Origin of the sequence: Actinoplanes xinjiangensis (assembly GCF_003148685.1) — a bacterium.
Lineage (GTDB): Bacteria > Actinomycetota > Actinomycetes > Mycobacteriales > Micromonosporaceae > Actinoplanes > Actinoplanes xinjiangensis.
The window spans coordinates 229,148-285,657 of record NZ_QGGR01000005.1; the positions used below are offsets into that span (position 1 = coordinate 229,148).

Annotated in this window: 55 protein-coding genes and 3 pseudogenes (2 of these 58 running past the window's edge); 21 read left to right on the forward strand and 37 right to left on the reverse strand. The window is 71.4% G+C overall.

The genetic code is table 11. The annotated features are described in order from the left end of the window. The 5 genes from BC793_RS13405 to hsaA form a co-directional block, all read right to left on the reverse strand. A protein-coding gene (locus BC793_RS13405) for a Uma2 family endonuclease (RefSeq protein WP_203896170.1) crosses the window boundary here: on the reverse strand, nt 1-536 show its 5' portion. 46 nt of this gene lie to the left of the window's left edge; 536 of the gene's 582 nt are visible here — the first part of the coding sequence; it begins with the start codon at nt 534-536; its stop codon lies off the left edge, out of view. A 158-nt stretch (nt 537-694) separates the two neighbouring features. Then, a complete protein-coding gene (hsaB, locus tag BC793_RS13410) occupies nt 695-1,243 on the reverse strand; it encodes a 3-hydroxy-9,10-secoandrosta-1,3,5(10)-triene-9,17-dione monooxygenase reductase subunit (protein ID WP_109592826.1) in 549 nt (182 codons plus the stop codon). Between the two features lie 20 nt (nt 1,244-1,263). Then, nucleotides 1,264-2,172: an iron-dependent extradiol dioxygenase HsaC gene (hsaC, locus tag BC793_RS13415; RefSeq protein WP_109592827.1), complete on the reverse strand. Its 909-nt coding sequence runs from the start codon at nt 2,170-2,172 to the stop codon at nt 1,264-1,266. A gap of 66 nt (nt 2,173-2,238) precedes the next feature. After that, nucleotides 2,239-3,042, reverse strand: a complete 804-nt coding sequence (gene hsaD, locus BC793_RS13420) for a 4,5:9,10-diseco-3-hydroxy-5,9,17-trioxoandrosta-1(10),2-diene-4-oate hydrolase (protein ID WP_109592828.1) — start codon at nt 3,040-3,042, stop codon at nt 2,239-2,241. Between the two features lies 1 nt (nt 3,043). Beyond that, on the reverse strand, nt 3,044-4,210 hold the full coding sequence (gene hsaA, locus BC793_RS13425; protein ID WP_109592829.1) for a 3-hydroxy-9,10-secoandrosta-1,3,5(10)-triene-9,17-dione monooxygenase oxygenase subunit: 1,167 nt from the start codon (nt 4,208-4,210) through the stop codon (nt 3,044-3,046). A gap of 81 nt (nt 4,211-4,291) precedes the next feature. On the opposite strand from hsaA, the gene BC793_RS13430 reads away from it, so the two are divergent. Genes BC793_RS13430 through BC793_RS13445 form a run of 4 tightly spaced genes read left to right on the forward strand, consistent with a single transcriptional unit; the run spans nt 4,292 to nt 7,848 of the window. Further along, entirely contained in the window at nt 4,292-5,419 is a 1,128-nt protein-coding gene (locus BC793_RS13430; protein ID WP_109593038.1) for a 3-ketosteroid-9-alpha-monooxygenase, oxygenase component, read from the forward strand. After that, on the forward strand, nt 5,416-5,754 hold the full coding sequence (locus tag BC793_RS13435; protein ID WP_239169979.1) for a hypothetical protein: 339 nt from the start codon (nt 5,416-5,418) through the stop codon (nt 5,752-5,754). The genes BC793_RS13430 and BC793_RS13435 overlap by 4 nt, the downstream gene beginning before the upstream one ends. After that, nucleotides 5,754-6,677 carry a ferredoxin--NADP reductase gene (locus BC793_RS13440; protein ID WP_109592830.1) on the forward strand — a complete coding sequence of 308 codons (924 nt, stop codon included), beginning with the start codon at nt 5,754-5,756 and terminating at the stop codon, nt 6,675-6,677. Before BC793_RS13435 ends, BC793_RS13440 begins: the two co-directional genes overlap by 1 nt. A gap of 31 nt (nt 6,678-6,708) precedes the next feature. Then, on the forward strand, nt 6,709-7,848 hold the full coding sequence (locus tag BC793_RS13445) for a WD40 repeat domain-containing protein (protein WP_146246253.1): 1,140 nt from the start codon (nt 6,709-6,711) through the stop codon (nt 7,846-7,848). Here BC793_RS13445 and dmpG read toward each other — a convergent pair. The 5 genes and pseudogenes from dmpG to BC793_RS52660 all read right to left on the reverse strand — a co-directional run. After that, nucleotides 7,817-8,821, reverse strand: coding sequence for a 4-hydroxy-2-oxovalerate aldolase (gene dmpG / locus BC793_RS13450; protein ID WP_203896171.1), 1,005 nt, complete (start codon nt 8,819-8,821; stop codon nt 7,817-7,819). The two genes, BC793_RS13445 and dmpG, sit on opposite strands and share 32 nt — an antisense overlap. Next, nucleotides 8,799-9,677, reverse strand: coding sequence for an acetaldehyde dehydrogenase (acetylating) (locus BC793_RS13455; protein ID WP_170167235.1), 879 nt, complete (start codon nt 9,675-9,677; stop codon nt 8,799-8,801). Before BC793_RS13455 ends, dmpG begins: the two co-directional genes overlap by 23 nt. Continuing rightward, entirely contained in the window at nt 9,674-10,474 is an 801-nt protein-coding gene (locus BC793_RS13460; protein ID WP_109592834.1) for a 2-keto-4-pentenoate hydratase, read from the reverse strand. Before BC793_RS13460 ends, BC793_RS13455 begins: the two co-directional genes overlap by 4 nt. A gap of 883 nt (nt 10,475-11,357) precedes the next feature. Then, a pseudogene (locus BC793_RS52655) lies at nt 11,358-12,623 on the reverse strand (FAD-binding protein); the annotation flags it as partial. A gap of 648 nt (nt 12,624-13,271) precedes the next feature. Continuing rightward, nucleotides 13,272-13,820: pseudogene (locus BC793_RS52660) on the reverse strand (FAD-dependent oxidoreductase); the annotation flags it as partial. A gap of 52 nt (nt 13,821-13,872) precedes the next feature. On the opposite strand from BC793_RS52660, the gene BC793_RS13475 reads away from it, so the two are divergent. The 5 genes from BC793_RS13475 (at nt 13,873) to BC793_RS13495 (ending at nt 20,085) form a co-directional block, all read left to right on the forward strand. After that, a complete protein-coding gene (locus tag BC793_RS13475; RefSeq protein WP_275416170.1) occupies nt 13,873-15,477 on the forward strand; it encodes an FAD-dependent oxidoreductase in 1,605 nt (534 codons plus the stop codon). Between the two features lie 202 nt (nt 15,478-15,679). Then, nucleotides 15,680-16,984, forward strand: a complete 1,305-nt coding sequence (locus tag BC793_RS13480) for a hypothetical protein (RefSeq protein ID WP_146246254.1) — start codon at nt 15,680-15,682, stop codon at nt 16,982-16,984. Next, nucleotides 16,981-17,964 (forward strand): glutamate ABC transporter substrate-binding protein, encoded by a 984-nt coding sequence (locus BC793_RS13485; protein WP_203896173.1) that lies wholly within the window; start codon nt 16,981-16,983, stop codon nt 17,962-17,964. The genes BC793_RS13480 and BC793_RS13485 overlap by 4 nt, the downstream gene beginning before the upstream one ends. An 87-nt stretch (nt 17,965-18,051) precedes the next feature. Further along, on the forward strand, nt 18,052-18,576 hold the full coding sequence (locus BC793_RS13490) for an NfeD family protein (protein ID WP_109592836.1): 525 nt from the start codon (nt 18,052-18,054) through the stop codon (nt 18,574-18,576). Next, nucleotides 18,577-20,085 carry a flotillin family protein gene (locus BC793_RS13495; RefSeq protein WP_109592837.1) on the forward strand — a complete coding sequence of 503 codons (1,509 nt, stop codon included), beginning with the start codon at nt 18,577-18,579 and terminating at the stop codon, nt 20,083-20,085. It abuts the gene before it with no gap. A 6-nt stretch (nt 20,086-20,091) separates the two neighbouring features. Here BC793_RS13495 and BC793_RS13500 read toward each other — a convergent pair whose 3' ends face one another. The 6 genes and pseudogenes from BC793_RS13500 to BC793_RS13520 all read right to left on the reverse strand — a co-directional run bounded on the left by BC793_RS13500 (nt 20,092) and on the right by BC793_RS13520 (nt 25,192). Further along, nucleotides 20,092-20,676: a hypothetical protein gene (locus BC793_RS13500; RefSeq protein ID WP_146246255.1), complete on the reverse strand. Its 585-nt coding sequence runs from the start codon at nt 20,674-20,676 to the stop codon at nt 20,092-20,094. Between the two features lie 2 nt (nt 20,677-20,678). Then, nucleotides 20,679-21,818, reverse strand: coding sequence for a lipid-transfer protein (locus BC793_RS13505; protein WP_109592839.1), 1,140 nt, complete (start codon nt 21,816-21,818; stop codon nt 20,679-20,681). After that, a complete protein-coding gene (locus tag BC793_RS51260; RefSeq protein WP_239169989.1) occupies nt 21,815-22,210 on the reverse strand; it encodes a hotdog family protein in 396 nt (131 codons plus the stop codon). The genes BC793_RS13505 and BC793_RS51260 overlap by 4 nt, the downstream gene beginning before the upstream one ends. Nucleotides 22,211-22,219: 9 nt before the next feature. After that, a pseudogene (locus tag BC793_RS51265) lies at nt 22,220-23,083 on the reverse strand (bifunctional MaoC family dehydratase N-terminal/OB-fold nucleic acid binding domain-containing protein); the annotation flags it as partial. A gap of 4 nt (nt 23,084-23,087) precedes the next feature. Further along, a complete protein-coding gene (locus BC793_RS13515) occupies nt 23,088-24,230 on the reverse strand; it encodes an acyl-CoA dehydrogenase family protein (RefSeq protein ID WP_109592841.1) in 1,143 nt (380 codons plus the stop codon). Next, nucleotides 24,215-25,192 (reverse strand): acyl-CoA dehydrogenase family protein, encoded by a 978-nt coding sequence (locus tag BC793_RS13520; RefSeq protein WP_109592842.1) that lies wholly within the window; start codon nt 25,190-25,192, stop codon nt 24,215-24,217. The genes BC793_RS13515 and BC793_RS13520 overlap by 16 nt, the downstream gene beginning before the upstream one ends. Before the next feature lie 101 nt (nt 25,193-25,293). Between BC793_RS13520 and kstR the strand changes: the two genes are divergently transcribed. Next, nucleotides 25,294-25,923, forward strand: a complete 630-nt coding sequence (kstR, locus tag BC793_RS13525) for a cholesterol catabolism transcriptional regulator KstR (protein ID WP_109592843.1) — start codon at nt 25,294-25,296, stop codon at nt 25,921-25,923. A gap of 92 nt (nt 25,924-26,015) precedes the next feature. Here the strand turns inward: kstR and BC793_RS13530 are convergent, their stop codons facing one another. Continuing rightward, nucleotides 26,016-26,447: a type II toxin-antitoxin system Rv0910 family toxin gene (locus BC793_RS13530; RefSeq protein WP_109593042.1), complete on the reverse strand. Its 432-nt coding sequence runs from the start codon at nt 26,445-26,447 to the stop codon at nt 26,016-26,018. A 67-nt stretch (nt 26,448-26,514) separates the two neighbouring features. Further along, on the reverse strand, nt 26,515-28,158 hold the full coding sequence (gene kstD, locus BC793_RS13535) for a 3-oxosteroid 1-dehydrogenase (protein WP_109592844.1): 1,644 nt from the start codon (nt 28,156-28,158) through the stop codon (nt 26,515-26,517). A gap of 110 nt (nt 28,159-28,268) precedes the next feature. Between kstD and BC793_RS13540 the strand changes: the two genes are divergently transcribed. After that, entirely contained in the window at nt 28,269-28,916 is a 648-nt protein-coding gene (locus BC793_RS13540; RefSeq protein WP_109592845.1) for a PaaI family thioesterase, read from the forward strand. Nucleotide 28,917: 1 nt separating this feature from the next. On the opposite strand, the gene BC793_RS13545 is transcribed toward BC793_RS13540, so the two are convergent. Continuing rightward, on the reverse strand, nt 28,918-30,102 hold the full coding sequence (locus tag BC793_RS13545) for a hypothetical protein (protein WP_109592846.1): 1,185 nt from the start codon (nt 30,100-30,102) through the stop codon (nt 28,918-28,920). A gap of 72 nt (nt 30,103-30,174) precedes the next feature. Continuing rightward, complete coding sequence (locus BC793_RS13550) at nt 30,175-31,203, reverse strand: pectinesterase family protein (protein ID WP_239169980.1); 1,029 nt, start codon at nt 31,201-31,203, stop codon at nt 30,175-30,177. A 170-nt stretch (nt 31,204-31,373) separates the two neighbouring features. On the opposite strand from BC793_RS13550, the gene BC793_RS13555 reads away from it, so the two are divergent. Further along, complete coding sequence (locus tag BC793_RS13555) at nt 31,374-32,915, forward strand: serine hydrolase domain-containing protein (protein WP_109592848.1); 1,542 nt, start codon at nt 31,374-31,376, stop codon at nt 32,913-32,915. On the opposite strand, the gene BC793_RS13560 is transcribed toward BC793_RS13555, so the two are convergent. Next, a complete protein-coding gene (locus tag BC793_RS13560; protein ID WP_109592849.1) occupies nt 32,899-34,050 on the reverse strand; it encodes a branched-chain amino acid ABC transporter substrate-binding protein in 1,152 nt (383 codons plus the stop codon). The two genes, BC793_RS13555 and BC793_RS13560, sit on opposite strands and share 17 nt — an antisense overlap. A gap of 140 nt (nt 34,051-34,190) precedes the next feature. Here BC793_RS13560 and BC793_RS13565 point away from each other — a divergent pair, with 140 nt between their 5' ends. Further along, on the forward strand, nt 34,191-36,140 hold the full coding sequence (locus BC793_RS13565) for a putative bifunctional diguanylate cyclase/phosphodiesterase (RefSeq protein WP_109592850.1): 1,950 nt from the start codon (nt 34,191-34,193) through the stop codon (nt 36,138-36,140). On the opposite strand, the gene BC793_RS13570 is transcribed toward BC793_RS13565, so the two are convergent. Beyond that, a complete protein-coding gene (locus BC793_RS13570) occupies nt 36,113-36,481 on the reverse strand; it encodes a hypothetical protein (protein ID WP_203896174.1) in 369 nt (122 codons plus the stop codon). The two genes, BC793_RS13565 and BC793_RS13570, sit on opposite strands and share 28 nt — an antisense overlap. A 161-nt stretch (nt 36,482-36,642) precedes the next feature. Between BC793_RS13570 and BC793_RS13575 the strand changes: the two genes are divergently transcribed. Together BC793_RS13575 and BC793_RS13580 are read left to right on the forward strand one after the other, a co-directional pair. Continuing rightward, a complete protein-coding gene (locus BC793_RS13575; RefSeq protein ID WP_239169981.1) occupies nt 36,643-38,169 on the forward strand; it encodes a GGDEF domain-containing protein in 1,527 nt (508 codons plus the stop codon). 32 nt (nt 38,170-38,201) lie between these two features. Then, complete coding sequence (locus BC793_RS13580; RefSeq protein WP_109592851.1) at nt 38,202-39,413, forward strand: replication initiation protein; 1,212 nt, start codon at nt 38,202-38,204, stop codon at nt 39,411-39,413. Here the strand turns inward: BC793_RS13580 and lexA are convergent. Then, nucleotides 39,344-40,042 (reverse strand): transcriptional repressor LexA, encoded by a 699-nt coding sequence (gene lexA, locus BC793_RS13585; protein ID WP_109592852.1) that lies wholly within the window; start codon nt 40,040-40,042, stop codon nt 39,344-39,346. The genes BC793_RS13580 and lexA overlap by 70 nt on opposite strands. Nucleotides 40,043-40,167: 125 nt before the next feature. On the opposite strand from lexA, the gene BC793_RS13590 reads away from it, so the two are divergent. Next, a complete protein-coding gene (locus tag BC793_RS13590; protein WP_109592853.1) occupies nt 40,168-40,674 on the forward strand; it encodes a hypothetical protein in 507 nt (168 codons plus the stop codon). A 112-nt stretch (nt 40,675-40,786) separates the two neighbouring features. Next, on the forward strand, nt 40,787-41,254 hold the full coding sequence (locus tag BC793_RS13595) for a MaoC family dehydratase (RefSeq protein WP_109592854.1): 468 nt from the start codon (nt 40,787-40,789) through the stop codon (nt 41,252-41,254). A 26-nt stretch (nt 41,255-41,280) separates the two neighbouring features. Here the strand turns inward: BC793_RS13595 and BC793_RS13600 are convergent, their stop codons facing one another. Further along, the gene (locus tag BC793_RS13600) at nt 41,281-41,862 is read right to left on the reverse strand and encodes a DUF4232 domain-containing protein (RefSeq protein WP_158319239.1); all 582 of its coding nucleotides are present in this window, start codon (nt 41,860-41,862) and stop codon (nt 41,281-41,283) included. A 97-nt stretch (nt 41,863-41,959) separates the two neighbouring features. Here BC793_RS13600 and BC793_RS13605 point away from each other — a divergent pair, with 97 nt between their 5' ends. Then, nucleotides 41,960-42,505: a hypothetical protein gene (locus BC793_RS13605; protein WP_158319240.1), complete on the forward strand. Its 546-nt coding sequence runs from the start codon at nt 41,960-41,962 to the stop codon at nt 42,503-42,505. Here the strand turns inward: BC793_RS13605 and BC793_RS13610 are convergent. From BC793_RS13610 to BC793_RS13630, 5 genes are all read right to left on the reverse strand, one after another. Next, entirely contained in the window at nt 42,420-43,670 is a 1,251-nt protein-coding gene (locus tag BC793_RS13610) for an MFS transporter (RefSeq protein ID WP_239169982.1), read from the reverse strand. The genes BC793_RS13605 and BC793_RS13610 overlap by 86 nt on opposite strands. Beyond that, nucleotides 43,667-44,215, reverse strand: a complete 549-nt coding sequence (locus tag BC793_RS13615) for an ArsR/SmtB family transcription factor (protein ID WP_109592858.1) — start codon at nt 44,213-44,215, stop codon at nt 43,667-43,669. The genes BC793_RS13610 and BC793_RS13615 overlap by 4 nt, the downstream gene beginning before the upstream one ends. A 339-nt stretch (nt 44,216-44,554) precedes the next feature. Next, complete coding sequence (locus tag BC793_RS52265; RefSeq protein WP_203896175.1) at nt 44,555-45,895, reverse strand: hypothetical protein; 1,341 nt, start codon at nt 45,893-45,895, stop codon at nt 44,555-44,557. Nucleotides 45,896-45,979: 84 nt separating this feature from the next. Beyond that, complete coding sequence (locus BC793_RS13625; protein WP_203896176.1) at nt 45,980-47,236, reverse strand: hypothetical protein; 1,257 nt, start codon at nt 47,234-47,236, stop codon at nt 45,980-45,982. Between the two features lie 56 nt (nt 47,237-47,292). After that, on the reverse strand, nt 47,293-48,348 hold the full coding sequence (locus BC793_RS13630) for a hypothetical protein (protein WP_109592859.1): 1,056 nt from the start codon (nt 48,346-48,348) through the stop codon (nt 47,293-47,295). A 162-nt stretch (nt 48,349-48,510) separates the two neighbouring features. Between BC793_RS13630 and BC793_RS13635 the strand changes: the two genes are divergently transcribed. Both BC793_RS13635 and BC793_RS13640 read left to right on the forward strand, forming a co-directional pair. Next, nucleotides 48,511-49,335 (forward strand): rhamnogalacturonan acetylesterase, encoded by an 825-nt coding sequence (locus BC793_RS13635; RefSeq protein ID WP_109592860.1) that lies wholly within the window; start codon nt 48,511-48,513, stop codon nt 49,333-49,335. 48 nt (nt 49,336-49,383) lie between these two features. Further along, nucleotides 49,384-50,250 (forward strand): alpha/beta fold hydrolase, encoded by an 867-nt coding sequence (locus BC793_RS13640; protein WP_109592861.1) that lies wholly within the window; start codon nt 49,384-49,386, stop codon nt 50,248-50,250. Nucleotides 50,251-50,256: 6 nt separating this feature from the next. On the opposite strand, the gene BC793_RS49545 is transcribed toward BC793_RS13640, so the two are convergent. The 7 genes from BC793_RS49545 to BC793_RS13670 all read right to left on the reverse strand — a co-directional run bounded on the left by BC793_RS49545 (nt 50,257) and on the right by BC793_RS13670 (nt 55,479). Continuing rightward, nucleotides 50,257-50,409 carry a hypothetical protein gene (locus BC793_RS49545; RefSeq protein WP_158319241.1) on the reverse strand — a complete coding sequence of 51 codons (153 nt, stop codon included), beginning with the start codon at nt 50,407-50,409 and terminating at the stop codon, nt 50,257-50,259. A 36-nt stretch (nt 50,410-50,445) separates the two neighbouring features. After that, nucleotides 50,446-50,814, reverse strand: coding sequence for a hypothetical protein (locus tag BC793_RS13645; RefSeq protein WP_146246256.1), 369 nt, complete (start codon nt 50,812-50,814; stop codon nt 50,446-50,448). A gap of 40 nt (nt 50,815-50,854) precedes the next feature. Continuing rightward, nucleotides 50,855-51,844, reverse strand: coding sequence for a branched-chain amino acid ABC transporter permease (locus BC793_RS13650; RefSeq protein WP_109592863.1), 990 nt, complete (start codon nt 51,842-51,844; stop codon nt 50,855-50,857). After that, nucleotides 51,841-52,701, reverse strand: a complete 861-nt coding sequence (locus BC793_RS13655; RefSeq protein WP_109592864.1) for a branched-chain amino acid ABC transporter permease — start codon at nt 52,699-52,701, stop codon at nt 51,841-51,843. The genes BC793_RS13650 and BC793_RS13655 overlap by 4 nt, the downstream gene beginning before the upstream one ends. Before the next feature lie 146 nt (nt 52,702-52,847). Beyond that, nucleotides 52,848-53,525 carry an ABC transporter ATP-binding protein gene (locus tag BC793_RS13660; RefSeq protein WP_109592865.1) on the reverse strand — a complete coding sequence of 226 codons (678 nt, stop codon included), beginning with the start codon at nt 53,523-53,525 and terminating at the stop codon, nt 52,848-52,850. Then, a complete protein-coding gene (locus tag BC793_RS13665) occupies nt 53,522-54,322 on the reverse strand; it encodes an ABC transporter ATP-binding protein (RefSeq protein WP_109592866.1) in 801 nt (266 codons plus the stop codon). Before BC793_RS13665 ends, BC793_RS13660 begins: the two co-directional genes overlap by 4 nt. After that, on the reverse strand, nt 54,319-55,479 hold the full coding sequence (locus BC793_RS13670) for an ABC transporter substrate-binding protein (RefSeq protein WP_109592867.1): 1,161 nt from the start codon (nt 55,477-55,479) through the stop codon (nt 54,319-54,321). Before BC793_RS13670 ends, BC793_RS13665 begins: the two co-directional genes overlap by 4 nt. A gap of 79 nt (nt 55,480-55,558) precedes the next feature. Between BC793_RS13670 and BC793_RS13675 the strand changes: the two genes are divergently transcribed. Next, nucleotides 55,559-56,371 carry a PaaX family transcriptional regulator gene (locus BC793_RS13675; protein WP_109592868.1) on the forward strand — a complete coding sequence of 271 codons (813 nt, stop codon included), beginning with the start codon at nt 55,559-55,561 and terminating at the stop codon, nt 56,369-56,371. Between the two features lie 52 nt (nt 56,372-56,423). Here the strand turns inward: BC793_RS13675 and BC793_RS13680 are convergent, their stop codons facing one another. Continuing rightward, nucleotides 56,424-56,510, reverse strand: partial view of an HAD family hydrolase gene (locus BC793_RS13680; RefSeq protein ID WP_109593044.1) — the final stretch only. The gene runs 609 nt beyond the window's last position; only the last 87 of its 696 coding nucleotides appear in the window; its start codon lies off the right edge, out of view; the stop codon is at nt 56,424-56,426.

Sequence of the window (56,510 nt, forward strand, 5' to 3'; positions counted from 1 at the left end):
GTCGGCAGTTGCACCCGGTCGCGGAAGATGCCGAGTGCCACGTAAGCCTTGGTCGCCGGGTCAAGCTCGTAGGCGTAGACGACCGGCTTGCCCTCGGCATTCTCCACCCGCCAGAAGCATGGAATGCCGGCCTCGGCGTAGAGCTGCGGCTTGCGCACCCGGTCACGGATCTCGGACTCAGGCGACACGACCTCGATCGCGAGGACGACCGCGTCGGCCGGATACCAGCTCGCATCGTCGTCGATCTCCGCGTTCGCGTGGATCACGATCAGATCGGGTTCCGGCCGCTGTTTCGGACTCAGAACGACTGACATCTCACGGCTGACCAGAAATCGGTCCCGTGGCGCACAGCCGGACAGGGCATTCTCGAGCAGGCGTAACGCCTTCATGTGAAAACGCTTCTGCGGGCTCACGAGGATAAGGCTCCCGTCGATGAGCTCGGCATGCGACGGGAGATCAGGGATCTGATCGAGGTCATCGGCGGTGAACCCTTCCGCTGGCGGCCGGTGCCACTGAAACGCTGACTCGGCGCTCACGGACCGACCTCCTCTGCGGATGAATGCTCGTTCCCGCAGCTTACCCATGCGGATACCTCCTCAGCGGCAATCGACCCGACGGGCCTTGCGGACGACTATAGTCGCTGGGTAAGTAGCAGACAAGCTAGATGTCATGCGACGGGGTGCGCGATGGCCGTTCAGATCCAGTCGGTGTGGCGTGGCCAGGACAGGAGGGTGTCGACGACCTCGGGTGGCTCGTACGGTGAGGTCGGTGTGGTCGTGGTGTAGCGGCTGCGGTGAAAGAGCAGCGGTGTGACGTCACGGCACGGCCCGAGGGTGGTGACCCGCCCGGTGACGATCGCGTGATCGCCGCCCGGGTGCACCGCCTCCAGACGGCAGTCGGCCCAGGTCAGGGCGCCGGTCAGAATGGGCGCGCCGGAGGGTGCGGGCGTCCAGTCGAGGGCGGCGAACCGGTCGGCGCCGCGGGTGCCGAAGAGCCGGGAGACGTCCCGCTGGTCGGAGGCGAGGATGTTGACGCAGAACGTTCCGGTGGCCCGGATCCGGCGCCAGGTGCCCGAGCCGTTCTGCGGGCAGAAGAGCACCAGTGGCGGGTCGAGGGAGAGCGGCGCGAACGCCTGGCAGGCGAACCCGGCGGGCCCGTCGGTGTCGGCCGTGGTGATGACGGTGACCCCGGTTCCGAAGTGCCCGAGGACTCTCCGGAACCGGCTGCTGTCTGGTGCGGACACCGGTACGGACGGGTGGGTGGTCAATGGCCGCCGCCAGCGGAGAAGCGGTGACCCCAGACGCTGTGCGCGGTGGTCTGGCGGGCGATCCAGGTGTCGTCGTCGACGGTGAGGCCGCCGTAGCCGTACTCGATGTCGAATCCGCTCGGTGTGCGGACGTAGAAGGAGACCATCTCGTCGTTGGCGTGCCGGCCCAGGGTCGAGATCATCGGGGCCCGGTTGCGGGCGCAGCGGTCGATGGCCCGGCCGACGTCGTCGAGCGTCTCGGTCTCGATCATCAGGTGGACGAGCCCGGTCGGGGCGGGGATCGGGGCGAGGGCGACGCTGTGGTGGCGGGGGCCGCAGCCGAGGAACCGCATCCACAGTGGCTTGCCGCTCGGCGGCAGCCCGATGTGCTCGGGGACCAGGCGCATCGAGTCGCGCAGCCGGAAGCCGAGGACCTCGCTCCAGAATCGTAGGGAGGCGGCATCGTCGCGGGCCGGCAGGACGACGTGGCCCATGCCCTGGCCGCCGGTGACGAACCGGGTTCCGTAGGTGCTCAGCGACGGCCGGGTGTCGAGGGCGGCACCGCAGAAGAACTCCAGGCGGTTGCCGGCCGGGTCGTCGACGCTGATCAGGTGGGAGACGCGGCGGTCGGCGAGTTCGTCGGCGCCGGCCGGTTTGACCGCGATGCCGGCTTCCTCGAGGACGCCGGTGAGCCGGGTGAGGGCGGCCGGGTCGGCGAGTTCCCAGCCGGAGGCGGCGAGCCGGTCGCGGTCGCCGGGCACCACCACGATGCGGGCCGGCAGTTCGTCCATGCGCAGGTAGACGGCTTGCGGGTCGGGGCCGCGACCCTCGGTCATGCCGAGCACCTTGACGCCGAAGTCGCGCCAGGCGGGCAGGTCGGTGGCTTCGACGCGCAGGTAGCCGAGGGATCGGATGAGGTTGCTCACGAGCGGTGTCCCCTCTCACAGAACCGGAAGTCGGGGCGGGCGCGATAGCAGAAGTGAAGGTGCGCTTCAGGAGGGTGCGGTGAGGAAGTCGATGGCCAGGCGGTTGAATTCGTCGAATTTCTCCAGGTGGGCCCAGTGGCCACAGCCGCCGAAGACGTGCAGGCGGGCGTTTTTCAGGACCTTGAGGGCGACCAGGGCGCCGTCGAGCGGGTTGACCCGGTCCTCGCGGCCCCAGACGAGCAGGGTCTCGTGGCGCAGGCGGTGGGCGTCGCGCCAGAGCAGCCCTTCCTCGGATGTCCGCGGGTTGCTGAAGGAGGCGCCCATCTCGCGCATGGCGCGTATCGCGGCCGGGTCGGCGGCGGCCCTGAATCGTTCGTCGATCAGTTCGTCGGTGATCAGGGACGGATCGAAGACGAGGGTCCGGAGGAAGGCCGCCAGTCTCTCGCGGCTGGGGTCCCGGCCGAACGCGGCGAGGCGTCGGACTCCTTCGGTCGGGTCGGCGGAGAAGAGGTTGAGTGACAGTCCGCCGGGTCCCATCAGGAGCAGTCGCCGCGCGCGTGCCGGGTGGAGCAGGGCGAACCGGACGGCTGTCCCGCCGCCGAGCGAGTTCCCGATCAGGTCGACCTGCTCGATGCCGAGTTTGTCGAGGAGGGCGGTCAGTTCACCGGCGGCGTGGGTGAAGTACTGCCCGGTGATCGGGTCGCCCAGCGATCCACCGTATCCGGGCTGGTCGACGGCGAGGACGTCGAAGTGTTCGGCGAGGGCGGGGATCGTACGCCCGAAGTTGCTCCTGGCGGATGCCCCGGGGCCGCCCCCGTGCAGGAGGACCACAGGAGAGCCCGCGCCGTCGCGGTGAAAGGCCAGCGTCATGTCACACCATAGCGTCGTTGAGCGGCAGTCCGAACTCGCCGCGACCGAACATGGACAGTGCCCGTTCCGGGTCGTTGATCGCGTGCACCCGGCCGGAGTGGGCGTCGCGCCAGAAACGCTGGATCGGGGTGCCGACGGTGAGCGCCCGGCCGCCGGAGTTCTCGAAGAGGCGGTCGACGGCGCGGATCGCCAGCGCGGTCCCGCGGACCTGGTCTCGGCGGACCCTCAGCCGCAACGGCATCGGGAGTCTGGTGCCGGCGGTGGTCAGGTCCATGAGCTCGCGCATGTTGGCCTCAAGGGCGTACCAGGCGGAGTCGATGTCGGCCGCGGCCTCGGCGACGCGCACCTGCGAGTGTGGGTCCTCGGCGGCCTTGACGCCGACATAGGCGGCCCTGACCCGGTCGCGGGTGTAATCGACGTGGGCGCGGTAGGCCCCGGTCGCCATGCCGATGATCGGTGTGGTGATGGCGTAGGTGAAGATCGAGGCGTACGGGATCCGGTAGAGGGGGCCCGGGTTCTGCTCCTGGCCGGGGCAGACGCAGCGGGCCGTGTCGTTGAAGCTGAGTGCCCGGTGGGCGGGCACGAAGGCGTCGTCGACGACGATGTCGTTGCTGCCGGTGCCGCGCAGTCCGACGGTGTGCCAGACGTCCTCGATGGTGTAATCGGCCGCCGGCAGCAGGAAGGTGCAGAAGTCGGCGGGGGTGCCGTCGTCGCCGGGCGGGACGATCCCGCCGAGCAGCACCCAGGTGGCGTGGTCGCAGCCGGAGGAGAAACTCCAGCGGCCGTTGACCCGATAGCCGCCGTCGACCCGGCTGATCTTCCCGGTGGGGGCGTAGGACGAGGACATGCGGGTGCCCGGGTCGGCGCCCCAGACGTCCTGCTGGGCGCGGTCGGGGAAGAGCGCGAGCTGCCAGTTGTGCACCCCGATGACCGAGGCGACCCAGCCGGTCGAGCCGCAGGCCGAGGCGATCTCGCGGACCCCGGTGAGGAAGGCGAGCGGGTGCGCCTCGTGGCCGCCGAACCGGGCGGGTTGCAGCAGGCGGAAGAAGCCGGTCTCGGTGAGGGCCTTGACCGTTTCCGGAGCGAGCGAGCGCCGGTCCTCGGTCTCCTGGGCTCGCTCCCGCAGAACAGGTAACAGTTCTCGAACTCCGGCGAGGACCGCTTCCATGAGAACCCTCCAGGCTGGTTGGCCACGTGTCGAGCGACCCCTATACTAGAACACGTTCTACCTATGGACCAGGAGTGGGACATGAGCATCAGCCAGCAACCGCGCACCATCGATGCCGGGAGGCCACCGGCGAGGTTCGCCCGTGGGTGGCACTGCCTGGGACTCGCCGACACGTTCCGCGACGGGCAGCCGCACGCGATCGAGGCGTTCGGCACGAAGCTCGTGGTGTTCGCCGATTCCGGTGGCCGGCTGAACGTGCTGGACGGCTACTGCCGGCACATGGGCGGCGACCTCACGCAGGGCACGATCAAGGGCGACACCATCGCGTGCCCGTTCCACGACTGGCGGTGGAACGGGGAGGGCCGCTGCGTCGAGGTGCCGTACGCACACCGGATCCCGATGCGGGCGCGCACCAGATCATGGACGACGTGTGAGCAGAACAGGCAGTTGTTCGTCTGGAACGATCCGCAGGGCAATCCGCCGCCGCCCGAGGTGGCGATCCCCCGCATCGAGGGCGCGTTCTCCGACGAGTGGAGCGACTGGACCTGGGATTCGGTGCTCATCGAGGGCGCCAACTGCCGGGAGATCATCGACAACGTCGTCGACATGGCGCACTTCTTCTACATCCACTTCGCCTTCCCGACGTTCTTCAAGAACGTGATGGAGGGACATGTGGCGGCCCAGTTCCTCAAGACCCGCCCGCGTCCGGACGTGCCGGCCTCCTCGAGCCAGTCAGGTGACGCCACGCTGCGGTCGGAGGCGGCCTACTACGGGCCGGCATACATGATCGACTATCTGTACAACGACTGGCACGGCGTCAACATCGAGTCGGTGCTGATCAACTGCCACTACCCGGTCAGTCCGGACTCGTTCGTCCTCCAGTGGGGCCTGATCATGAAGCGGCTGCCCGGGCTCAGCACCGAGCAGGCGGCCAAGGCGGCGGCCAAGTTCGCCAAGGGCATCGGCGTCGGGTTCCTCCAGGACGTGGAGATCTGGAAGAACAAGACGCGCATCGACAATCCGCTGCTCTGTGCCGAGGACGGGCCGGTCTACCAGCTCCGCCGGTGGTATGAGCAGTTCTACGTCGACGTCGAGGACGTCACCGACGACATGGTCGCGCGCTACGAGTTCGAGGTGGACACGACGCGGGCGGTCGAGACGTGGGAGGCCGAGGTCGCCGCCAACCAGGCCCGGGCCGCCGCCTCATGACCGTCACCGGCAGCGAGATCACCGGGAGCGACCTCACCGGGAGCGAGGTCACCGGGAGCGACGGGCGGCACAGGAGCCGGACCGACACCGACGAGCGGCAGGAATACCTGGCCGGCGGTCTCACCGAGGTGCGGTGCGAGGCGTGCGGGCGCCTGGTGCAGGCCGGCAAACGCAGCGTGATGCAGACCAGCGTGCAGTGGTCCGGGCCGGTGTGCGACCGGCTCTCCGACGCGGCCGCTGCCGCTGGGCGGCCCACCGCGCTCGTCCCCACCTGCCCCGAGCTGCGGGCGAGCATCGACCGGGCGGTTCGCGAGGGTCGTCTGGAGGTGAGCTGATGCCGGATTTCCGCCCTGTCCGGATCGCCGCGGTGATCCCGGAGACCGCGGACGCGTGCTCGCTGGTGCTCGACACCACCTTCGACTACCTGCCCGGCCAGTACCTGACGGTGCGGACCCCGGCCGGGGCACGCTGCTATTCGCTGTCCAGCGCGCCGGGTGTCGACAGGTCTCCCACGGTGACGGTGAAACGGGTGCCGGGCGGCCAGGTGTCGAACTGGATCTGCGACCACGTCCGCGCGGGCGACACCCTCGACATGGCGGGCCCGGCCGGGTCGTTCACGCCGGCATCCCTCGACGACGACCTGTTACTGCTGGCCGCGGGCTCGGGCATCACGCCGATCATGGGGATCGTCAAGGTGCTGCGGGGTGACCCCGTCCTCGTCTACGCCAATCGGGACGCCGATTCGGTCATCTTCGCCGAACGGCTCGACGGGATGCTGCCGGTCATCCACTGGTATGACAGCGAGCGGGGCATTCCCACCGCTGACGCACTCAGGGAGCTGCTCACGCCGTACCGCGGGAGGGAGGCCTTCATCTGCGGACCGGAGGCATTCGTCGCCGTCGCCGAGAAGGCGCTGCAATCGGCGGGCGTGCCGGCCTCCCGCATCCGGGTGGAGCGATTCGAGGTGGAGCCGGTCGACAGCCGGTCGGCCGTCGCCGAGGTGGCGATCGACGGGCAGACACACGTGCTGCCGTGGGCGCCGGGCAAACGGCTCCTCGACGTGATCATCGACGCGGGACTCAACCCACCCTATTCGTGCCGGCAGGGCCAGTGCGGAGCGTGCGCGGTGCGGCTCACCAGCGGTGAGGTCACGCTGGTCAACAACGAGATCCTCGAGGAGGAGGACTTTGCGGAGGGTTACATCCTGGCCTGCCAGGCGGTCCCGGTCACCGAGCACGTCGCGGTCACCTATTACTGAAACCCCTACGGGTCGGCGCTACGGTATGCCCGTGGAAATCGTGGCGCGCCTGCGAACCGGTTTTGCCGCCGAACGGCTGCTCTGCCATCCGCGACTGCCGCTGATCGCCGGCTGGGAGCCCGATCGCCCCGCGCTCCGGATCTGGGAATGCGGAGACGGGCAGCTCCACGAACTCGCGATGATCGGCGACGACACGGTTCCCTATGGCCGCGAGTACGGTTCGGACCGTCTGAGCCGGACCCCCGACGCCGCCTGGCATCCCGAGAAACCGCAGCTGGTGGTAGCCGGCACCGACATTCTCCTCAGCTGGACCCCGGCCGGGACGGCAGCCGTCACGACCGAACAGCCGACCATCGGGTTCCGGCAGGTGGCGTTCAGTCCGGACGGCCGCACCCTGTGGCTGTCGCCGGCGCCGCACTGGGAGCACGACTGGCAACGTTCGATCGCCCTGGACCCGGCGACCGGAGCCACCGTCGTCGCCCCGGGCTGGAACACCGGCGTCGCCGTTCACCCGGCCGGCGGGCTGGTGGTCACGATGACCAGCGACCAGGCCGAGACCGAGGTTTACTTCGCCACGATGACCGACGGGACGCCGGCTCGGATGCGGCCGCTGCGCCGGGCCCTGTCGCTGGCGTGTGACGGCTACGAGACGCCGGTGTTCAGCGCGGACGGCCGGTACTTCGCGATCCGTGGTGGCGCCTACGAGCACTTCGTCGAGGTCTTCGCGTTCCCGTCGCTGCACCGGGTCGCCGGTTTCGGGCTGGGCGAGCCGTACCCGGATCCCGGCAACACCTGGTCGTTCCGGAACATCACGTTCGGCGCGGCACCCGCGGTGCTGTGGATCGGCACACCCGCCGGCCGCCTGATCGAATACGACGTGGACGGTGGCCGGCTCGACGAGCACCCACCTGTCACGTCGCAGATCACCGCGCTGGCCACCACGTCGGCGGGCGTGCTGGCCGTCGCCTCCACCGACGGCGACCTGCTCCTGCTGGCGGTGGGTACGGGCCCGGCCCGGGCAGCCCGGGACGGCGTCGCGGCGTTCCTCGACGCCACCGGACCCGTCGCCCCACGAAGCGACGAGGACGAGGACGATCGCTTCGACTTCGTCGAGAGCCCGCAGGCGCCCTGGATCCACCTCACCCCTGGCGCAGCTCCCGGGCGATCGTGATCAGCTGGTCCTCCTGGCCGCCGATCAGTCGCCGCTCCCCCGCCTTCACCAGGATCTCCGCGCCCGACACTTGATAGCGTTCGGCCAGCGCGTACGCGTGCATGAGGAAGCTGGAGTAGACCCCCGCGTACCCCATGATCAGCGCCATCCGGTCGAGTCGGCACTCGTCGGCCATGGCCGGGCGTACCACGTCCTCCGCCGCGTCGACGATCTTGAAGAAGTCGACCCCGGTACGGATGCCCAGTTTGTCGCAGACGCCGACGAACGCCTCGACCGGTGTGTTCCCGGCGCCCGCCCCGAACCGCCGGGTGCTGCCGTCGATCTGCTTCGCCCCCGCCCGGTAGGCAAGCACCGAGTTCGCGACCCCGAGCCCCAGGTTCTCGTGCCCGTGGAACCCGACCTGCACGTCCCCACCCAGCTCGGCGACGAGGGCGGCGACCCGGTCACCGACCTGATCGAGGACGAGCGCGCCCGCCGAATCGACCACGTAGACGCACTCGCAGCCGGCGTCCGCCATGATCCGGGCCTGTTCGGCGAGCCGTTCCGGTGGGCTCGAATGCGCCATCATCAGGAAACCGACCGTCTCCAGCCCCAGGTCACGGGCGATCCCGAAATGCTGGACGGCGATGTCGGCCTCGGTGCAGTGGGTGGCGATCCGGCAGACCGTGGCACCGTTCCCGGCCGCCGCCCGGATGTCGTCGAGGACCCCGACGCCCGGCAGCATCAGGAAGGCGATCTTCGCGCGGGTGGCCGTCCGTACCGCCGCACTGATCAGGTCCTGCTCCGGGGTGCGGCTGAACCCGTAGGTGAACGACGACCCGCCCAGCCCGTCACCATGGGTGACCTCGATGACGGGAACACCGGCGTCGTCGAGGGCCGCCACGATGGCGGTCACCTCGCCGACGGTGAACTGGTGCCGCTTGGCGTGCGACCCGTCCCGCAACGACGAGTCAGTGATCCTGAGGTCGAGCAAGTTCCTCACCCACCCTGGTAGCCGCCGCGGTCATGATGTCCAGATTTCCGGCGTACGCCGGCATGAAGTCGCCCGCTCCTTCGACCTCGACGAAGATGCCCACCCGGATCCGGTCGCCGACCGGGTCGAACTGGGGCTCGTCCAGCAGCCGGTATCCGGGCACATACACCGAAACCGCGGCGACCAGGTCCACGACGGACTTCGTGATGGCCGCCTGGTCGGCGTCCGGCGACACCGCGCAGAAGATCGTGTCGCGCATGATCAGCGGCGGCTCCGCCGGGTTCAGCACGATGATCGCCTTGCCCCGCGCGGCACCCCCGATGGTCTCCAGCCCACGGCTCGTCGTCCGGGTGAACTCGTCGATGTTCGCCCTGGTCCCCGGCCCGGCCGAACGCGACGCCACGGTCGCGACGATCTCCGCGTAGCTGACCGGCGTCACCCGCGACACCGCGTACACCATCGGGATCGTCGCCTGCCCGCCGCAGGTGATCAGATTGAGATTCGGCGCGTCCCGATGCTCGCCGAGGTTCACCTCGGGCACCACCGCCGGCCCGGTCGCCGCCGGCGTCAGATCAATCGCCCGGATCCCCGCCTCCGCGTACCGCGGCGCATGCGCCCGGTGCACCCCCGCCGACGTCGCCTCGAACACCAGGTCCGGCAGCGGATCCTGGCGCAGCAGCCAGTCCACGCCCGCACTGCCGGCCGCCAGCCCCGCCTCCGCCGCCCGCCGCAACCCCGGGCTCTCCGGGTCGATGCCGACCATCCACCGCGGCTCGATGACCGGCGACCGCAGCAATTTGTACATCAGATCCGTCCCGATGTTCCCCGACCCGACGATCGCCGCGCTGAGCATCATTCCCGATCCCTCCCTTTCCCATCGGCGAACGCCAATCGCACATCGCCGAGCCCGCTGAACTCGGCCCGGAATTCATCACCCGGCCGCGCATCGACGGCCCGCGCGCACGCCCCCGGAAGAATGAGATGCCCAGCCTTCAACCGAACCCCGAATTTCGCCACCGTCCGCGCCAGCCAGGCAACCGCGGTCACCGGATTCCCGAGCACGGCGTCCGACCGCCCGGCCGCCACCTCTTCGCCCCCACGCCACAGAACCGCGGCGATACCGCGAGGATCAACGTCTTTCGGCGGTACGCGCTGAGCACCCACCACGAATCCCGCGGAAGAGGCATTGTCGGCGATCGTGTCGGCAAGGCTGATCCGCCAGTCCGCGATCCGGCTGTCGATCAGTTCGATCGAAGGAGCAAACGCCGCGGTGGCCGCCAGAACGTCGTCCTCGGTACAGTCCTCCCCCGGCAGGTCGTCCCCCAGCAGGAACGCCACCTCGATCTCCACCCGCGGAGAACAGAACCGGGAGGCATCGACCGCCTCGTCCTCGGACAATCGCATGTCGGCGAGCAGATGCCCGTAATCCGGTTCGTCCACTCCCATCATGTCCTGCATCGCCTTCGACGAGAGCCCCACCTTGTGCCCCACGACAGCGGCACTACGGCGCCGAATGTTGTGCAGTTGAATCGCATAGGCGTCATCGGCGGTAAGCCCCGGGAATTCCTGAACAAGCGGCGCCACGGGCAGCCGATCCCGTTCCGCATCCCGAAGTCGATCAGCGATGATGCGCAGCTCAGTCTCGTTGATCATGAGTTCCTTCCGACTCGGAACCGCTTTCAACCCCCGCAGCAGACGCACCCGACTCCGCACCACCAGACGCGGAAACGGCATCGACCCCAGGAGACCCCGACGGGCCACCAGACGAAGCGACGTCCGCGGCCGTGGAGGAAGAGTCCGCCGGTGTGCCAGAGCCGCTGAAGACAGAGGCCGACGACGCCCCGGCAGCGACCCCACCCGACGACGTGGCGGCGTTGACCGACAACGTGGCGGCGTCAGCCGGCGACGTGGCGGTGATCGCCGTCGCGGTGACGGCCGACGGCGTGACGGTGGCCGGCGTGACGGCCGGCGTGCCCGGCGTGACGGCGGCAGTCGCGATAGTGGGCGTGGTGGCGGCAGGCGCGGTGGTCGGCGTGGTGGCGGCAGGCGCGGTGGCGGCAGGCGTGGTGGCGGCAGTCGCGGTGGTCGGCGTGGCGGTGGTGGTGGTCGGCGTGGCCGCCACGGTGGCCGGCGTGGCTGGCGTAGCCATGGCGCTGGCCGGGGTGGCCGTCGCGGCGGTTGGTGGGGTCGTTGCGGTGGCTGGTGTGGCCGCCTCGGTGGTTGGTGTGGCGGTGGTGGTGGTCGGCGTGGCCGCCACGGTGGCCGGCGTGGCTGGCGTAGCCATGGCGCTGGCCGGGGTGGCCGTCGCGGCGGTTGGTGGGGTCGTTGCGGTGGCTGGTGTGGCCGCCTCGGTGGTTGGTGTGGCGGTGGTGGTGGTCGGCGTGGCCGCCACGGTGGCCGGCGTGGCTGGCGTAGCCATGGCGCTGGCCGGGGTGGCCGTCGCGGCGGTTGGTGGGGTCGTTGCGGTGGCTGGTGTGGCCGCCTCGGTGGTTGGTGTGGCGGCGCTTGTCCGGACTTCAAGGGCCGCGGATGCGGTTGCGGCATGGCGGCCCGCGCGCCGGCCGGAGAAGACACAGTCGGCCAGTGAGAGACCGCTGACATACGACCCCGAACAGATACCGACTGCGGTCCGGCCCGCGGCATAGAGTCCGGAGATCGACGCTCCCGAGGGGGTCAGCACCCGGCCGGTCTCCTCATCGACGATCAGGCCACCAAGAGTCAGCATCGGCGCCGGAACGGCTCGCAGCGAGACGTCGATGAGCGAAAACGGCGCCTTGACCAGCGGCCGGACCAACGCCACCGGTTTACCGACCTCGTCCCGGGCCGGACCACCGACGGCCGCGTCAGCGACACCCGCAGCTACGACAACATCGTCCGCCGCCACAACAGAATCGCCCGCAGCCACAGCGCCATCAGTCACAGCCTCGCCACCCTCGTCTGCGGCCCCAGCATCGTTCGTGGACGCAGCACCACCCTCAGCAGCGGCTTCGCTCGCGGACACACCACCACCCTCGGCAGCGGCTTCGTTCACGGCCACAGCACCGTCGGCTGCGTTGTCCGCGGCGGCGTTGGTAGCAGCGGCATTCGTAGCAGCGGCGAAGTTGTTCGCGACGGGGTTACCCGCGACAGCGTTGTTCGCGGCTACGGTGGCGGCGAGAGTCGCCTCGTCGATGCCGGCACGGCGGGCCAATGCCGACAGGGTCGCCGCTGAGGTGCGGCGGGCAGTGAAGAGCCACCAACTCTGCCACCGCTGGAACCACAACGTCTGCGAGGGAACCTGCCGCCACGCCTCACGGAGCACGTCCGAGTCGACGAGGAGCCAGGCCCTGCCGTCGGGGGAGGCGCGGATGGCTTCACCGATCGCCGCACCGTAGCGGGACTCGTCGCACACCCGCAGCCCGGCCCGGTCCACGAGAACGCCGCCGAGCAGCGCCGACGGCGGGGTGAGAAACCGCCATAGCGTGACCCGGTCCAGGTGCCGGGTGCCCGCACCGGCCGCCGTCCCGAGCCGGATGCCAGCCCCGTCGTCGCCCGGCGTCCCCAGTCGCAACCCGCGATACCCGGGCGCATGCTCCCGCATCATCTCCCGGTCGAAGACGAACCCCCCGGCCGCCAACACCACCGCATCCGCGTGAATCCGCAGTTCCTGCCCGTAGCACTCCTCGATCCAGGCAACCGCCCGGTGCAGCACCCGCCCGAAACCCGGCACATAGACCCCCGGCTTCACCGACCACCGGTGCAGCCACCGGTGCGCGACCCGGGCCCACCCCGGCGCCCCGCGCAGCGTCCGGCAAACCACCCCGACAACCCGCTCCCCCAAACCATCCACTCCAGATCCTGAGCCTGCCCGGACAGACGACAGCCGGTCGTCATCCGAATCCGGCTGGCTCCCACCGCTGTCTCCAGCCGTTTGAGACAGCGGTGACGACCAGCCGACGCGATCTGATTGGGGCACTTCGGTATCAGCCACCCCGCGAGGGAACGGCGAAGACCGGGTCGCAGAACTCGCAGCCGGCCCAGCGCCAGGGACGGGCTGGTTCTCACCGCTGCCTCCGGCACGCTGAGACAGCGGTGACGACCAGCCAACGTGACCCGGCTGGCTCCCACCGCTGCCTCCTGAGCGCTGAGACAGCGGTGACGACCAGCCGAGGGAATCCGGCTGGCTCTCAGCGCTGCCTCCGGGGCACTGAGGCAGCGGTGACGACCAGCCAACGTGACCCGGCTGGCTCCCACCGCTGCCTCCGGGGCGCCGAGACAACGGTGACGACCAGCCGAGGGAATCCGGCTGGCTCCCACCGCTGTCTCCGGGGCGCTGAGACAACGGTGACGACCAGCCGGAGGGATCCGGCTGGCTCTCAGCGCTGTCTCCGGGGGGCTGGGACGGCGGGGGCGGCCACGTGGGGGTGGAGGGGTGCGGGTGGGGGGCGGTGGGCGTACTGGTGTGGGGGGTGGGGGACAGCAGGAGGGTGACGGCTCGGGATTGCGGGAGGAAACGGATTCGGCGCGCGAAGGCGGCTGCCGCCAGGCGGGCGTGGAGGGTGCCGCCGGAGGTTCCGGGGGCGTGGGTTCGATGTCCTCGTGGGGCGGGCGCGGGGTGACCGTGTTCGCTGCCCGACTGGTACAGGTAGTGGCGGTTCGTCGGGTAGGACGTCTTGTACGGGCACAGGCGGGCGTCGAACGGGACGCCGTGGTCCTCGAGCCAGGCGAGCATGTCGGCGGATTCGTCGCAGAACCGGCGCAGGGTGGCCGGGGTGACCGCGTCGCGGACCTCGTGGCGCAGGTAGTCGTACATCGCCGTGGGGGTGTCGGTGACGCCGGCGGCCCGTTGCTGGCGGGTGCCGCCGCCGGCGTAGACGATGCCGCCGGAGATGGCGGTGGCGCCGCCGCCGGTGAAGCGGTCGATGATCAGGACGTCGGCGCCGGACTCGGCGGCCTCGATGGCGGCGCAGGCGCCGGCCGCGCCGAAACCCACCACCACGACGGTGGCCGACTCGTCCATGCGGGCCCCCCGAAAGATAGCGGCGGCGACCGGACAACTATAACCTGTTCTAGTGTTGCGCGAAGAGGAATTCGACGTCGTCGTGGTGGGGAGCGGCGCGGCCGGCATGACCGCCGCGCTCGCCGCCGCGCACCATGGTCTCAGCGTTATCGTGACCGACGGGGCCGAGGTGTACGGCGGTTCGACCGCCCGCTCCGGCGGAGGCCTGTGGATCCCCGGCCCGGAGGCGACCACCTATCTGAAACACGTTGCAGGCGACGAGGTGCCCGCGAACCGGCGGGATTCCCTGCTCGAGCACGGGCCGACGGTGCTGGCGTTCGTGAAGCGGCACACGCCGCTGGAGTTCGCCCGGGTGCCGGGCTATCCGGACTATCACCCGGAGGCGCCGGGCGGGCTGGCCGAGGGGCGCACGCTGGAGCCGCGCCCCCTGGACGTCCGCCGGGTCGCCGAGGACACCGGCACGCTGGCCCCGCCGTACCGGGCGGCGCCGAACGGCATGGCGGTGACCGCCGTCGACTACCGGTGGCTGTCGCTCGGGCTGCGGCATCCACGGTCGGCGCTGACCGCGGTGCGACTGGCGGCCGGGCGGCTCCGCGGGCGGCGGCTCACCATGGGGCAGGCGCTGGCCGCGGGGCTGCGGGCCGGGTTGCGGGCGGCGGGGGTCCCGGTGCGCCTGGGTACGCCGATGACCGCTCTGCACGTGGACGAGGACGGCCGGGTCGCCGGTGTCCGCACACCGGACGGGCTGTTGCGGGCGCGACGTGGCGTGGTGCTGGCGTGCGGCGGGTTCGACCACAACGAGCGGATGCGGCGGCGGTACCAGGATCTGGGGACCGCGTGGACGGCCGGCGCGACCGGTAACACCGGGCTCGGCATCGAGGAGGGGCAGCGGCTGGGGGCGGCGCTGGATCTGATGGACGAGGCGTGGTGGGGGCCGTCGCTGCCGTTGACCGGTGGGGCGTACTTCTGCCTGGCCGAGCGCAACCTGCCGGGCAGTCTGATCGTCGACGGGGCGGGGGTGCGGTTCGTGAACGAGGCCGCCCCGTACGTCGACGTGGTCCACACCATGCTGGGCCGCACCGGGACCGGCCGGCATCTGCCGGCGTGGCTGGTGACCGACCGCTCCTACCGGGACCGGTACCTGTTCGCCGGGCGGGCGCCGCGGGCCCCGTTGCCGCGGCGCTGGTTCGACGCCGGGATCGCGCACCGGGCGGACACCCTCGACGAACTGGCCGGGCGGATCGGGGTGCCGGCCGACGCCCTGGGGGCGACGGTGGAGCGGTTCAACGGGTTCGCGGCGAGCGGGCGGGACGAGGACTTCGGGCGGGGCGATTCGGCGTACGACCGCTACTACGGCGACCCGCGGCAGCGGCCGAATCCGTGCCTGGGCCCGCTGCTGCGGCCGCCGTTCCTGGCGTTCTCGCTGGTGCCGGGTGACCTGGGGACGAAGGGTGGGTTGCGCACCGACGAGCGGGCCCGGGTGCTGCGCGAGGACGGGACGGCGATTCCGGGCCTGTACGCGGCGGGCAACGCGAGTGCCTCGGTGATGGGCCGCGGTTACGCGGGCGCGGGCGCGACTCTGGGCCCGGCGATGACGTTCGGCTACCTGGCCGCCCGGGACCTCGCCGCCGGCGAGCCTGCAGACCCGAAGGGGTGAGCCCACCGCCGACCCGACGAACGCGCGGCCGGCGAGGGAAGCCCACCGCCGGCCCGGCAAGCGCGCCGCCGGTGCGGGCGCCCCCACGCGCCCGAGCCACCGCCCGCGACGGCCGGGGTTTCGTAGCGGTGTGGACTCGGTTCCCTACCGTGGCGGTGTCGCCGTATCGTGGCCGTCCCACATGGATCAATCGGGGGTGTGCGTGCCGACCCAACTCGCGCCTGCAAGACGACCGGCACCACCCGAGAGCGACCGGCTGTCCACGCCGCGGCTCTACTGGCTGGTCGCGGTCGGACTGGTGGTGCTGGCACTGGCGGCCGGCGCGGCCGCGGTGGCGGATCTCCGGCAGAGGTCGGCGCTGCTCACCGACGTGTCCGAGGTGAAGGCGCCGATCAGCGTCGACGCGCAGACGCTGTACCGGTCGCTCGCCGACGCCGACGCCACGGCCGCGACGGCGTTCCTGTCCACCGGCGGCGAGTCGTCCGGCCTCCGTATCCGGTATCTCGACGACCTCGCGCAGGCCAGCGCGGCGCTGACGATCGCCCTGCGGGACGCCGACGACAGCGAGACGGCCCGGTTGCAGGTGGTCGCCGAGCAGCTGCCGGTCTACACCGGCCTGGTCGAGACGGCGCGGTCCAACCAGCGTCTCGGGGTGCCGCTGGGCGGGGCCTATCTGCGGGAGGCGTCGGGGCTGATGCAGCAGACGATCCTGCCGGCCGCCGCGGGGGTCTTCGACAGCACCCATCGGCGGCTGGTCGGTGAGCAGGAGGAGGCCGACGGCTTCCCCTGGCTGACGGCGTTCTTCGGGCTGCTGCTCGCCGGCGGGCTGCTCGGGGCACAGGTGCTGCTGGCCGGCCGGAGCCGGCGCACGTTCAACCTGGGGCTGGTCGCGGCGAGCGGGATCACGGCGCTGGCCCTGCTCTGGTCGGTGGTCGCGCTCGGCGCCTCGGCCGGCCGGCTGGAGACCGGGCGCGGGAGCCCGGCGGAGCAGGTGTCGGTGCTCGCCAACGCGGGACGGGCGGCACTCCAGGCGCGGGCCAACGAGTCGCTGACGCTCGTCGCCCGGGGTGGCGGCGCCGCGTTCGAGACACAGTTCACCGCCCAGATGGACGAGCTGGCCGGCGTGGACGGGCGGGGTGGGTTGCTGGCCACGGCGCTGGCCCAGGCCGGTGCCGGCGACCGGGTGTTCATCGAGCAGGCCCGTGCCGAGGCCGACGAGTGGCGCACGCTGCACCAGGAGGTACGGGCGGCGGACAACGGCGGCGACTGGAACACGGCGGTCGAGCTGGCGACGGCGACCGGTGACAAGGCGCTGCCGGCGGTGTTCGCCCGGCTGGACGAGGCGCTGACCAGTGCGCTGACCGCCGGTAACGAGCAGGTCGACCGCCAGGCCGGTGACGCGGAGGGTGCCCTGACCGGACTGACGGCGGGCTTCGTGCTGCTCACGGCCGGCCTGATGGCCGCCGTTGGACTGGGTTTCCGCCCGCGGATCGGGGAGTACCGGTGAAGACGAGGACGAAGGCCACTGCGGCCCTGCTGACGGTCATGATGGGCGCCGCCGGGTGCGGTACGCCCGACGAGTCGCCGCGGCCGGTCTCCGCGGACGCCACGGCGGTGGTGCCGCAGCCGCTCAACGTGCAGGATCCGGCGGAGATCCCGAGTGCGGCACCGGCGCCGACCTGTGAGCCGCGGGCCAGCCTGCGACCGCCGTCGTCGATGCCGAAGCCGGGCGCGATGCCCGGTGGAAGCACGATGGCGGAGATCGCGCAGCGTGGGCGGCTGGTGGTCGGCATCGACCAGAACGCGTACCTGTTCGGGTTCCGTGATCCGGGCAGCGGTGAGCTGGTCGGCTTCGAGATCGACTTCGGCCGGGAGATCGCGCGGGCGATCTTCGGCGATCCGGCCAAGGTGCAGTTCCGGGCGATCACCACGGCCGACCGCATCCCGATGCTGCAGAAGAAGGAGGTCGACGTGGTCATCCGGACCATGTCGATGACCTGTGAGCGCTGGCAGCAGGTGTCGTTCTCCAGCGAGTACATCCCGTCCCGGCAGCGGCTGCTGGTGCGCAAGACCGACCGGATCAAGGACTTCCCCGACCTGGCCGGCAAGAAGGTGTGCGCCACCCGGGGCAGTACCAGCATCGTGACGATCGCGCAGCAGCCGCACCACCTGGTCCCGGTGAGCACCGACAGCACCCTGGACTGCCTGGTGCTGCTCCAGCAGGGCCAGGTCGACGCGGTCTCGACGATCGACATCCTGCTCGCCGGTCTGGCCGCGCAGGACCCGACGACCGAGGTGACCGGGCAGCCGGTGTCCGACGAGCCGGCCGGGATCGGCATCCCGAAGGAGCACGACGACATGACACGGTTCGTCAACGGGGTTCTGGAGAAGATGCGCGCCGACGGCACCTGGACCCGCATCTACGACAGGTGGCTGAAGGAGCGGCTGGGCCCGGCGACACCCCCGGCACCGGTGTACCGGAACTGACGGTCGTTCGGCCGACAGTGCAGGTAGTCGGCTTGCACTACCCTGACTCAGCCGGTCGGTGACCGGCCTGAATGCAAAAGGACGGGCGTGCTGACCGCGACTGTGGTGTTCCTGGTGATCGGCGGCGTGGCCGTGGCGGTCCTGGCGCTGGCGCTGCTCGGCGGTGAACTGCTGCACTTCGGCCATCCGGAGGCGGGTGGGCCGGTGTCGACCGAGGTGGCGGCCGGTTTCCTGGGGGCGTTCGGGTTCGCCGGCGCCGCCGCGGCCGAGCTGCTCGGAGCCCGTACCGCCGGATCGATCGTCATCGCCGCGGCCGTCGGCGCGCTGGCCGCCGTGCCCGCCGCCTGGCTCGCGTGGCGGCTGTCGCGGGCGGCCCGGAACATGCGCACCGACGCCACACCGCAGCGGCAGCATCTGGTCGGCTCCCTCGGCGTGGTCGTCACGCCGGTGCCGGCCGGCACGGGTTACGGCGAGGTGCGGGTCCGGCTGGGCGGACAGCCGGTGAAACTGAACGCGCGCGCCGACCGGGCCATCCCCGCCGGGGCTCAGATCTTCGTGATCGAGGCACCCAGCGATACCAGTGTCGTAGTGGAAGAAACGGGGAAGGTCTGAATGTCTGGATTGTTGATAGCGATCGGCGGCGCCTTGCTGCTGGTCCTGCTGCTCGTCGTGTTCATCCTGTCCCGGATCAAGGTGGCCGGGCCCAACGAGGCGTTCATCATCACCGGCCGCAAGGGCAAGACGACGCAGGGCCTGGACGGCAGCAGCAGCACCGACATGTCGGGGCAGAAGGTCGTCATGGGCGCGTCGGTGTTCGTGCTGCCGGTCGTGCAGAAACTGCAGTCGCTGGACCTGTCCAGCCGCCGCATCGACGTCAGCATCAAGGGCGCGGTGTCCAAGCAGGGCATCCGGGCCGAGCTGCACGGTGTGGCGATCGTCAAGGTCGGCGGCAACGAGGGGGCGATCCGGGCGGCCGCCCAGCGGTTCCTGCACCAGCAGGCCGAGATCGAGGACTTCACCCGTGAGGTGCTGGCCGGTGCGCTGCGGTCGATCGTCGGCCGGCTCACCATCGAGGAGATCATCCGGGACCGGGCGGCGTTCGCCAGCGCGGTCGCCGAGGAGGCCGAGCACTCGATGACCAACCAGGGTCTGGTGCTCGACGCGTTCCAGTTGCAGGACATCGTGGCCGAGGGGTCGTACCTGCAGGATCTGGGTCGTCCGGAGGCGGCGCGCGTGCTCAAGGACGCGGCCATCGCCGAGGCCCGGGCCCGGCAGGCCGCCGAGCAGGAGCGGCTGCTCGCCGAGGAGGCGATCGCCGAGGCGAACCGGAACCTGTCGCTGAAGCAGGCCGGCATCCAGGCCGAGATCGACGCGGCGAAGGCGCAGTCGGCGGCGGCCGGCCCGCTGGCCCAGGCCGAGCGGGACCAGAAGATCCTGGCCGAGCAGCAGAAGGTGGCCGAGCAGAACGCCGAGCTCAAGCAGCGTCAGCTCGACACCGAGGTGCGCAAGCCGGCCGACGCCGCCCGGTACCGGGTGGAGCAGGAGGCCGAGGCGGCCCGCAGCGCCGCGGTGCTGCACGCCGACGCGCAGCGGCAGGCCACCATCGCGGCCGCGCAGGCGCAGGCCGAGACGGCCCGCCTGACCGGTGAGGGTGAGCGGGCCCGTCGTGCCGCGCTGGCCGAGGCGCACGCGATCGAGGGTGCCAAGGAGGGTGAGGCGGAGCAGCGCCGGCGTACCGCGATCGCCGAGGCGATCGAGCGGGAGGGCTCGGCCGAGGCCGCGGCGATCCTCGCGAAGGGTCAGGCCGAGGCGGAGGCGATGGCGCGCAAGGCCGAGGCGTTCGCGCAGTACGGCGACGCGGCCGTCATCGACCTGCTGGTGAAGGTGCTGCCGCAGGTCGTCGAGGCGGCCAGCGCCCCGCTCGCCAACGTCGACAAGCTGACCGTCATCTCGACCGACGGCGCGACGTCGCTGACCAAGTCGGTGGCCGGCAACGTGGCGCAGGGTCTGCAGATCGGCACCGATCTGACCGGCATCGACCTGACCGGGCTGCTGGCCCGGCTCGGCGGCGGCAAGGTGAACGGCGAGCACCCGGCGGTCGAGGGCAAGGTCCAGGACTGAGCGGACTCACCCGGCCGGCAGGCAGCTGCCGGTCGGGTTGTTCTCCAGCCGGAGCTGGGTGAAGTCGGTGCCGACGAGTTTGAAGGCGAACACCAGCCGGTCCTTGCGGCACGCTTTGCTGTCGGCGCCGACGGCGTGACCGTCGGCCTTGATGATGATCTCCCCGGACGTCACCTCCAGTCCGGTCACCCATGGCCGGCGCAACTCGGCGGTGGGACTGCTGAGCAGCGGCTGATCGATCCGCCAGGGGCGCTGGGCCGGGGACGAGCCGTCGAAGACCTCCACGGTCGAGCTGTCGCACGCGCGGGCGACGAGCGCGTCGGCGATGCCGTCGCCGGTCACGTCGGCGGTCACCACCTGCTGGACGGTCGGCTCCCGGGTCTTGTCCTCGCACGGCAGGACGAAGGTGTCCCAGTCGGCGTCCTTGCCGGCGCTCGCGAGGTTGCCACCGGGTGCCTCGGCCTCGGGCAGGTCGGTTGACGTGGACGCCGACGCGGATGCGGTCGCCGAGGGCGACACGGACGGGGTGCTCTCTCCACCGGACGTGCACCCGGCCACCAGCATCAGCGCCACAAAGGGGACAAACCTCATGATCACAGACTAGAGGCGAGGACCAGTCCGCTCGTCGGAACTCCGGTTCCCGCGGTGACCAGCACCGGGCCGTCACCGGGCACCTGGTTGACGGCGGTGCCGCGGATCTGGCGGACCGCTTCGGCGATGCCGTTCATGCCGTGGATGTACGCCTCCCCCAGCTGCCCACCGTGCGGGTTCACCGGCAGCCGGCCGCCCAGCTCGATCCCGCCGTCCGCGATCAGGTGCCGGGCCTCCCCCCGGGGGCAGAAACCGAGTTCCTCCAACTGCATGAGGACGTACGGGGTGAAGTGGTCGTACAGCACGGCGGTGCGGATGTCGGCCGGACCGTACCCGGATCGCCGCCACAGCTGCCGCGCGACCACCCCCATCTCCGGCAGCGCCCCCATCTCCGGCCGGTAGTAGCTGGTCATCACGTACTGGCCGGGCCCGCTGCCCTGTGCCGACGCGGCCACCACCGCGGGCGGCCGGGCCAGATCACGGGCCCGCTCCAGCGACGTCACGACCACCGCGACCGCCCCGTCACTCTCCTGGCAGCAGTCGAGCAGCCGCAACGGTTCGGCGATCCACCGGGACGCGCGATGGTGGTCGAGGGTGATCGGCCGGCCGTGGAACCACGCGTACGGGTTGGTCGCCGCATGCCGCCGCGCCGCCACCGTGACCCGGCCGAAGTCGTCGGCGCTCGCTCCCGAGTCGTGCAGGTAGCGCCGGGCGACCATGGCGACCTGCGCGGCCGGGGTGGCCAGGCCCATCGGCGCGTGCCAGCCCGCGTCCGGGTCGGGTGAGGCGTAGGCCTGGCCGAACCGCCGGCCGGACCGCTCGTTGAGGGCGCGGTAGCAGACCACCACGTCGGCCAGCCCGGCGTCGACGGCGAGGACCGCCTGCTGCACCACCGCGCACGCGGCGCCTCCGCCGTACCCGATCCGGGTCAGGAACGTCAGTTCGGCGATGCCCAGCTCGCGGGCGACGGCGATCTCGCTGTTGCCGTCCATGGTGAAGGTGACCAGGCCGGAGACGTCGGCGGGGCGCAGGCCGGCGTCGTCGAGGGCGGCCCGGATCGCCTCGACGGCCAGGCGCAGCTCGCTTCGGCCGGAGTCCTTGGAGAACTCGGTGGCGCCGATCCCGGCGATCGCGGCGGTCACGAGGCCACCGCGCCGTCCCCGGAGAGGCCGGCGCCGTCGGGGGGCGCCACCTCGACGGTTCCGGTGACGTGCACGCCGGAGGCGGTGCGGCCGGTCACCTCGACACGGTCGCCGAACACCTGGCCGGTGAAGGTAAGGGTGTCGTAGGCGTGGCACGGCGTACCCAACCGGATCCTGATGCTCCTGATTCTGATCGCCGGGCCGAGCCGGTCGGTGACGAAACGCTGGACCAGACCGGTGGTGGTGAGGATGTTGACGAAGATGTCCTTTCCGCCGAGGCGGACGGCGGCGTCACGGTCGTGGTGGACGTTCTGGAAGTCCCGGGTCGCCAGCGCGGTGCTGATGATCAGCGTGGGGGTGACGTGCAGTTCCCACGGGTCCAGCGTGGGCACGTCGGGGTGCCAGACCGGCAGGCCCGCGTCGAACGCGACACGCACCGGGTCGCCGATCTCCGGGCGCGGGCCGCGGTACTCGGCGACCATCCGAACGCCTTCGGCGAGATCCACGAGCGCGATCGTGTACGGGGCACGCCGCCCCGGTACCGGCGGATGGTGGTGGACGACGTAGCTGTGGATCGTTCCGGCGCCGGTGGCCACGGTGTACTCCGGCTTGACGGAACCGCAGTCGGGGCAGGCCGGGCCGGGCGGGTGGCGCAGGGCACCGCACGCGCCGCAGCGTTGCAGGCGCAGTTCGCCGGCGGCGACGCCGTCCCAGAAGAAGGTGTTGTCCGCGGTCACCACCGGCCGGATCGGCTCGGCGCGCGGGGTCTCCGGTGGCTTCTCCGGCCGGTACCGCAGGATCCGGAACGTCATCTCGGCGACCGGCTCGTCACCGACCAGCCACCTGGTCGTGGTGGTGATGAACCAGCCCTCACCGAGCGAGGTGCGCTTCGGGCCGACCACCGAGGTGAGCCGGCTGCGGACGGTGACCTCTTCGCCGACCCGCAGGTACCGGTGATAGGTCTGCGCGGAGTCGGTGGCGACCACGGCACCGAACCCCGACCTGTCGCAGGCGCCGGACACGACCTGGAGCGGATCGTCGGCGGACGGCGGCGCCAGCCCGCGCATCGTCCAGACCTGGATCATGGCGGGTGGCGCGGTCCCGGTGCGTTCGTAGGACGGGTTCGCGTCGCCCATCGCCTCCAGCCAGGACCGGATCATCGGCAGGTTGACCGGATCCCGGCCGGGTTTCGCCGGGGTCTCCCCCGCCGGTAGCAGCAGGTCCGCTGCCGCGAGCGGGGAGGACGGGGCGGCCTCCGTCGTCATGGCTTCACCTCGGCACTCTCGGCAGGCCCAGGCCCGCGCTCGCGATGATCTCCCGCTGGATCTCGTTGACCCCGCCGCCGAACGTCATCACCAGGTCCCGGCGCTCGTGCACGTCGAGCCAGTCGAGCAGCTCCGCCGTCGCCGGATCACCCGGGTCGCCGTGGCGGGCGACCACCTCGGACAGTTCCTGCTCGAGCCGCAGCAGCCGCTCCGACGAGAAGACCTTGGTCGCCGAGGCGTCCGCGGGCTGCGGCGCGTCCCCGGCGACCTGCCAGTTGAGCAGCTCGTTCACGCGGCGCGCGGCGTGGGTGCGGGCCAGGGCGCGGCGGACGTCCGCCTCCTTCTCGACCCCCGCGGCGTACGCCCAGTCGCGCACCCGATCGAACAGGGCACCCATCCGCCCGGCCGGCCCGAGCATGACGCGTTCGTGGTTCAGCTGGGTGGTGATCAGTCGCCACCCGTCGCCCTCACCACCGACCCGCCGCGCGACCGGCACCCGTACACCGCTGAGATAGGTCGCGTTGACGTGATGCGTCCCGTCGCACGTGATGATCGGCGTCCACGAATAGCCCGGATCCCGCGTGTCCACGATCAGGATCGACAGCCCGCGGTGCCGCTGCGCCGACGGGTCGGTCCGGCAGGCCAGCCACAGGAAGTCCGCCTCGTGCGCCCCGGTGGTGAACGTCTTCTGCCCGTCGACCACGTACTCGTCGCCGTGCCGCACGGCCCGCGTCCGCAGCGCGGCCAGATCGGTGCCCGCCTCCGGCTCGGTGTAGCCGATCGCGAAATGCAGCTCCCCGGCCAGGATCCGCGGCAGGAACTCCCGCCGCTGCTCCGCCGACCCGTGCGCCAGCAGGGTCGGCGCGACCGTCTGCAACGTCACCGCGGGCAGCGGCACGTCGGCGCGCGCCGCCTCGTTGACGAAGATCTGCTGCTCGGCATGGCCGAGCCCACGGCCGCCGTACTCCTCCGGGAACCCGAGTCCCAGCCACCCGTCGCGGCCGAGGCGGGACACCAGGTCACGAAACGCGGCACCATGCCGTTGCCGCAGCAGCACGCGCCGCTCCGCGGGCGTCAGGACCGTGCCGAGGTACGACCGGAGCCGCGCCTGGAGCCTCTGCTGTTCCTCGGTCAGTTCGATGAACACACGCGCTCCCCCAGGACCGTCAGCCGGTACTCGCCGCCGCCGAGGAACCGGACCAGGTCCCGGATCAGCGCGGTGTGCCGGTGCAGCGGGTAGTCGATCGACAGGCCGAGCCCGCCGTGCAGGTGGTGGCAGGTGCGGGCGGCCGGTGGCGCCTCGGCGGTGAACCACTGGGCGGCGATGTCGAGGTCGTCGTCGGCGTCGCGGCCGGTGCCGAGCCGCCAGAGGGCGCCGGTCACCGCCAGGTGCAGGGTGCGGCCGGCCACGTAGACGTCGGCGATCTGCTGCGCGACGGCCTGGAAGGTGGCCAGTGGCTTCCCGAACTGCTCCCGGGTCCGCACGTGCTCGGCGGTCAGCGCGAGTGCTCCGGCGAGAGCCCCGTCCCCCAGCGCACAGGCCCCGGCGAGGGCGCATCGATGCAGATCCGCGTGGCACTCCGCGCCGCTCAAGGGCTGCGCCGGGGCGTTGTCGAGGCGCAGGATGCCGTCGGTCAGGGTGACGCCCGGGGCGGCCGGGTCGACGATCACGACGGCCGGGCCGGCGACCGTCACCAGCAGCCGGTCGGCGGCGGTGACGCCGGTCTTGACGCCGGTGACCGTCCCGTCCGGGGCGAGCGCGGTGCGGGGCGCGGCCGGCAGCGGGTCGCCGGGTTCGGCGAGGGCGGCGCCGAGCGCCGGGCCGGTCAGCAGTTCGTCCTGCTGCGCCCGGGTGCCCCAGCGGGCGACCGGCAGGACGCCGAGCGCGAGGTGGTGCAGGGCGGGGACGTCGACGGCGCGGCGGCCGATCGCGGTGAGCACGAGCGCGGTCTCCAGCACACCGAGCCCGGCCCCGCCGAGTCGCTCCGGGACGGCCAGTGTGAGCAATCCGGCCTGGCCGAGCGCGGCCCACGGCTTGTCGGTCCCGTCCAGCACCTCGGCCGCGAGACGGGTGATCGCCTCCTGCGTCTCGTCCAGCCGGAAATCCATGAGACAGATTAGAACACGTTTCAGTTTATGGTCGCCACCGCCGGGTGACACGGGGACGCAACGTCCCGTTGCTAGGCTTGATTCACCGGGAAGGAGAGACCATGGCGACAGCGAGAACGAGTACCACTACGCGCAGTGCTCTAGCGGGCGCTGAGGTGGAGCAGGGTTCGGCCGCACAGCGTGATCGGCGGCGGCGGATCCTCGAGGCGACGCTGGCGCTGGCCTCCAAGGGCGGTTACGACGCGGTGCAGATGCGCACGGTCGCGGAGCGGGCCGGGGTGGCCCTCGGCACGCTCTACCGCTACTTCCCGTCGAAGATCCACCTGCTGGTGTCGGCGCTCGCCTCCGAGTTCGAGTCGATCCAGGAGAAGCTCGGGCGCAAACCCATTCCGGGCGATACGCCGTACGATCGGATGATCTTCGTCCTCGGCCGGATGACCCGCGCCATGCAGCGCGAACCGCTGCTCGCCGAGGCCATGACGCGGGCCTTCATGTTCGCCGACCCGTCAGCGTCCGCCGAGGTCAACGCGGTGGCGCGGCTGATGGAGGAGATGTTCACCCGGGCCATGCACTCCGGCGACGACGTCGAGCCGACGGCGGACGACCGGGCGAAGGCGCGGGTGATCGGTGACGTGTGGCTGTCCAACCTGGTCGCGTGGGTGACGCGCCGGGCCTCGGCCAACGACGTGGTCAACCATCTCGAGTTGGCCACCCGCCTGCTCCTGCACTGATCCGCCCGCCCACTCCGCCGCGCCTCGCGGGATACCGCTGTGACGCACTCCCACAGGGTCGGCGCGAGGTGGCGGCGGACGCGGTGGAGCCGTTACTGGACCAGGTCGGTCAGCTTCTCCAGGGCCTGCCTGGCGGCGGGACCGGCCTGCTTCTCCAGCATGGCGGCCATCGGGCCGTTGAGGGCGGGCCCGATGAACTCCATCTCGTAGGTGATCTTCGAGCCGGCGCCCTCGGGTTCGATGATGAAGCGGTTCTTGGCCTTGACACCCATCGGGCCGTCGCCGGCCATCTCGAGACGGTTCGGGGCGTCCGCCGTGACGACCTTCCAGGCCATCTCGGCGGGCATGCCCATCAACTTCACCTTCTGCTTGTACGTGGCGCCCTCCGTCACCGCGGCCGGCAGGTCACCGGTGAAGCCCTGGTGCATGCTGTTCCACTCGGGGGTCCGGGGCAGATCGGTGACGACCTGCCACACCTTGTCGGGCTCGGCGGCGGAGTTGGCCGAGACGGTCACCTTGGGCATGAGCATTCCTCCTGGTTCAGGCGACCGGCCGGGCGGAACTGGTCCGCCGGCCGGCCGCGAGGTCCTGTCAGCCGCCGGCCCCGATGTCGAGGCCGGCCACGTGTCCGAAGGTCATCGCCGGCCCGAGGGTGGATCCGGCACCGGCATAGCTGTGGCCCATCACCGCGGCACTGGCGTTACCGGCCGCGTACAGGCCGGGGATGACCGTGCCGTCCGGGCGCACCACCCGGGCGCGGGCGTCGGTGACCAGGCCGCCTTTGGTGCCCAGATCCCCGGGCACGATCTTGAACGCGTAGTACGGCGGCAGCCAGATCGGCGCGAGGCACGGGCTGGGCCCGTTCGTCGGGTCGGCGAAGTAGGCGTCGTAAACGCTGTCACCGCGGTGGAAGTCGGGGTCCCGGCCACTGCGGGCCTGTCCGTTGAACCGGCTGATCGTCGCGCTCAGCGCCGCCGCCGGTACGCCGATCTTCGCGGCCAGCCCGGCAAGCGTCCAGTCCTTGACCAGGGCACCCGACGAGTACCAGTCGGCCGGGTAGGGCAGCAGCGGGGCCAGGTCCTTGAACAGGTAGCGGTTGCGGTAGTCCTGGTCGGTGATCATCCAGCAGGGGACGTGGCCCTTGTCGTACATGGTGTGCACGACGTCGCTGTAGGGCGCGGCCTCGTTGACGAATCTCCGGCCGGCCTGGTTGACGAAGACGGTGCCGGGCAGGGTCCGTTCGGACAGGCAGAACCACGGCTCACCGGGCAGCGGGATCATCGGTCCCCACCAGGCGTCGTCCATCAGAGCGAGAGCGGCGCCGGCCCGCTCGCCGGCCTCGATGCCGTCGCCGGTGTTGGAGTCGGCGCCGATCGTCCAGTCGGTGCCGATCGGGGCGGCCTGGAACTGTTTGCGCATCCGCTCGTTGTGCTCGAACCCGCCGCTGGCGACCACCACGGCACGCCGGGCCCGGATCAGCGTCTCGGCACCGTCGTGCCGGGCCAGCACCCCGGCGACCCGCCCGTTCTCCACGTGCAGGTCGAGCAGCGGGGTGTCGAGCCAGACCGGCACCCCGGCCGCGATCAGCCCGGCCCGCAGCCCGCCGGCCAGCGCCTGGCCCATGGTGACCGGCTTCTGCCCCCGGGCGGCGGCCTGAAGGTAGCGCCAGACGATCTCGGAGGCCACCACCAGGCCGCGCGGGTGCCGGGCGATCAGCGACAGCCACTTGTAGTCGACCGTGTAGACCACGGTGCCGGGCGGGCTCGCCTGATAGGGACCGTTGAGACGGGCCAGTTCGTCGCCGAGGATGTTGGCGTCGAGGGCCTGCGGCTCGATCGAGCGGCCGTTCGGCATGCCGCCGGGCAGCTCGGGATAGTAGTCGGGGTAGCCCTCCATCCACGCGAACCGCAGGGGGGTCCACTTCTGGAGGTAGGCGATGGCTCGCGGGCCGGAGGTCAGGAAGGCCCGGCGGCGGGCCGCGGGCACCTCGGGACCGACCACGGCGGCCAGGTAGGTGTCGGCCTTGCTGAAGGTGTCGGGCACTCCGGCGGCGAGCAGGACGTCGTTGTTCGGCACCCAGATCCCGGAGCCGGACCGGGCCGACGATCCACCGTAGACGGACGCTTTTTCGATGAGAACCGTGTTCAGCCCGGAGCGGGCCGTTGTCAGCGCGGCTGTCATGCCGGCGGCGCCGGCACCCACCACGACCACGTCGTATTCCACGGTGACCGCCATGGCATCCCCATCCGCCGTGTCGTTTACCCCTCCGCAATAACTAGAACAGGTTATAGGAGTGTGATGAGATTCACTAGGTCTGATGCCTCCGCGTATAGCAGCCTGTTGCTGTGAGCGAGATCGAGAACGGCCATGGACTAAAGCGCCGCCGGGAGGCCATCACCGGACTGGGCGACGCACTACGGCTGCTGATCGAACAGGCGACCGCCACCGAGGCGCCGACCGAGGAACTGCTCCGGGCCGCCGAGCTGATCCGCCGGGCGGCAGCGCCCCTCGGTGAGCGGGTGCGCGGCCGCTTCGAGACCGCGGCCGCCGACGATCTGCTCGGCGGGGTGCGCCTCTACAACCCGGTCACCGGGGCCGGCAGCGCGTTCGCTCCGCCGTTGGAGATCCACCGCGACGGCGACGGCGCGGTGGGCACCTGCACGCTCGGCCGGGCCTTCGAGGGGCCGCCGAGCTTCGCGCACGGCGGGGTCAGCGCCATGCTGCTCGACCAGATGCTCGGCTACGCGGCCGGCGCCGCCGGGCACCCGGGCATGACCGTGCGCCTCGACACGGGCTACCGCCGGCCGGTGCCGCTCTACACCCCGCTGCGGCTCACCGCCCGCGTCGCCGGGATCGACGGGCGGCGGGTCACCGTGACCGGCACGATCACCACCGCCGCCGAGCCCGGTGACGTCCTCGTCGAGGCGACCGGGGTCTTCGTGGCGCTGCGTGCCGAGCAGGCGCGGCGGCTCTTCGGCCCGGTGCTGGGCTGACCTACTCGGCGACCCGACGCATCAGGTCGCCGTCCGGCACGGTGCCGGCGCCGATCCGGGCCAGAGCGCGTTCCCGCAGCTCCGGCAGGAGGCCGGTACGCTCGGACAGCCACGTCACCCAGGCCGGCAGCAGGGCGAGCAGTGCGTCGGCGCCGTCGCGGTACTCGTCGCGGATCTGGTGCGACACCGACGCGACCCGGTGCGGGGAGCAGGTGTCGAACAGGGCGGGTGCCGCCGCCGGCCACGAGTCGAACAGGTCCTCGGCCAAGACCTCCAGATCGGCCGGCTCCGGGCCCCAGGCCCGCCTGCGCCACCACGAGACGAACCGCTCCGGGCCCACGTCCAGCGCCGTCTCCGGTGCGCTCGGCGACAGCACCGGCGGCAGGTCCAGGACCACCTCGGCCAGGCGGCGGCAGCGGTGGTACTCGGTGAACTGCTCGGCCGACTCCCCGCCCAGCGTGGCGACCTCCTCGGTTTTCGGCAGCAGATCCGCCAGCAGGCCCGAGTCGTCGATCCGGCGCCACGACGTGCCACCGGCCGCGAACGCGCCCACCCCGACCTGCCACGCGGCCAGCGCCTCCTCCGGCGAGGCGTAGAAACCGGCGTGCACCGGCAACGGGATGAAGCCGCACGCGTCGATGTCCCACAGATACCAGCGGACCGGGCCCTCCGGTGTCGCGAACGGGGCGACCACGGCGAACCGGCTGCCGTAGCGGTCCCGGGTCCAGCGCACCTCGCCGGCCACCTCCGGATCGAGCGACTCCATTCCGGTGTCGGCCAGCAGCGCCGACGGCAGGATCGCGGCCAGCGCGGCCCGCACCCGCCGGGCCGGTTCGCCGTCACCGGCGTCCTCCAGCACACCGGCCAGCGCGGCGGCCAGGTGATCGGGCCCCACGTACTCCTCGGTGGGCCGCTCGTCCAGGTCGGCGAGCAGTGGGCCGAGGCGGGCGCACAGGTCGTCCTCCAGGGCGGTGCCCGTCGCGGAGGAGGCCGTCAGCTCGCCGGCCAGCACCACGGCGTGCGGGCGGGCCAGCTCGATGCGCATCGCCCGGCCCGACTCGTGAGCGGCGGCCACATCGCGCAGTGACTGCGCCATCCGCACCTGCCGGGTGTGCGCGCGACGGCGCTCGCCCCGGGCGGCGGCAGTGGACTTCGACGACTTCTTGCGTTTACGGGAGACCGGCACGGGCCGAGAATATGTGGCGCTCTCGGCCCGGGTCCTCCCCACGTCACCCACACGGGCGTCTGCGTCCGTTTTTTAACAGCGCTCCGGCCGCCACCCGTCCGAGCCGCGCAGGAACGCCTCGACGGTGCTGGATGCGGCCTGCTCGGCGGTCAGCTGTGGACGGTTCTCCGAAACCAGCGCGCCGGGGCCGTAGTTGCGGTACTCGGCGAAGCGGGCCTGCTCCCACGGCCAGGTGCCGAAGTCGCTCCAGGCGGCATCCGGGATGTGCGGGCCGATCCACGACTGCCGGATGATCGTCTGCCCGATCGCGTTCGGGTCGTTGCTCGGATGCCAGGGACGGCCCAGCAGGACCGTGCCGGCCGGGGCGTCCGACGTGAACCGGCAGTGGTCGAAGAGCAGACCGTGCGGGTTGGTGATGTCGGTGCTCGGGGCGGTGACGTACCCGTTCGGGGTGGTCCCCCGGTTCAGTGAGTGGACGCGGCAGCGGTCGAACACCGCGGTGGCCCGGCCGAAGATGAAGTCGACGTCACCCTCCACGTAGCAGTCGCGCAGGTAGACCCGGGCGATCACCCCGGCCGCGCTGCTGTTGACGTAGAGGGTGTCCTGGTTGGCCAGGAACCGCACCCGGTCGAAGACCAGCCGGTCGGCCCGGGTCAGCACGGCGACCGCCTGCCGGTTGGTGATCTCCGGGTGCGCGGCCTCGTCGAACAGGTTCGCGAACGTCAGGTTCGACGCACGGAACCCGGCACCGTCCACGGTCACCGACGCGCTGCCCGAGGTGCCCCAGGTGCCGCCGCCCGGCTTGGGGGTGCCGTTGGCCCGGTCGTCGGCGATCACCACGTCCGCCGGGCGGCGCCCCAGACCGCGCAGCTCGATCAGCGGCTTGGTGGAGGGGACGATCACCTGCCCGAGGTACGTGCCGGGACGCACCCCGATGACGTACGGCCGGGTGGCGCCGACGGGAGCGGCGTCGATCGCTGCCTGGATCCCGCTGTGGTCTCCGCTGCCGTCCGCCGCCACGAGCAGATCCGGCCGCCGTCCACCGGCCGAGGCCGGCGCGGGGACCAGGCCGGTGGCCACGATGCCGAGGCCGGACGACATGCCAAGGAAGGTACGCCGACGCATACCACTCTCCTGCCTACTGATGGGGATTGCGCTGGGGGAAAGCGCTTTCCTAAGCACGCTAGGCCAGGCATCGGGCAACGTCAACGAAATCTTCGGCCGAGTGACAGCGGTGGATAGAGTGTCGGGGGACTGTGGAGGGTGGTCCGATGCGGGAACCCATTACTCGAAGGACTCTGCTGCGCGGCACGGCGGGAGGCGTGGCGGCGGTGGCCGTCGGGTCGCCGGCCGTCGCCGGCGCCGGGCCGGTTCCCCGGCTCGTGCGGGAGCTGGAGGAGAGGATCCGGGCCGGGATGGCCGCCTACGGCATCCCGGGGGTCGCCTACGGGCTCTACCACCGGGGCCGGGAGTATGTGGGCGGCTTCGGGGTCACCGACGTGTCCGCGCCCGAGCCGGTCGACGGCGACACCCTCTTCCGGATCGCCTCGACCACCAAGACCTTCACCGGTACGGCGGTGATGCGCCTGGTCGAGCGGGGCCGCCTGGATCTGGACCGGACGGTGCGCAGTTACCTGCCCGGGTTCCGGACCGCGGACGAGACGGCGTCACGGCGGGTCACCCTGCGCCAGGTGCTCAACCACAGCGCGGGCTGGCTCGGGGACTCCTTCGTGGACACCGGCGGCGGGGACGACGCGCTGGCGCGGTATGTGGCGGCGATGGCCGGGTTGCCGCAGCTGACCGAGCCGGGACGGGTGTTCGCCTACAACAACGCGGCGATCGGGGTGGCCGGGCGGATCCTCGAGGTCGCGACCGGGCGGGTCTACGAGGACGCGCTGCGATCACTGGTCCTCGACCCGCTGAGCCTGCGGCAGAGCGCGTTCACGCCTCAGGACGTTCCGGGGGCGCGGGTGGCCGTACCTCATGGATTCGATCTCGAGGGAAACGTCGTGGCCGTGCCGGAGGCGCTGGCCATCCCCCGCAGCCTGCACTCCTTCGGTGGGTTGTTCTCCAGTGCCCGGGATCAGGTGCGGTGGGCCCGGTTCCACCTCGGTGACGGTGGGCCGCTGCTGACGCGGCGGTCGTTGCGGGCCATGCGGTGGCGCCCGGGGCCGCCCGGCATGCTGTTCGTGGAGGTCGACGGGGCCGGGGTGACGTGGATGCTGCGGCCGAGCGCCGAGGGGCCGCGGATCGTGCAGCACGGCGGTGACCTGGGCGGGCAGCACTCCGGGTTCCTGTTCGTGCCGGAGCGGGAGTTCGCGCTGACCCTGCTGACCAACTCGGAGGGCGGTCCGCAGCTGGTGTCCGAGCTGTTCGCCGACGACTGGGCGCTGAGCCGTTTCGCCGGGCTGCACAATCTGCCGGCCCGGCCGCGTGTGCTGCCCCCGGCGGAGCTGGCCGCCTACGAGGGGCGTTACCTCGGTCAGCAGGTCGGCGTCGACGGTTCGGTGGCGTCGCTCGAGCTGGAGCTGGTCGGCGCGGGTGGGCGGCTGAGCGTGCGGCTCGGTGGGCGAGAGGCCCTGGTGCTGCCGTTCTACCGGCGTGACCGGGTGCTGGTGTGGACGCCGGACGGCGCCGACACGTACAGCCGTGGTGACTTCGTGCGCGATCCGGACGGCGCGGTGGGCTGGTTCCGGTTCGGCGGCCGGCTGTACCGGCGGCACCCGCTCGGGACCGCGGCGGCGCTGCGGGTCACCCCGGCGGTGCTGATCCCCGGCACGCTGCCGTATCCGCGGTCTACGACACCAGGGTGAGGTTCTTACCGTCCGCCTTGAGCAGCAGAAACTTCGGGACCGCGCGGGTGCCGTCGTCGTTGAAGCTCATCGGGCCGGACAGTCCGGCGTAGTCGGTGGCGCCCAAGGCGGTACGGATGGCCTCGTGGTCGGTGCTCCCGGCACGTTTGATCGCGTCCACCGCCACCATCACGGCGTCGTAGGACTCGGCGGTCGACGGGCCGGGGGCGGTGCCGTAGGCGGCCTTGTACCGCTGCGCCCAGTCCTTGAGCTCCGGCATGAACTCGGGCACGATCAGTGCGGTTCCGTAGATCTCACGGCTCTCGGCCGCGGACAGGTCGGCGAGCAGCGGGCCGTCGGTGGCACCGTCGCCGACGACCACCTTGCCGGTGAAGCCTTCACCCCGCAGATCCTTGATCAGCTGGTTGGCCTCGCCGTAGTAGCCGGTGTAGTAGACGACGTCGGCCCTGCTGTCGATGATCGAAGCGGCGATGCGCCGGTAGTCCCCGGCCCCCTGGCTCAGCTTCAGCTCACCGACCACCTTCAGCTTTCCGGTCTTGCGGGCCCGCTTGGCCGTGGAGTCGGCCAGGGTGATCGGGAAGCTGGTGCCGTCGTGGACCACCGACAGGCGGCTTCCGCCCAGCTTCTTCATCCAGTCGACGGCGAACTCGGCCTCGGCGATGACCGTGCCGCAGATCAGGAACAGGCTGTCGTAGCCGGGTTCGAGCAGATCCGTCGAGTTCGCCAGCGCGATGATCATCGGCACGCCGGCGTCGTGGAAGATCTTCAGGGTGGGCACCACGGCACTGCTGCAGTAGCCGCCGACGAAGGCCGCCACGTCCTTCTTGATCACGGTCTGGGCCGCGGTGACCGCGGTTCCGGGATCGCAGGCGTCGTCCTCGGCCACCAGTTCGATCTGCCGGCCGAGCACCCCGCCGGCGGCGTTGACCTCGCTGACCGCGAGTTTGGCGGCGTTGACCATCGCCTCGCCGGAGTAGCTGTTGCGGCCGCTGATCGGGGCGAGGCTGCCGAGGCGGATCGGCCCGGCCCCCGCCGACGTCGCGGCCGGCTGCGGGGTCTCCTCCTCACCGCAGGCGGACAGTCCGGCCAGCAGCAGGAGAGCGGTCAGTACGGCGGCACTTCGGGGACCTGGCACGAGCTACTCCGATCGGTGGTCTCACCGGTCCGATCGACGGGCCCGCGCCAAACCTGAACCGGTTTCCTTGAACACGTGCCCCGGCTGCCGACAAACAGGGTGTGTTGGGGCGCATACGTGGGCGAGGCCGCAGCCTGCTGATGACAGCAGCGCTGGCGGTCGTCCTGCTCGCCCTGGCCGGATACGTGCTGCAGGGCACGATCAACACCACCCGCGCGACCGAGATGCAGAGCGACGCCCTGACGGTGGACATGAAGTTCACCGAGGCACGGATCGCCGTCGCGATGCAGGAGGTGAACCTGCGCCATTACCAGGTCGAGCCGTCGGTGGCCGTACGGGAGAGGTTCGACCGGGTCGCGGCCGAGGCCGAGCGGAACCTCGCGGAGATCGCCGGGTCGTCCGGTGAGCGCGCCCGGGAGGACGCGAAGCGCCTGCTGGCCGGTCAGATCGCCTATCGTGAGCTGGCCGAGGACCTGATCGCGCGGGTGGCCGACAGCGACCCGGACTTCATGTCGTTCGACCGGCTCCAGGTGACACCGGCGTTCTACTCTCTGCAGAACGACGTGGACGAGGTGTCGCGGGCCTATCACGAATACGCCCAGCAGCAGGTGACCGCGCTCGGCCGGCAGCAGGGCCGGCTGCTGGTCGGCACCGCGATGGGATTCGGCGTGGGCCTGACCCTGGTCGCCGGGATCATGCGGATGGTGCTCGGCTACCAGCGGCGGCTCGTCGCCCAGGCCGCCGACAGCCGTCATCAGGCCCTGCACGACGCGCTGACCGGGCTGCCGAACCGGGCCCTGTTCCAGCGGGACCTGCACAAGGCCCTGGCCCGGGACGGTCAGATCGCTCTCATGATCATCGACCTGGACGGGTTCAAGGCCGTCAACGACACGATCGGCCACCACGCCGGTGACCAGGTGCTGATCGAGGCCGGGCGGCGGCTGGCCGGGCACGTGCACTCCCCCGCCGTGGTCGCCCGGCTCGGCGGTGACGAGTTCGCGGTGCTGCTGCCCCAGGTGAGCGGCCTGTCCGAGGCCACCATGCTGGCCGACCGGCTGGTGGCCGAACTGAACCGGGATTTCGTACTCGACGACCGGCCGGCCGCGATCAGTGGCAGCCTGGGTCTCGTGCTCAGCCCGGCGAACGCTCCCGGCGACGCGGACGAACTGTTCCGGCACGCCGACTCCGCGATGTACCGGGCGAAACGGCACGGCGGCGGTGTCGCGGTGTACGACCCGGGCACCGACGCCGACCAGCCGGACGACCGGTTGGAGCTCTTCGCCGACCTGCGGGTCCTGGTGGAGACCGGCGACCCGGAGGGCCGGCTGGAGCTGCACTACCAACCGCAGCTGCGCCTGCGTGACGGCCTGGTCACCGGCGTCGAGGCGCTGGTCCGCTGGCAGCACCCGACCCGCGGGCTGATCATGCCGGAAACCCTCCTGCCGGTCGCCGAGCGCGGCGGCCTGGCGGTCGCGCTCACCTATCACCTGCTGACGGTGGCCGCGCGGCAGGCGGCGGGCTGGCTGGCCGGGGGCTGGCAGGGCCGCGTGTCGGTCAACGTGCCGACCGGCGCGCTCGACGACGAGAGCTTCGCCGAGAACGTCCTCGCGACGATCGGCGCGGCCGGGCTCCCGCCCCACATGCTGCGGCTGGAGCTGACCGAGACCGGCATCATGGCCGAATCCGCAACCGCCGTGGACACCCTGCGCCGGATCAGCCGGAGCGGCGTGACCGTGTCGGTCGACGACTTCGGCACCGGGTTCAGCTCGCTGGTGCAGCTGCGGGACGTGCCGGCCGACGAGCTGAAGATCGACCGGACCTTCCTCGGCAACCTCACCCCGGGCACTCCGGACGAGGTGATGGTGCGCACCTCGATCGACCTGGGGCACAACCTCGGCCTGGAGGTGGTGGCCGAGGGCGTGGAGGACGTGGCGACGCTGATCCACCTCCGCGACATGGGCTGCGACTACGCCCAGGGGTACGCGCTGGCCCGGCCGGTCCCCTCCTCCGAGCTGGTGGGCGCCTGCTGGGTCGCCGAGGCGACGATCGCGCGGACGCTCGGCTACGCCACGTCGTCACCGGCCCTCTGAGCAGGGTCGCCACCGGCCCTCCGTGCGGCGTCGTCGGCGGCCCGCTGAACCGCGTCGTCACCGGCCCGCTGCCGGCGCTGCAGGCGCAGCTGCTCCAGCCGGCGCCAGCGGTTGAAGACCTCGACGGCGGCCTCGACCGGTTCCGGGGCACGGCCGGCCTTCCACGGGCGGGGCAGGAACGATTCGGCGCCCAGCCAGAGCAGGTCACTCATCGGAACCGTGCCGCCGAGCATCCGCATCAGCTCCCCGGCCACCTGGAAGGCGTGGTCGCTACGCCGCCACTCCTCCAGCGTCGAGCCACCCTTAAGCAACTCTGCGTGATCGTCTGGATGCAGTTCCATGTGCGGCAACCCTTCGCGGCAGCTTAAAACACCAGGTCAGGCTGGCACTCTGACGGCGCGAAGGCGAAACTGTCAATACCACGTAGCGTAGTCGAGGACGAAGATCACCTGCTGTCGAGCCCTTTCCTCAGGCCCGGGCGGAAAAAGCCGATAGTCTCAGCGTGATCGGGAGCGGATCGATACGGCACGACCCGGTGCTCGCTGTGGCAGCGGCGTGGACCCTTCTCGGGACCGCACTGTTCTTCATCCTCGACGGCCACTCGGACACCCAGGTCAACGTGTACTGGGCGTTCCAGGTACCACTCGACGCGCTCCTCGCGTACTCCTCGTGGCGGGTCTTCCGGATCGCCACCGGCGCCATCCGCAGATTCTGGCGGTTCATGGCCATCGCGGGCACGCTGTTCACCTTCGGCGACATCGTCCAGACCCTCACCTCGTTCTGGGAACGTGACGAGTGGTCGACCGCGGGCGGCACCGTCCAGTCGACGTGTTTCGCGGTCGGGCTCAGCCTCATCGTGATCGGCATGCTGATCCATCCGCACGCCGGGCGCAGCGGCAAGGACCGCCTCGCGTTCTGGCTCGACTCGGCGACCGTCCTGGTCGGCGGCGCCGTGGTGGCCTGGTGCTTCGCGATCAACTCGGAGGATCGCGAGACCAACCTGATCGGCGCGCTGTTCGGCGCCGCGGTCACGCTCACCTCGGCGTTCGGCGCGGTGAAGATGATCCTCAGCGGCAACGCGCCGATGCACCGGCACGCGGCCGTCCCGCTGATCCTCGCGGCCGTCGTCAACGCGGCCGGCCTGTTCGCCACACCCGAAGCCGACGGGGCACTGCCGGCCTACGCCTACGCCATCCGGTTCCTGCCGTCGCTGCTCATCGCCGTCGGCCCGCGCGTGCAGGAGATCATCGCGCAGTTCGACCAGTACGCCTTCGGCTCACGGCGGCGCAAACCGTACAGCCTCCTGCCGTACGGATCGATCCTGGTCGTCTTCTCCGTCATGATCGTCATGCTGTCGCAGAACGAGGACAAGGACGCCCGCCTGTGGGGCACGGTCGGCGGCCTCGGTGTCATCGTCGGCCTCGTGGTGGCCCGGCAGCTGCTCGCCTTCCACGACAACAAGCGGCTCATCGGCCAGCTCGACACCACCCTCACCGAACTGCGCGAACACGAGACCCGGCTACGGCGGCAGGCACTCTTCGACGATCTGACCGGACTCGCCAACCGCACCCACTTCCGCGAGGAGGTCGACGCGACCCTCGCCGACGCCGAACCCGGCAGCGTGTCCGTGCTGCTGATCGACCTGGACGGGTTCAAGGGCGTCAACGACACCCTCGGGCACGCGGCCGGTGACGCCCTCCTCGCCGGGGTCGCCGAGAAGATGCGCGCCGCGGTCCGCACCGGGGACCTGCCGGCCCGGCTCGGCGGTGACGAGTTCGCCGTACTGCTGCGCGACTGCGATGCCTGCGACGCGGAACGCACCGCCCAGCGCATCCTGCAGGCGCTGACCGAACCGATCATGATCGACGGTGCGCCGGTGCGCGCCAACGCCAGCATCGGTGTGGCCAGCGCGGAGGAGGGCGACGACCTGCGGACGCTGCTGCACGCCGCGGACACCGCCATGTACGCGGCCAAGCACGAAGGCAAGGGCACCTGGATGCGCTACGACCACAGCATGCTGGCCGCCTGACACATTCTTCATGATCAGTCGTTGCTGTCGACGTGAGTTTCTCGTTCCGGCACGGCGACGTGGCCGTGCACATCACCGTCGACCCGGCGGACGGCCACAGCGCCTGCCGCCTGCCGGGCGCCACCACCGGCGGTGAGACGATCCTCTACCCGCCGGCGCACGCCGACCTGGTCCTGCCGGTCACCGACCCCGGCGACGTCGAGCTGCACTACCGGCCCGGTCTCGGCAGCTGGCGCTCCGGCCTCAGCGAGAGCGAGTTCAGCCGCTACGCGGGCATCCCGTACGGTCTGCTCGGGCGCCACCTGGTGATGTTCCTGTGCACCGAGGCGTTCCGCTGCCGTACCCGCACGATCAACCTGCACCCGCACCGCGTCTACGCGTTCCTGGCCGCCCTGGGCTCCCTCTCCGAACAGACCGTCCGCGGCGGCTGGTTCACCGAACTCGAGGGCCAGCTCCAGCGCACCCTCCGCCACGGCTGGATCGGCGAACAGCCCGGCGCCACCGGAACCCTCGTCTCCACCCGCAGCCGCCGGAACCACGGCCTTCTCGACTCCACCGCGGCATGCCCACCGGTGATCACCCTGGACGCCGAGTTCGCCAAGTCGGCCCTCCGCTGGATCCCCCTCGACAGCGAAGCCGTCCGCGTCCTCAGCCGCCACTCGTGCACGGCCCTCGACGTGTACGCCTGGCTCACCTACATCGGCACACACCTCGACGAGGCACGCGAGTTCACCTGGGAATCCGTGCACGCCCGCTTCACCGCGCTCCCGCCCGCCGGGGGCCTCTCCCCCGCGGCCGGTGCCTCTTCCGCCGGTGATCCGGCCGCCTTCCGGCCCGTCTTCGAGGCCTGCCTGGAGGAGATCCGCAAGGTCGCCGCCATCCGTCGGTCACCGCCGACGCCTCCGGCGTCCAGATCCGCCCGGCCTCCGGGTGCGTCGGCTCGCTCCAGAGCGCGTGGCCTCTCCCTCGCTGACCCCCATCCGGTACGAGCCACGAACAGAACCGTCCCCTACACCGCGACGCCAGCCGGCCACCGGATCACAGCGCGACCGCCGGGCGTATGCGACGGTCACCGGGCCACCCGCCCACCGGCCACGCCGGCACACCAGCCGTCCCCGTGTCATCGGCTGGTGTGCCGGCGCCCATCCCTCCGCCGCCGCGTGCCCCGTCGGGGTCAGAGGCGGCGGAAGACACTGACGACCTTGCCGAGGATGACGGCGTCGTCGGCGGGGATCGGCTGGTAGGCCGGGTTTCTCGGGAGCAGCTCGGTGTGGCCGTCACGACGGCGGAAGACCTTGACCGTGGCCTCGTCGCCGATCATCGCGGCCACGATCTCCCCGTTCTCGGCGACCGGCTGCTGACGGATCACGACGACGTCACCGTCACAGATCGCGGCGTCGACCATCGAGTCTCCCTTGACGTTCAACGCGAACAGCGTGCCACCGCCGACCATCGCCGCCGAGACGGTCAGATGGTCCTCGACGTGCTCCTCCGCCAGGATCGGTGCGCCGGCGGCGATGGCGCCCAGCAGCGGGATCGTCACCAGCCGCCGCTCGGTGCCCGGCCGCTCAGCACCCCCGAACCGGCTCCCGTCATCGGGCCGCCCGCCGCCGGCTGTCCGGTGCTCGGGCGCGGGCCGGCACAGCTCGACCGCGCGGGAGTTGTTGGGCTGCCGACGGATCAGGCCGTGTTTCTCGAGGACGCCGAGCTGATAGGAAACGGACGATGGCGAGACCAGCCCGACGGCGGCGCCGATCTCCCGGACCGTCGGTGGGTAGCCACGCTCCCGGACCCACTCCTCGATCACCGCGAGGATGCGCAGTTGGCGGACGGTCAGAAGAGGACGACGATCTGCACCGCTGTCGATGCTCATGGCGGCACCCTACCCCATGATTAGATCAGATGTACTAATCGTGACCGGAAACCGCACGTTCGGGGGACACCGGGCCGGGCCCGACGCCCGATGTCCTCGGGGCCGTGACTGGCCAGGATCATCCGATGCCGACCATCTGGGAGTACGCGGACCAGGTCGCGGCGGGTGACACCGGTTCCTGGCTGGCCGCCACCCGGCGCACCGCCATCCTGCTCGCACCGACGCACCCCGTGATCACCCTGCCGCGGCGGGTTCCGGTGCACCAGGTACTCGTGCAGACGACCTCGCTCGTCGTCTACGGGCGCACCTTCGGCTCCCGGGTCCCCGGCCACATCGTCTCCGGCCCGGAACTCGCGGCCTGGGTCACCGAACACGCCCTGCCCGGCCCGAACACCGCGCCCGGCAACCTCGCCTCCGCGGTCCGGCGACTGCTCGACACGGTCGCCGGCATGCTCCGGGCCGCCGGGCACCAGGTCCCCGACCCGGGACTGCGCTCCCTGCACCGGCACTCCCAGGACCCGGTGATCCAGCAGTGGCACGACCTCACCGACGTCGACGACGCCTTTCCCGGCCCCCTACTCTGCCTCGGCGTAGCCGCCATGTCCGACACCTTCGGCCCGGCCATCGTCTGACTTCGGCGGCGGGGCTCCGCGCCCGGGAACCGTCGCCCAGTCACCGGTCTCCGGATGGTGCGGGGGGATGAATGCCGGCGGACCGGAGGGACGGGGTCCCTATGCTTCGCGCATGACACGGTTCACGGGGATCGCAGACCTGCTCGCGCGGGACGAACTCGGCACCAGTGGGTGGCACACCGTCGACCAGTCCCGGATCGATCGGTTCGCCGAGGTCACCGGCGATCGGCAGTGGATCCATGTGGATCCGCGGCGGGCGGCCGGCGAAGGGCCGTTCGGCGGCACGATCGCACACGGGGCGCTCACGCTCTCGCTGTGCGTCACGTTCCTCACCGAGATCCTGCACGTCGACGGGGTGACGTTCGTCGTCAACGGCGGCTTCGACAAGGTCCGGTTCCAGGCGCCGGTCCGGGCCGGGGCGCGATTGCGCGGTGTGGTGCGTCTGCTGGAGTCGCGGCCGCTCGGGTCCGGCGCGCGGATCGTCGTGCGTACCCGGGCCGAGATCGAAGGCGAGAAGCGGCCGGCCTGCGTGGCCGATCAGGTGCTCGCCCTCTACACCGGGCCGGGCCCCTCCGCATGAGCCCCGGAGTCACCCGCGGGTACGGCTCAGGAGTTCGCCGGGGCGGGGGCGGCCGCCTGGAGGGAGCCGATACGGAGGGCCGCGATCCCGATGCCCCGCCCGTCGGCCTCCGGGAGGTCCACCGAGTCGGCGGCCACGCCGGTGGAGTCCGGGTCGGCGATGAACTGCCAGGCCACCCCGACACCGCAACCCCGGCCGCCCGCGGTGCAGGAGTCCCACTGGAGGAGGGAGCGGGCACTGGCGCCGGGTTGCAGGACGATCGCCGGTCCGGCCTCGCCGACCTTGCGGGTGGGCACCTTCACGATCTCGCCGGGCGGCGTGACCAGGGCGACGTCCGCCCAGCCCTGGATCCGGCAGGCGCCGCCGGCGGTGTTGGTGAGAGTCAGTACCGCTTCGCGCACCGGGGAACCGCCCTGTCCGGTGACGGTTCCGGCCAGGTCGTCGGTGAGGCAGTCGGGACCCGGTACGGCGGTGTCCACGGCACCCGCGGCGGCCTCGGTGGCACCGCCACCACCGACGAGGGCGACGGCGACACTCGTGACGAGCAGGGCCGGGGTGAGGGCCATGAACGTCCGGAGGGCGATGGAGCGCGGGCTGTTCCGTGTCATGGCGGTTACTCTTCCGAAGGCGCCGGGCCGTTGATCGACCCGGCTCGACGGCTGGCACGAAGCCGGTAGCGACATCCCGTGTGGAGGATCGAAAGACATGCCCCAACCCTGGTCACGGACCGTTGACCTGCTCGGCCGGGAGCGGATCCATGACATCGTCGTCGTGGCGATCCAGGATCCGAAGGCCCCGGAGGAGCCCGCGGATCCGATGGGTGAGGTCTACCTGCGGCTCGACCACGGCTATCTGAGGTTCTCCTCGGTGAACGGTCACGGTGGTCTGCTCGCCGAGCACCTGGGCGCCCTCGATCTCCAGTCCTACCGTGACGAGTTCCCGGGCAACGTGGTCATCCCGGTCCGGGTGGGCAACCACTTCATGGGCGAGGCGTGGGAGACGCGGTGCGTCCGGATCGAGTACCTCACCAATGAGGAGTCGGACCTCGATCAGGGCATCGTGCGCAGCGTCGAGCTGGTCCTCGAATACGGCCACCGGATCGTCCTCGACCCGATGTACACCTGGGGTGTGCGCGTGGGTAACACCGACCCGTGGCCGGATGCGATCACCGAAGGGCCGTGGACGTTTCAGCGTCACTCGGTCGACTGCCCGCCTCCGCCAGGGGCGGCGCACGGCGTACCGAAGGACTGAGGGTCGCCGCGATCGCGGCGCCGAGCATGATCGCGGACAGCGACCACAGCGAACCCGTCGTGCCGGCCCAGGTCAGCATCAGGCCACCGGCCAGGGATGCGATCGGCATGACACCCCAGGTCAGCGTGCCGGCGGCGCTCATCACCCGGCCGAGCAGCTCGTTCGGGACCACGACGCCCGCATAGGTGAAGATCACCACGTTCCAGAGCGGGCCGACGAATGCGGTGAGCGCCCCGATCATTCCGATCTGCCAGGGGCTCGTGGTCAGCAGGAACAGGGGCAGCAGCGCGGCCCACACCCAGTTGACGCCGACCAGGACCGTGCGGAACGACACGATGCGATGCAGGCGGCCCGCCGCGAACGCGCCCAGCAGCCCGCCGGCACTGTAGACGCCGAGCATCAGGCCGATGTCCGATGCGGATCCGCCCTGCCGGCCGGCCAGCACCACCAGGACCAGGATCAGTGCCTGGAAGACGAAGTTGCTGGCCGCGATCAGCAGCATCGACGCCCGGATCAGCGGGTTCCGCCAGACGTACCGCAGGCCGGTGACCGCCGCACGCACCAGCGGCTCGGCCGGGCCCTCCGGGGGCTTCTGCAGATCACGGCGGAGGAAGAGCAGGCCCACGGCGGCGATGAGATAGGAGATGCCGTCGATCAGGAACGGTGCCGCCCGGTCCAGTCCGAACAGGGCGCCGCCGATCGGTGGGCCGGCCAGAGTGGCGCCCCGGCTGCGCGCCTCGTTCGCCGCGATCGCCGTCGCCAGCTGGCCCGGTGGGACGACCATCGGCAGGGCGGCGTCCTGGGCGAGCCCGAAGAAGACGAAACACACACCCTGGATGAACGCGACCACACACAACTGGGCGATCGTGAACAGGCCGGACCAGATCGCCAGCGGGACGCTCAGCAGCGCCACGGCGGCGACGATCTCGCTGATCAGCAGGATGAGCCTGCGGTTCCAGCGGTCGACGAGCGGGCCGGCCGGCAGGTTCGCGATCAGGTGCGGCAGGGTGCCCGCCGCGCCGACCAGACCCGCGTCGAGCGGTGAGCCCGTGGTGGCCAGGACCAGCAGGGGTGTGGCCGTGCTGCTGATCGCGGCGCCCAGGCTGGAGATCACCTGGCCGCTCCAGAGCAGGGTGAAGTCGCGGTTGCGCCAGAGCGACGTCACGACGGCGTGGGGAACGCGTTGAACAGGACGGTGATCAGGCGGGCCCCGTCGGAGGCCTCGGCGGGGTAGCGATGCCAGCGGCTCATGAAGGCGACGTACTCCTCGGTGAATCGGGCCAATTCCTCGGCGGTGAGGGTGGTGGTGCTGTTCGAGTGCATGGCCGCCTCACCGAAGGCGCCGAACGACTGCGGGTCGGCCAGGAAGGTGTGCAGGTCCTGCTGGGCCTGGTCCATCCACCGGCGCCCGATCGCGTCGGCTGCCGCGGCGATCGCCGGATCGTCCGACTCGAACGGCAGGCGCAGGTCGAGCGGGATCGGCTTCCAGTAGCGGCGGCGGCCGGCGGACCGGTCGGTGTCCTCCTCGATGAACCCGAATCGCTCCAGCTGCCTCAGGTGGTAGCTGGTGGCACCCCGGTCGGCCTCGAAGCGGGCGGCGAGGTCGGCGGAGGTGGCCGGGCCGAATCGGTTCAGGTGGGTGAACATCTGCTGCCTCAGCGGGTGGGCCAGTGCCTTCAGCGAGTCGATGTCCGTCAGGTTGCGGCGCATGAGTGAGAAGATATCTTTGCAAAGACTTCTTCTCAACCCCCGTGTCAGTGAGAAGTCACCGATGACCCCGAAGGTTCCGGCTGGTTCTCACCGCTGTCTCAGCGGTGCTGAGAGACCGGTGAGAACCAGCCGAGGTCTTCGGTCGGTCGCTGAGGCAGCGGTGAGAACCAGCCAGGGCCTTCGGGGCGCTGAGACAGCGGTGGGAACCAGCCGACTACTGCGGACCGCTGAAACTGCGATGCGAACCAGCCGAGGGCTCCGGACTCCTGAGACAGCGGTGGGAACCAGCCGGGAAGAGGGTGGGCCGCGCGGGCCGGAGACGTCGGGTCGACGGTGGTATCAGCGGACGAACAGCAGGAAGAGACCCGCCCAGGTGCACGCGATCATGAAGAGGACCAGCGGCAGTTCGTCGGCCACCACGGCGAGGGTAGGGCGCCGCGCGGCGGACGTCAGCGAATGGTCGTGGGCGACGATCACGCCGATCGCGTGCCCGATCAGGATCAGCGCGATCTGCGCCGTGGCGATCGCGGCCGGTGCCGGCTGGGGATCCCAGCCGGCCGTCGGGAGGCCGAACAGCAGCAGGACGCCGCGTGGGGCCTCGACGATCAGCAGGGACAGATAGTGGGCCAGCGTGTAGCCGACCGCGATCGGGATCAGCGACAGGGAGACGTCTACGCGGCCGGCGGTCCAGCGGACGGCCAGGAAGACCAAGGCGCAGAGCAGGACGAGGGCGGCTGTGCCCGGCAGCAACGGTGACCCGGCGCGCTCGATCACATCAGCCCAGACGGGGGACGCCGAAACGCTGTCGAAGACGGTCGACCCCCACCAGACCGCGATGAATCCGGCGATCCCGGCAGCGGCAAGCGGAGTGGCGGCGGTGCCGGAGGCGGTCGCGGCGGCGGTAGCTGTGGCGGCGGTGCTGGCGACGCTGGTGGTGGTGGCGTTGGCGGCGCTGGCGGCGCTGGTGGTGGTGGCGGCGGTATTGGCGGCGGCGGACGGTATCGGGAGCGGTGGGGCGGCGGCCAGACCGGAGAGCGGCTGCCGGTGGCGGAGCGGGCTCAGACGGCCGGCCAGGGCGGAGTAGACCTCGAAACAGTCGCCGCGAGCGAACCACTCCTCGCCCCGGTAGAGCGCGAGGATCACCTGGCTCAGGGCGTACCCCGTGATCCATAGGCCGACCGCGACCGGATCGCCGTGGTGCGGCACCAGCAGCTCGAACCAGACGAATGCCAGCAGGAACGCGGTCGCCGGCCAGGATGAGCGGGGGCGGCCGGGTGGCAGCGGGCGCAGCCCGTGCCGCGGCAGCCCCAGCAGGGTGAAGATCGTGCGCAGAGGGTTCACCGCCCGCCACACCGGCCCGAAGATCACGCTGATCGGAATCAGTCCCACCCAGAGCCAGACGAAGAGGGCGTGCGCCGCCGGGTTCCCGTCGCGCGGGCCGGCGACGGCGAACCCCGTGACATACAGAGCCAGCACCAGCACCGGGTAGCGCAGCCATCGGGCCACACCGAACCGGCGCGGTTCGGACGGTTTCAGCCGCGGCGTGCGCCACCAGAGCGCGGCGATCAGAAACGACACCACGACGGTCGCGGCGCCGGCCTGCAACACCAGATCGAGCGGCAGCGGCAGCCCTTCGGCGCTGCCCACCCCATGCGCGAGCGGCGCCAGCGGTCCGGTCACGGTCGTCCCTCTTTCACCAACCACGAGGGGGTACGCCGTGCACAGCCCCCGACCGCAACCACCCCGCCCGTGGCGCCAAGGGTGTCACGCCTTACCTGCCGTAGGCGACTGCTCCGGAGAGACCACCCCGACATCGCCGCCCGCCCCGGCGACCGACCCACTCCCAGCAACCGCGCTGTCCTCAGCGACCGACCCCCTCGCAGCGGCCGACCCGCTCTCAGCAACCGACCCGTCCACAGCAACCGATCCACTCACAGCAACCGACCCGTCCACAGCAACCGATCCACTCCCAGCAACCGACCCGTCCTCGGCGACCGAACCACTCCCAGCAACCGACCCGTCCACAGCAACCGATCCACTCACAGCAACCGACTTACTCTCGGCGGCCGATCCATCCACAGCGACCGACGCACTCCCGGCGACCGACCCACTGCCAGCAACCGGCCCGCCGGCAGGCTCGCCGGTGGGTGAACCGCTGTCACCGGCGGCTTTCCGGGCCAGGTCGCCAAGCACTCGGGCGCCGGCCACGGCAACGCCCGCGCCGAGCCCGAGGGCCAGAGCGACCAGGATGCGCTCGATCACCGCCGGACCTTCGAACGGGAGGACGGCGCGATGGAACGAGGTGACGTCCGGGAGGACGAAGACCGCGGTCAGGGCCGCTCCCCCGCAGACCGCCAGAACGCCCGCCGGCCGGCCGCGGAAGGTGGTCACCGCGCCGCCGATGATCAGGGGCCAGGCGAGGAGGTTGATGCCGGCGGCGCTCAGGAACGTGCCGGCCGGTGGGGCGGACTCGACGGCCAGGGTGGAGCCGATCACGTGGGCGATCGAGGCGGTGGCCGCGACGGCTCCGGCGGTGGCGAGCAGGAGGTCGGCCCGGCGGGTCCGGCGGGACAGCAGGACGGTCGCCGTGGCGGTGAGGGCGGCCGCGAGCCACCAGAGTGGGGCGGCGGGGCGCCGCTCGCCGACGAGGGTGCCGGTGACGACGACGGTGGTGCCGGCGGCGTCCAGCGGGATCGTCCACGAGACGGTCTTCCCGGCGGCGACCGAGCGGCCGTCCGGGGTGGAGCGTGTGTCGATCCAGGTCAGCTCGGCGCCGGGTGGGATCGTGGCGGGTGTGGCCGTACCGCCGCCGGGGTTGATCGTCACCGGGCCGGTCGTGCCGTTGCGCAGCCGCAGCCGTGCGCCGTCCTCGATCGCGGTGATCTCCAGGCCGGGGACCGCGGGGAGCACCGAGACGACCCGCCCCCGTGCGTCGGTGGCCGTGAGGCCGCCCGCGTGCGCCGCCGCGGGCCCACCGGTGACGGCGAGCACGCCGGCCACCGCGAGCAGCGCGGACAGCATGCGAACAGCCCGGCGGCGACCCGGGGACAGGGCGGAGCGGGGCGGGTGGGGGTGGATCACCTGGGCAGGTGCTGGACGCTGCGGGCGACCAGCACGGTGGCGGCACCGGTCAGGGCGGTCAGGGTCAGCAGGCCGGTCACCATGTGGATGTTGAACCCGGTGCCGCCCTCCTGGATCTTGCCGACGAGCAGCACCGTACCCCAGGCGACCGGGGGTGTGACCAGGCCGAACAGGATCCAGCGGCCGTTGCTCGGGATCTTCAGGAGGGGGGTGACCAGGCGCCACACGACCTCGATGGCGAAGGAGACGGCGGCCAGGGTCAGCGCGGGCCACCAGTCGTCCTTGGAGTCGAACATCAGGTGCATGAGCACGGCGATGATCGCGACCAGGACGGACGGGAGACCGAGCGGGAGTGGCCAGCGGCGGCCGATGACGATGAACGGCAGGAGCAGCAGGATGGTGCTGACGACGTAACCGTGGACGAGCTGGGCGTCCGGCGAGAAGATCGGCACCGGCTCGTGACCGCTGCCCAGGTGGCGGAAGCCGATCGCCGAGGCGTGCAGTGAGTAGATGTGGACCGGCAGGACGGCGAACAGGGTGGAGACGCCGACCAGGAAGCCGCCGCTCAGGCCGAGCCGGTCACCGGGGCCGGCGGCGAGCATCAGCGACGGGCCCATGGCGACCAGGGCCATGCCGAGGATGATGAACTCGTGGCTGGGGCTGACGAAGATCTCCATGTCGCGCTCGATGCCCCAGATGTTGTGCCACAGCGTGTCGACACCACCGCCGACCAGCAGGAACGCCATCCCGGCCAGGGGCAGGCGCAGGGCGTTGGGCAGGGCGAGCACCGACCGGTAGGTGGGGATGCCGGGCAGCCGGGACCGCATGATCCAGAGCAGGGTGAACCCGGAGGCGGCGATGCCGGAGTAGAGCACGCCGTGCCACGGCGTCCAGAACGTCTCCAGCTCGGGGGTGGTGGCATGCGCATACGCGTCGAGCTGCAACCCGATGACCAGCCAGGCGCCGGCGACCAGCAGCACCCATCGCTCGCGAGCGGTGAACGACGCCCCCGCGTCCTCCGTGGGCCGTGCCCGTTCCACGGATGTCGTCACGATAACCACTCCTCTGTTCGAATCCGGCGACCGTAACCTACATCGCGCGTGTTACATGAATCGATCCCCTCGCACCACCCTTTGGTCAACGCCGTTCTGATAGCGCTCCACCAGCAGGAAAGCGCTTGCCTACATCGACGCTCCTTGATTGAATGTGTCGTCATGCAGATCCAAAGGAGAACGTTGCTCCGCGCCGGCGTCGGCGGGGCGATCGCCGGTGCCCTCACTCTCGCCGAACCGGCCCTCGCCGGTCACCGGCCGACCGTCTTCGTCGCCGGGGACTCGACCGCCGCCACCTACGCGGTCGCCGACCACCCCCGGGCCGGCTGGGGACAAGCCCTGCCCGTCTTCCTGCACCGCCACGTCCGGGTGGTCAACGAGGCGCTGTCCGGGGCCAGTTCCAAGAGCTTCGCCGACCTGGGCCGCCTCGACCGGATCCTCGCCGCGATCCGGCCCGGCGACGTGCTGCTCGTGTCGTTCGGGCACAACGACCAGAAGACCACCGATCCGGCCCGCGGCACCCTCCCGTGGACCACGTTCCAGGAGTATCTGCGGCTCTACCTGGACGGGGCGCGCGCCGCCCGCGCCCGGCCGATCCTGGTCACCCCGGTCGAGCGCCGACGGTTCACCGCGGACGGCACGCCGTATCCGTCGCACGGCGAGTACCCCGACGCGATGCGTGCCCTCGCCGAGGCGACCCGCACCCCGCTGATCGACCTGACCGCGCTGTCGTTCCAGCGGTGGGGCGCGCTCGGTCCGGAGGCCACCAAGGAGGACTTCCTGTGGCTGGAGGCCGGTGAGTCGGTCAACCACCCGGACGGGGTGCAGGACAACACGCACTTCCAGGCGCACGGCGCGATCGAGGTGGCCCGGCTCGTGGTCGCGCACGGTCGCGGGATCCCCGGCCGGGACGGGCGCGCACTGCGGCGTACCGCCATCCCCGACGACGTGCTGCGCTGGCCCGCCACCCGCCCGGCCGAGAGCTGATGTCGCGCGGGGTCCGACCGGGCCCCGCGCCCGGGTTATGGTCGGCTCATGACCCAGCCTGCGACGCACACCCTGGACGCTCCCGGCGCTGTCATCACCTACGACGTACGCCCGCCGTCGGCGCCGTCCGCGGAGCCGCCTCTGATGCTGATCGGCTCGCCGATGGACGCGAGCGGTTTCGCCACCCTGTCCGGGCACTTCAGCGACCGGACCGTGATCACCTACGACCCGCGGGGCACCGCCCGTAGTGAACGCACCGACCCGGCCCCGGAGTCGACGCCCGAGCAGCACGCCGACGACATCCGTCGCGTCATCGAGGCGGTCGGCGGCCCGGTCGACCTGTTCGCCAGCAGCGGCGGCGCGGTCAACTCCCTCGCGCTCGTCGCCGCCCACCCGGACCTGGTCCGCACGCTCGTCGCCCACGAGCCGCCGGCGGTCCGGATGACACCCGACCACAAGGACGCCGAGGCCGCCGTGCTCGGCATCCGCAGCCTGTACGAGCGGTCCGGCCTCGGCCCGGCGATGGTGAAGTTCATCCAGATCGTCTCGCTGCAGGGCCCGGTGCCGCCCGGTTTCGCCGAGGAGATCGGCCCCGACCCGTCCGCGTTCGGCCTGCCCACCGAGGACGACGGCACCCGCAACGACGCGCTGCTCGGCCAGAACCTGGTGACCTGCTGCCTCTACGAGCCCGACTTCGATGCTCTGCGGGCCGCACCGACCCGCATCGTCATCGGCGTCGGCGCCGAATCGGCGGGCGAACTGGCCCACCGCAGCGGCCTGGGCGTCGCCGAGCGGCTCGGCCTCTCCCCCACCGTCTTCCCGAGCAACCACGCCGGCTTCCTGGGCGGCGAGTACGGCCAGCACGGCGACCCGGTCCCGTTCGCCACCACCCTCCGCCAGGTCCTGGCGACCTGACGAGGGTCAGGCCGAGTCGAACAGGTCTTCCAGCATGGCCCGCGACCTGGCAGGCAGGGGTTCGTTCGGAAAGAACCGCTCGCTTGCCGCGCCACCGACGATGAACAGGTCAGCCACCACGCCGCGGCGCACCAGTCGATCACCGAGCGGTGAAGGCACGCTCCAATTCTGCTCAGCCGAGCAGGGCGTCGTCGGTCATGCGGCCTCGAGGTCCCGAGCGGAGAGGTAGACACCATGCTTCCGGAAGGCTGCGGGCGCCCAGACGAGCGCCTCCATCCGCTTCGACCGCAGTGACGACGGAAACCACGGCGTCTCGAGCGTGCGCGTCTGAGTCCAGGCAGGAGGGGCAAGGTCGTGCTGCTCCGCGATCGCCGCGAGCAGTACATCCCAGTTGGGCTCACCTGTCAGAGCGGGCTCACCGGCGAAGAGCGGTGGCTGCCGATCGGCGGGCTCCCAGCGATACTCCTCCAGGAACTCCCAGACGTACTTCCATCTGACCTTCTCATCGGTCTCCCGCGAGAGGTGACCGGCGAGGCCGGCCATCGTCATCGGCTGGTAGCTCATGATCACCTCATTCGTCGAGTACACCGCGGCGCCCTCGATCCTATGACGGCCGTCGGCCGGTCCGGCGGAGGGCGGGGACCAGGCCCCGCGGGAGATAGAGGACGCAGACGATCAGGAGTACGGCGTAGACCGCGTAGGAGAGGACACTCGGCGCGTAGTCCGGCATGCCCGGCTGGGTGCCCAGCGTGTTCAGGACCTGGACCAGCAGGATGATCACGGTGGCGCCGACGACCGGGCCGGCGATCGTGCCGAGGCCGCCGACCACGGCCATCACCACGAACTCGATGGAGAGCAGGACCGGGAACGAACCCGGGGACAGGTAGCCCAGGTAGAAGGCGTAGACGCCGCCGGCCAGGCCGGCCATCGCGGCGGACAGGGTGAAGACGGCGAGGCGGTGACGGCCGATCGCCACCCCGCTGGCGGCCGCCGCGGTCTCGCTGGTCGCGGCGGCACGGAGGGCGCGGCCGGGGCGGGAGTCGACGATGTTGCGCGCGATCAGCAGGGCGGCGGCCAGGACCAGCCAGGCGGCGTACGCGTAACCGAGATCGCGGAGTTCGACCCCGAGGACGGTGAGCCGTGGAATGCCCTGGAGCCCGATGGCACCGCCCGCCCAGTCGGCCTGTGCCAGCAACGACAGCAGGATCAGCTGGACGGCGAGGGTCGCGAACGCCAGGTGGTGGCCGCGCAGGCGCAGCAGCGGGGCGCCGAGGAGCACCGCCGCGACGGCCGCGGCCACCGGGGCGAGGGCCAGGCCGAGCAGCGACGGCACGCCGTGGACCGCGGGCAGCGCCGCCGCGTACGCGCCGATGGCGTAGAAGGACGCCTGTCCCAGCGAGACCTGTCCGGCGTACCCCATCAGCAGCGAGACGCCGACGGTGACCGTGGCCGCCAGCAGGAGCAGCACGAACGTCGCGAGATGGCGCTCCGGCAGGAGCGGCGGCAGGGCCAGCGTGAGCACCGCGACCACCGCGATCGCCCACCGGTTCACCGTGCCGCCCCGGCCGCGTGCGGGCGGAACCGGCCCACTCATCGGGCGGTCTCCGGGACCGGGCCGGTGCGGGCCGCCTGGACGATCATGACGGTGAGCATCAGCACCAGGGCGACCTCCATCTGGTAGGCGCCGCCGCCGTAGCCCGCGACGAGCGTCTGGGTGACGCCGAGCAGCAGGCCGCCGGCCAGGGCGATCATCGGCCGGGTCAGGCCGCCGAGGACCGCCGCGGCGAAACCGTTGACGATCAGGGTGACGTCGCTGTCGAACGTGACCTGCTGGACCGGTGTGGTGAGGACCCCGGCCAGGCCGCCGAGCGCGCCGCCGATGGTGAACGCGAGCAACCCCATCCGGCGGACGTCGATGCCGACGACCTGCGCGGCGTAGCGGTTGGAGGCGCACGCGGTCAGTGCCCGGCCCAGGTCGGTGCGGGCGAAGAACCACGCCATCAACGCGAACACTGGTGCGGTCACGGCGAGGATCAGCAGGTAGTGGGCGGGAAGGCGGGCGCCGGCCACCTCGGCGACCCCGGTCAGGCCCGGGAAGGAACGGGGCTGGTCGCCCCAGATCAGGACCTCGACGGCGTACGCGAGAACGCCCAGCCCGAGAGTGACGATCAGCGAGGTTCCGGGGCTGGTGCCGGGGCGGCCGATCGCGACGACGCCGACGATCAGGCCCGCGAGCGCGCCGAGGGCCACGCCACCGAGCTCGGCGACGCCGTGCGGGAGGCCGGCAGCGAGGAGGGTCGACGTGAGCAGGGCGGCGAGGACCGCGAACCCGCCCTGCGCGAAGTTGACGACCCGGGTCACCCGGTAGATCGCGACCAGTCCACTGGCGACCAGCGCGAACCCGGCCCCGATGCCGAGCCCGGTGATCAGGTATCCGATCAGGTCACTCATCGCGCGCCTTTTCCGGCTGGTCGTCACCGCTGTCTCGGGTCCCCCGAGACAGCGGTGGGAGCCAGCCGGTCATGGGGTGACCGGGACAGCGGGGCGGGCCGGCCGGGGTCATGGGGTGACCGGGACGGGGGGCGGGCCGGCCGGAGTCATGGGGTCACCGTCACGTGGCCGCCGAGGTAGGCGGCGGTCACCCGCGGGTCGCGGGCCAGGGTGGCGGCGGGGCCGTGCAGGACGATGCGGCCGGACTCCAGGACGTAGGCGTGCCGGCACAGGTCGAGGGCGAGGCGGGCGTTCTGTTCGATCAGGAGGACGGACAGGTTCCGGGTGGCGTGCAGGTTCCGGAGGTGGCCGACCAGCGACGTGACGATCATCGGGGCCAGGCCGAGGCTCAGTTCGTCGATGACCAGGACCTCCGGGTCGGCCATCAGGGCCCGGCCGATCGCGACCATCTGCTGCTGGCCGCCGGAGAGGGTGCCGGCCCGGCGCGAGCGGATGGCGGCCAGGTCCGGGAGCAGGTCGTAGATGGGAGCGGTGTCGCGGCGACGTCTGCGCCAGGCGCCGAGACGCAGGTTGTCGTCGACGGTCATGTCCGGGAACATCTCGCGGCCCTCGGGGACGTGGGCCAGACGACCGTGGACGGTGATCGTGCCGGAGTCCGGGCGGATCAGGCCGCAGAGAGCTTTGACCAGGGTGGACTTGCCGGCTCCGTTGGCGCCGATCAGGGCGGTCATCTCGTTCTCGGCGACGGCCAGGGTCACGTCGTCGAGGGCGGTGGCACCGGCATACCGGACGGTCAGGTTGTCGATCTGGACGGCCCCGGTCATCCGGCGACACCTTCCACGCCGGGGTGGGGCTCGCTCGGGCGTACCGTCTCGGGTCCCAGGTATGCGGTTCTGACCTCGGGGTTTGCGCGGACCTCGGCGGGGGTGCCGTCGGCGATGACGCGGCCGAGGTCGAGGACGGTGATCCGGTCGGCGAGGCGCATGACGAAGGCGACGTCGTGCTCGACCAGCAGGATCGTGAGGCCTTCGGTGCGCAGACGGGTGATCAGGGTGGCGAGGTGTTCGCGTTCGGCGGCGCGCAGGCCGGAGGCCGGCTCGTCGAGCAGGAGCAGGCGCGGCTCGCCGCAGAGGGCGCGGGCCAGTTGGAGGGATCGTTGCTGGCCGAGTGGCAGCTCCTCGGCGGGGCGGTCCGCCCAGTCGGCGAGGCCGACACGGTCCAGGCAGGTCAGCGCCTTCTCCCGGATGCGGCGTTCGTCGCGGTGATGGCGGGGCAGGCGCAGGGCGGCGGCGAGGAACCCGGCGCGGGTGACGGCGTGCGCGCCGACCATGACGTTCTCGAAGGCGGTCATGCCGTGGAAGACGCGGGCGGTCTGGAAGACGACGCCGATGCCGCGCCGGTGGGCGGGGCGGCGCTCGACGCGGATGCCGTCGAGCGCCACCGTGCCGGTATCGGCGGCCAACTGGCCGCCGATCAGGGCGAACAGGGTGGATTTTCCGGCGCCGTTCGGGCCGATCACGGCCCGCAGCTCGCCGGCGGGGACGGTCAGGCTCACGTCGCGGACGGCGTAGACGCCCCCGAACGCGCGGGAGACCTTGTCGACGGTCAGTTCCACCGTCACTTGAACCGGCCTCTGGTGAAGTCGGTGGGTACGAACTTTCCGCCCTCGATCGTGTTGACCGCGATGAAGTCGGTGGTCAGGCCGGAGTGGTCGGTCGCGGAGTAGGTGTAGGTGCCGTTCGGGGTGGTGAGGGTCAGGCCTTCGAGGGCGTCGCGGACCTTCGCCCGGTCGGTGCCGCCGGCCTTCTCGATCGCGGCGGCCAGCAGTTTCACGCCGCTGTAGCCGTCCTGGGCGAACTGGGGTGGCGGGTAGCCGTACTTGGTGGTGAAGGCGCTGGTCAGCTCGTCGACGGCGGTCTTCAGCTCACCGGCGGGGAGGTGCTCGCCGACGACCCCGACCGAACTGGCGATGATCGCGCCGTCGGCGGCCGGGCCGGCCGGGTCCAGGAACAGTTTGCTGGCCTGCGAGCCGGTCAGCATCAGCGGGATGGTCAGGCCGGACGCGGCGTACCCCTTGGTGATCGCGACGGCCGGGGCGCCGGTCCCCCACAGCATCAGCGCCTGCGCGTCCGACGACCGGACGTGGGTGAAGATCGCGCCGAACTCGGTGGCGGTGGTCTGGAACTCCTCGATCGGGCCGAGGGTCACGCCGTACTGGGCGGCCTTGGCCTGCATGCCTTTGAAACCGGCGACCGCGTAGCTGCTCTTGGTGTCGTAGGCGACGGCGATCCTGGTCAGCTTCGCCGACTGGAGGTACTGCAGGGCGGCCTCGGCGTAGGTGCCGGACAGGGCGGGGACGACGAAGACGTACGGATGGATGGGGTTGACCTGCTCGTCGGCCGGGGTGAGCGAGACGTAGGGGATCTCCTCGCGGTCCACCAGCGGGATGGTGGCGAGCGCGGAGTTGCTGAACGGCGACCCGATGATGGCGTCGGAGCCGTCCTTCAACTCGTTGAACGCGAGGACCGCCTGGTCGGGCAGGCTCTTGTCGTCGCGGACGGACAGTTCGATCCGGCGGCCCCCGACGCCCCCGGCCGCGTTGATCTTCTCGACGGCGAGGGCCACGGATTTCTGATTCTCGGTGCCGAGCGGCGAGTAGTTGCCGGTGAGCGAGACGATCTGGCCGACCCGGATCGGGTCGTCGCCGTCGGCCGCCTCGTTGCCGCAGGCGGTCAGGGCTAGGGCGAGGGCCAGCAGGAGCGGCCCGGTTCTGCGCATGAGGAACCTCCTCGCTGAGGTTCATCGAAGTTAGGCTCTGTCTTCAACGGCCGTCAAGAAAGTGCCTAACATCTAGCGCATGCCGCCGAATCCCTCGACCCTGCTGCTCATGCTTCTCGGGGACTTCGTCCTGGACCGGGACGTGTGCGTGTTCTCCGGCAGCGCCATCGACGTCCTGGGCCGGCTCGGCGTCTCGTCGCACGCCACCCGGTCCACCCTGGCCCGGATGGTCAACCGGGGACTCCTGCGCCGCCAGCGGCACGGCCGGAAGATGTACTTCGGGCTCACCGACCGGGCCGCCGCGATCCTGCACGACGGCCGCTCCCGCATCTGGGAGACCGGCGCCGTCAACGACAGCTGGGACGGGACGTGGACGCTGCTCTGCTTCTCGCTCCCCGAATCCTGGCAGCGGCAACGGCACGACCTGCGGTCGCAGTTGGCGTGGTCCGGGTTCGGGCCGTTGCAGGGTGGACTGTGGATCGCCCCGGGCGTGGTGCCGGCCCAGTCGATCGTCACCGGGCTGGGGCTGTCCGCCCACGCGCGGGTGTTCCACGCCCGGGCGGCTGAACTCACCGACATCCGCGGCATGGTGCGCGACGCCTACGACCTGGAGGAACTCGCCGGTCGTTACCACGCGTTCCTGGCCCGCTGGGAAGGCCCGGCGCCGTTCGGTGACCCCCTCGCGGCCCGGATCGGTCTCGTCGCCGAATGGCTCGGCGCGATCCGGCGCGACCCGCGGCTGCCGGTCGCGCATCTGCCGCCGGACTGGCCCGCGGTGCGCGCCCAGACCCTCTTCCGCGACCTGGAAGCCGCCTCACTGCCGCCGGCGCGCGACCTCGCCGCGTCCCTCCTGGACCTTCGACCCGATGAGGTACGCGCCACGCGCCCCTAGACCATGCCGAGGTCGTCGGCCGGTTCCCGGTGCTGTCCCGAGGGCACCGGGGTCAGACGCCGAGCAGGGCAGCCGCCGACTCCAGATCGAGGGCGTGGGCGGTGGGAGCGGGCTCGTCGGGATCGGCGGCGTACTCACC

Coding starts and splice junctions, on each gene's coding strand:
- BC793_RS13455 (WP_170167235.1), bottom strand. CDS start 9,677: ATGATGCTCAGCGCGGCGATCGTCGGGTCGGGGAACATCGGGACGGAT.
- kstR (WP_109592843.1), top strand. CDS start 25,294: ATGGCGACAGCGAGAACGAGTACCACTACGCGCAGTGCTCTAGCGGGC.
- BC793_RS13565 (WP_109592850.1), top strand. CDS start 34,191: ATGACAGCAGCGCTGGCGGTCGTCCTGCTCGCCCTGGCCGGATACGTG.
- BC793_RS13605 (WP_158319240.1), top strand. CDS start 41,960: ATGCCCCAACCCTGGTCACGGACCGTTGACCTGCTCGGCCGGGAGCGG.
- BC793_RS13500 (WP_146246255.1), bottom strand. CDS start 20,676: ATGAGGTTTGTCCCCTTTGTGGCGCTGATGCTGGTGGCCGGGTGCACG.
- BC793_RS13645 (WP_146246256.1), bottom strand. CDS start 50,814: ATGAGCTACCAGCCGATGACGATGGCCGGCCTCGCCGGTCACCTCTCG.
- kstD (WP_109592844.1), bottom strand. CDS start 28,158: ATGGCGGTCACCGTGGAATACGACGTGGTCGTGGTGGGTGCCGGCGCC.
- BC793_RS13550 (WP_239169980.1), bottom strand. CDS start 31,203: ATGTCGTCCGGCCTCGGCATCGTGGCCACCGGCCTGGTCCCCGCGCCG.
- BC793_RS13635 (WP_109592860.1), top strand. CDS start 48,511: ATGCAGATCCAAAGGAGAACGTTGCTCCGCGCCGGCGTCGGCGGGGCG.
- BC793_RS13590 (WP_109592853.1), top strand. CDS start 40,168: ATGCCGACCATCTGGGAGTACGCGGACCAGGTCGCGGCGGGTGACACC.
- BC793_RS13675 (WP_109592868.1), top strand. CDS start 55,559: ATGCCGCCGAATCCCTCGACCCTGCTGCTCATGCTTCTCGGGGACTTC.
- lexA (WP_109592852.1), bottom strand. CDS start 40,042: ATGAGCATCGACAGCGGTGCAGATCGTCGTCCTCTTCTGACCGTCCGC.
- BC793_RS13650 (WP_109592863.1), bottom strand. CDS start 51,844: ATGAGTGGGCCGGTTCCGCCCGCACGCGGCCGGGGCGGCACGGTGAAC.
- BC793_RS13660 (WP_109592865.1), bottom strand. CDS start 53,525: ATGACCGGGGCCGTCCAGATCGACAACCTGACCGTCCGGTATGCCGGT.
- BC793_RS13570 (WP_203896174.1), bottom strand. CDS start 36,481: ATGGAACTGCATCCAGACGATCACGCAGAGTTGCTTAAGGGTGGCTCG.
- BC793_RS13595 (WP_109592854.1), top strand. CDS start 40,787: ATGACACGGTTCACGGGGATCGCAGACCTGCTCGCGCGGGACGAACTC.
- BC793_RS13430 (WP_109593038.1), top strand. CDS start 4,292: ATGAGCATCAGCCAGCAACCGCGCACCATCGATGCCGGGAGGCCACCG.
- BC793_RS13600 (WP_158319239.1), bottom strand. CDS start 41,862: ATGACACGGAACAGCCCGCGCTCCATCGCCCTCCGGACGTTCATGGCC.
- BC793_RS13520 (WP_109592842.1), bottom strand. CDS start 25,192: ATGGATTTCCGGCTGGACGAGACGCAGGAGGCGATCACCCGTCTCGCG.
- BC793_RS13460 (WP_109592834.1), bottom strand. CDS start 10,474: ATGATCAACGAGACTGAGCTGCGCATCATCGCTGATCGACTTCGGGAT.
- BC793_RS13435 (WP_239169979.1), top strand. CDS start 5,416: ATGACCGTCACCGGCAGCGAGATCACCGGGAGCGACCTCACCGGGAGC.
- BC793_RS13670 (WP_109592867.1), bottom strand. CDS start 55,479: ATGCGCAGAACCGGGCCGCTCCTGCTGGCCCTCGCCCTAGCCCTGACC.
- hsaD (WP_109592828.1), bottom strand. CDS start 3,042: ATGACGCTGGCCTTTCACCGCGACGGCGCGGGCTCTCCTGTGGTCCTC.
- BC793_RS13440 (WP_109592830.1), top strand. CDS start 5,754: ATGCCGGATTTCCGCCCTGTCCGGATCGCCGCGGTGATCCCGGAGACC.
- BC793_RS13655 (WP_109592864.1), bottom strand. CDS start 52,701: ATGAGTGACCTGATCGGATACCTGATCACCGGGCTCGGCATCGGGGCC.
- BC793_RS13625 (WP_203896176.1), bottom strand. CDS start 47,236: ATGCTGTCCGCGCTGCTCGCGGTGGCCGGCGTGCTCGCCGTCACCGGT.
- BC793_RS13615 (WP_109592858.1), bottom strand. CDS start 44,215: ATGCGCCGCAACCTGACGGACATCGACTCGCTGAAGGCACTGGCCCAC.
- BC793_RS13495 (WP_109592837.1), top strand. CDS start 18,577: ATGTCTGGATTGTTGATAGCGATCGGCGGCGCCTTGCTGCTGGTCCTG.
- BC793_RS13640 (WP_109592861.1), top strand. CDS start 49,384: ATGACCCAGCCTGCGACGCACACCCTGGACGCTCCCGGCGCTGTCATC.
- BC793_RS13555 (WP_109592848.1), top strand. CDS start 31,374: ATGCGGGAACCCATTACTCGAAGGACTCTGCTGCGCGGCACGGCGGGA.
- BC793_RS13530 (WP_109593042.1), bottom strand. CDS start 26,447: ATGCCCAAGGTGACCGTCTCGGCCAACTCCGCCGCCGAGCCCGACAAG.
- hsaA (WP_109592829.1), bottom strand. CDS start 4,210: ATGGAAGCGGTCCTCGCCGGAGTTCGAGAACTGTTACCTGTTCTGCGG.